A 57,671-nucleotide genomic window follows, 5' to 3' on the forward strand; every position below is an offset into this window, starting at 1 on the left:
TCCGTAGATTTGATCCCCACTAATTTGTTGCTTATATCGCCCTGGATAAGGCCCCCCCGTTCGCGGGATGTGCCCGTGTCAGCTATGGGCCCGCGGCGCGCCCTTGCGCGACGGCCGAGACTGTGAGGTCGTCGCCGCCATAGATGCAGTCGCCGCCGGCCCATACGTTTGGCAGCGAGGTGCGGCCTTCGGCGTCGACCTTGATGCGGCCGGCTTCCAGCGCCAGCAAGGCGCCGCTGCCGTTGAGCGCAGCCGGGACAAAGCTCTGGCCGATCGCCTTGAACACCTGGTCGGCGGTGAGCGTCAGCCGCTCGCCGGTGCCGACGAGCCTGTCGCCTTCCATCGCCGTATATTCGAGTTCGATGCCCGACACCTTGCCGCCTTCGGCAATGACCCGCTTCGGCTGCAACCAGTGACGGATGATGACGCCGTTGGCGGCGGCCAGGTCCTGCTCGAATTCGGAAGCGTTCATGTGCTCCTGACCGCGCCGGTAGCAGATCGTCACCTCTTCGGCGCCGAGCAGTTTTGATTGCACCGCCGCGTCGATCGCCGTCATGCCGCCGCCGATGACGACGACGCGCCGGCCGACCGGCAGGCTGGCAAGATCGCTGGCCTGGCGAAGCTCGGCAATGAACTCCACCGCATTGGTGACGCCTTGCGCGTCCTCGCCGTCGGCGCGCAGCGCGTTGACGCCGCCAAGCCCCATGCCGAGGAACACTGCATCGTAATTCCTGGTCAGGTCCGACAGCTGGTAGTCGCGGCCAAGCGCCTTGCCGTTCTGGATATCGATGCCGCCGATCGAAATGACATAGTCGACCTCGGCCTGGGCAAAATTGTCGATGCTCTTGTAAGCGGCGATGCCGTATTCATTGAGACCGCCGGCTTTCGGGCGGGCCTCGAGGATGGTCACGTCGTGACCGTGGCGGGCGAGCCGATGGGCGGCGGCAAGCCCGGCCGGTCCGGCGCCGACCACGGCGACCGTCTTGCCGATCGGAGCGGCGCGCGCATAGAACTGCTTGTTCTCAGCCATCGCGACATCGGTGGCATAACGCTGCAGGCGGCCGATCTGCACCGGCTTGCCTTCCGCCACTTCGCGCACGCAGACCTCTTCGCACAGCGTCTCGGTCGGGCAGACGCGGGCGCACATGCCGCCCAAAATGTTCTGGTCGAAAATCGTCCTGGCCGAGCCGATCGGATTGCCGGTCGAGATCTGGCGGATGAACAGCGGGATGTCGATCGAGGTCGGGCATGCGTTCATGCATGGCGCATCGTAGCAGAAATAGCAGCGATCGGACTCGACCAGCGCCTCGTGATGATCGAGCGGCGGATGCAGGTCGGAAAAATTATCGGCATATTGCTCGGGCGAAAGCCGCCCGCCGGCAATGCCCTGCTTGAAATGACCAGTCGCCATTCCGCTTCCCCATTCCTTGTTGTTTTGCGGAAGGCTAGCACGTTTTGTTTTTTTATCAATTGGTCAATTTTCGACGCAAGCCGCTGAAAAGCCACGACAAAATATGATATCCATACTCATGTTTTCTATATTGGCCTTGGCTGTCGGAATTCCGTCGCGAAGATCGTCCTAGATGGATCACGCATGATCGATGACTGGAAACCCAAGGAGCACGACAATGCCAAACTCCCCGATGTCCTTCTTCTGGTACGAGCTGATGACCACCGATCTCGACGCTGCCGAAGCGTTCTACACCGATGTGGTGGGCTGGAAGGCGCAGCCCTTCGACGGCGCGCCCGGCATGCCGCGCTATATCGTGATGAATGTCGGCCAGCGCGGCGTTGCCGGGCTGATGACGCAGCCGGACGAAGTGCGCAAGACGGGCATGCCGCCAGCCTGGGTCGGTTACATCCATACCGGGGATGTCGATGCCTCCACGAAATCGCTGAAGGGGGCCGGCGGTGCGGTTCACCGCGAACCCGATGACATTCCGGGCGTCGGCCGCTTTGCCGTCGTCGCCGATCCGCAAGGCGCGGTGTTCAACTTCCTGCAGCCGATTGGCCCTGACCAGCCGCCGTTGCCGGCTACTACTCCCGGCAATATCGGCTGGCATGAACTCTACACGACCGACTGGCACGCCGCGTTCGATTTCTATGCCGGGCAATTCGGCTGGACCAAGGGCGACGCCATGGATATGGGGCCGATGGGCACCTACCAGCTGTTTGCCGCCGGCGGCGAACCTGTCGGCGGCATGATGAACAAGCCCGAGCAGGTTCCGGTGCCGGTCTGGCAGTTCTATTTCAATGTCCCCGCAATCGACGCGGCGGCCAAGCGTGTCACCGATAATGGCGGCACGATCCTGATGGGACCGATGGAGGTTCCCGGCGGCGGCTGGATCGTGATGTGCACGGACCCCCAGCGTGCTCATTTCGCGCTGACGGCGCCGGTGCGGTAGCTGGGCCGGACATCACGCCGTTTGGCGTTTGGCTTGTCGAAGTGGGCGATCCTTCGCCCCCTCTGTCCTGCCGGACATCTCCCCCACTTGGGGGGAGATTGGCAGCTCCGGCGACGGCACTCTTCTTGCGACCTTTGTGATTGGCGAATTCAGTGATGACGGCCGATCTCCCCCCTTGTGGGGGAGATGTCCGGCAGGACAGAGGGGGGCGCTGTCCCGCCGACCCCGCGCGTTTTGGGTAGCCTCCACCTAGCGGCGCCATCACCCTCGCATCCGCTCGAGATTCGCGTCGAACAGCGGCGTCGGCTGCACCCGTGCGGTGTAGCGTTTGCCCAAGAGCTCGATCTCGAAACCATCGGCCTCGTCGGCGATCTCCTTCGGCACATAGCCCAGGGCCACGGACGTCTTTGAATGATGTGCGTAGCCGCCTGACGTGACCCAGCCGCGCACCGCGCCGTCGAACCAGATCGGCTCGTCGCCGATGACGTCGGCGTCTGCCGCATCGACGACAAAGGCGCGCAGTCGCAGCTTGCCGCCTTGCTGGCGCTCGGCGAGTGCCGCCTGCTTGCCGATGAAATCGGTTTCTTTCCCGTAGGCGACGAAACGGTCGAGCCCGGCCTCCAGCGGTCCGTAGATCGGCCGGTATTCGCGCGCCCACGAGCCGTAATTCTTCTCCAGCCGCAGCGCGTTGAGAGCGCGCGCGCCGAACAGGCCGATGCCGAAGTCTTCGCCGGCCGCCATCAGGGTCTGGTACGCGGCACGCTGATATTCCGGCGCCACCCAGATCTCGTAGCCGAGATCGCCGGTGTAGCTGACGCGGCCGACCAGGCACGGCGCCATGCCGATATCCATCCTGGCCGTCGCCATGAACGGAAACGCCGCATTCGACACATCCGCCCGCGTGGCTTTTGCCAGCACGTCCCGCGCCCTCGGACCGGCAATCGACAGGCCCGTCAGTCTCGCCCCCAGCGCCTCGATATGGACCGAGCCATCTTGCGGCAGATGCGCCTCGAACCAGCGCATGTGATACTGCTCGGCAATGCCGGAACCGGCGAGGAACCAGCCCTCCCCGCTGGAATTGCCGCTGCCGAGATTGGCCAGCGAAAAGTCGCCGATCAGCCTGCCGTCTTGCTTCAGCATCGGCGCCAGCGTCATGCGGCCGGGCTTTGGCAGCTTGCAGGCAAGCAGGCGGTCGAGCCAGGCCGCCGCGCCCGCGCCCGTCACCCTGTATTTGGCGAAGGACGAGATTTCCGACAGGCCGACACTTGTCCGCACCGTCCTCACCTCTTTTGCGACATGCTCGAAATCGCTCGAGCGCCGCCACGAGAACTCGTCCCTGACGCCTTCGGGCGCATACCACAACGACACTTCCAGCCCATAGGCCACGCCCCACTGCGCGCCCTTCGCCGACAAGAGGTCGTAGATCGGCGTGGTCTTGAGCGGCCGCCCGGCAGGCAGTTCCTCATTGGGGAAGCGGATGGAAAAACGCCGCGAATAATTCTCGCGCACCTTGGCGTTGGTGTAGGCCATCGTTGCCCAGTCGCCGTAGCGCGAGACGTCCATCGCCCAGATGTCGGCGCCGGGATCGCCCTCGATCATCCAGTTCGACAGCGCCAGGCCAACACCGCCGCCCTGCGAAAAGCCGGCCATGACGCCGCAGGCGACCCAGAAGCCAGGCAGGCCGCGCACCGGCCCGACCAACGGGTTGCCGTCGGGCGCGAAGGTGAAGGGGCCGTTGATGATCTGCTTGATTCCGGTGTTCTGGAAGGCCGGGAAATGCCGAAACCCGACTTCCAATGACGGCGCGATGCGGTCGATGTCGGGCTCCAGCAGCTCGTGGCCGAAATTCCACGGTGTCTGGAGCTCGGACCATGGCTTGTTGGCCTTCTCATAGGTGCCCATCAGCATGCCGCCGCGCTCCTGGCGCAGATAGAGCTCGCCGTCGAAATCGACCGCGTGGATGATCTCCGTGCCGGTCTTCTGGTTCCAGGCGGCGACCTCCGGCATGTTCTCGGTGATCAGGTACATGTGCTCCATGGCCAGCACCGGCAGTTCGAGGCCCACCATGCGGCCGACCTCGCGCGCCCACAGGCCGCCGGCGTTGACGACATGCTCGGCCACCACCTCGCCCTTGTTGGTGATGATCCGCCACAACCCGTCGGCGCGGCGCACGATATCCTCGACCTTGGTGAAGCGCTCGACCTCGGCGCCAAGTTTTCTGGCCGCCTTGGCATAGGCGTGGGTGACGCCGGACGGGTCGAGATGACCGTCCTCCTTGTTGCGCACCGCGCCGACGAACTGTTTCGGGTCGAGCAGCGGCATCAACTCGGCCGCCTCATCAGGCGAGATCTCCTCGAGGTCGATGCCGAGATAGCGGCCCTTGGCGACAACGCCGCGCAGCCAGTCGAGCCGCGCCTCGGTCGCCGCCAAAAGCACGCCACCGGTCAGATGCACGCCGGTCGCCTGGCCGGACAGCTCCTCGATCTCCTTGTAGAGCGAGATCGTGTATTTCTGCAGCTTGGCGACGTTGGGATCGCCATTGATCGTGTGCATGCCGCCGGCCGCGTGCCAGGTCGAGCCGGAAGTCAGCTCGTCGCGCTCCAGAAGCACAATGTCGGTCCAGCCGTGACGGGCGAGATGGAACAGCACCGAACAGCCGACGACGCCTCCGCCAATGACCACGACCTTCGCATGCGATTTCATCGGTTTTTCTCGTTATTTCAGGGAGTTGGAGGGGTGGGATGAATCGGTGCGGGAGGAGCCAAGCCACCCCCCTCTGGCCTACCGGCCATCTCCCCCTCAAGGGGGGAGATTGGCAGTTTCAACGCCGCCGCGCTCTTTTCAACGGTGGTGATTGGCGAAGGAGAACGTGACAGCCAATCTCCCCCCTTGAGGGGGAGATGTCCGGCAGGACAGAGGGGGGTACACGAGCGCAAGCCTTCGACCATCACGGCTCGCCCTGCCCGATCGCTTCCTTGCGCCTGGCCACATACGCCTCCAGCGCCTCGCGCACGGCAATATCAATAGTCGGTTCGACATGATCCTCCAGCGCCTTCTTCCACAGCCGCGTCGCCCGCGCCGTGGCGTCTAGCCCGCCGGCCTCCTGCCAGGCCTCGTAGTTCTGCCAATTGGAGAGCATCGGCTGGTAGAAGGCGGTTGCATAGCGCTCCAGCGTGTGCGGCTCGCCGAAGAAATGGCCGCCGGTCGGCACGGCACCCAGCGCCTCGACGGCGAGTTCCGCCTCGTTGACTTCGATCGGGCGCAAAAACTCCATCATGTGCTGGATCATCTCGACGTCGATGATGAACTTTTCGAACGACGCGGTCAGCCCGCCCTCCTGCCAGCCGGCTGCGTGGTAGACGAGATTGCCGTGGCCGAGCACCGCGCCCCACAGCGCCATCAGCGTCTCATAGGCGCCTTGCGCGTCGGCGGCGTTGGAGGCCGAGCCCGGCGTCGTCCGGTAGGGCAGTCCATAGCGCCGCGCCAATTGCCCGGAGGCGATGTTGGCCTTGGTGTTCTCCGGCGTGCCAAAGGCCGGCGCACCGGACTTCATGTCGACATTGGAGGTGAAGGCGCCATACATGACCGGGGCGCCGGGGCGGACAAGCTGCGTCAAGACCACGCCGAACAGCGCCTCGGCGTTCTGTTGCGCCAGCGCGCCGGCAAGCGTCACCGGGCTCATCGCCCCCATCAGCGTGAACGGCGTCACCGCAACCGACTGACCGAACTCGGCCATGGTCATCAGGCCTTCGGCCATCATTTCGTCGAAGCGGCGCGGCGAGTTGACCGAGATGATGGTGGTGACGCCGGGATCGTCGCGCATTTGGTCGAGGCTCAAGCCCCGCGAAATCGCCATCATTTCGACGCCGTCCAGCGCCCTGCCGCGGCCGATCGCCGAGACGTGAAAACTCTTGTCGGTCAGCGTCAGATTGGCGAAATAGGTGTCGAGGTGGCGTGAATTGGCCGGCAGTTCCACCGGTGCGCAGACCTGATTGCCGAGCATGTGGATGCAGTTGAAATGCTGCGCCAGCCGGGTGAGGTCGCAATAGTCGCGCAAATTGCCGGCGCGCCGGCCGCGTTCCATGTCATGCACGTTCGCCGGTCCGGCGACGAGCGTAAAATTGATCGTGTTGCCGCCGAGATGGACTGTGTGGGCCGGGTTGCGCGGCGTCAGCGTATAGCTGGACCGCGTCGTCTTCAGTGCCTCGTCGACCATGCCGCGGTCGATGCGGACAGTCATCGACGCATGATTGACCTTGGCGCCGGCCTTCTCGAACAGCGAAAGCGCCCGCGGGCTCATCACCTCGATGCCGAAATTCTCCAGAATGTGCATCGACGCCTGGTGGATCGCCTCGATCTGATCGGCCGAGAGCATCGCCATCGGCGGATAGGGATTTGTCACGCGGCGCAACGGCAGTTGCGGGATGGCGGCCGGTCCCCTGTTGCTGGTTCGCTCGGCGCCGCGCTTGCGTCTCGGTTCGGTCATGCGGCGCATCAAAGCGCCGGCACGACGATCGGGCTGTCAGAAATCCGCCACCTGCGGGCGCGATTTTAGCCAAGGCGGCATTTTGGGATTTTCGTGCCGACAAAAGCGACGGAAAACGTCGGAATATCTATCCTCGCTGTGTCCCGGCCAAAGCGGCCGATCAGCCGTTAAGGAACGCTGCAAGATTCCCTTTATGATTCCAGCCTAATCCTCTTCCAATGGGTAGGTCGAGTTTTAGCAAAATTGTAGCCGTTACCGTGCTGCTGGCGCTGTCGGCCTGCGCGACGCCGCCGAGCCATATCAACAATGTCTGCGCCGTCTTCGACCAGAATGACGGCTGGTTCGACAACTGGCAGGCGGCGGCCGAACGCGCCGAACGGAAGCACGGCGTGCCGGTTCCCGTGCTGATGGCGACGGTGCGCAAGGAATCCGGCTTCAAGAGTAACGCCAGGCCGCCGCGCAAGAAGCTGCTCGGCTTCATTCCCTGGAAACGTGCCTCCAGCGCCACCGGCTTCTCGCAGGCGCTTGACGGCACCTGGGCGCAATATCAGAGCGAGACCGGCAGTTGGGCGGCGCGCCGCACCAGCTTCGCCGATGCCGTCGATTTCGTCGGCTGGTATCATTCCAAGACATCAGACACGCTCGGCGTCGCCCGCAACGACACCTACAATCTCTATCTGGCCTATTATCTCGGCTGGACGGCCTATGGCCGCGGCAACCGCGGCGATGCCGGCGTGCAGCGCTATGCGCGGGCCACCGAGCAGATGGCTCGGGACTACGCCGCGCAGCTACGCCAATGCGCGCGTTGATGGCGCCACGGATCTAATCGTCCGTCAGCTTCGGCCTCTTGCCGTGCGGACGCTGCGGCGGAGCGCCGGCAAAGCCCGGACCGATGCCTTGCGGCGCGTCGTCGGGCACGCCTTCATTGGCGGCATGCTCCTTGTCGAACTTGATCACCGGCTCCATTTTCGCCAGCACGTCGTCGGCAAGCCAGCACAGGCTCATATGACCGTCGCCGAGATGCTTGACCGGCGGCACCTGCGTCTCGCAAAGATTGTCCGGCACCAGCTTCTTGTAGCCGCAGCGGGTCTGGAACGGGCAGCCGGTTGGCGGGTTCATCGCCGACGGGATGTCGCCCTCCAGCACGATGTGCTTCTTGATCACGCTGGTATCGGCGATCGGGATCGCCGACAGCAGCGCCTCGGTATAGGGATGATAGGGCGGCGAAAAGATCTGGTCGGTCGTGCCCTGCTCGACGATATAGCCGAGATACATGACGACGACGCGGTCGGCGATGTAGCGCACCACCGACAGGTCGTGGCTGATGAACAGCATCGTCGTCTTGTTCTTGCGCTGGATGTCCATCAACAGTTCGGTCACCGCCGCCTGCACCGACACGTCGAGCGCCGAGACTGGCTCGTCGGCCACCACCACCTTGGCATCGCCGGCAAAAGCCCGAGCCACGCCGATGCGCTGCTTCTGGCCGCCTGAAAGCTGGCGCGGCTTGCGGGTCTCGAACGCCCGCGGCAGCTTCACCAGGTCGAGCAGTTCCAGCATGCGCTTGCGGCGGTCGGCAACGGTGTTGCCGACATTGAACTTTTCCAGCGTGCGGATGATCTGCGAGCCGACCGTGTGGCTGGGGTTGAGCGTGTCGAACGGATTCTGGAACACCATCTGGATCGACGACACCGTCTCGACGCTGCGGTTCTCGACCCCGATCGACTGGATCTGCTGGTTGCCGAGCGTCACGCTGCCGGAGCTTGCCGTCTCCAGCCCGAGCAGCACCTTGGCCAGCGTCGACTTTCCGCAGCCGGACTCGCCGACAATGGCGACGGTCTCGGATTCGCGCGCCATGAAGGAGATCGTCTCATTGGCCTTGACGACGCGGCCCTCGCTCGAGCCGAACACCTCGCTGCCGCCGACCTTGTAGTACTTTTTGAGATCCTCGATCTTGAGCACCGGCGCGCCGGGCTCGACGCGCTCGTTGACCTTCTTGGCGCCGGGCGGCAGCGCTTCCCAGTCGATCTCGTTGAAGCGCACGCAGCGCGAAAAATGGCCTTCATGGCCGTCGACCGCGATCATCGGGATTTCTGCGGCGTTGCAGACGCCCTCGACGAAATGGTGGCAGCGGGGGCCGAAATTGCAGCCCTTCGGCCGCTCGTGCGGCAGCGGCAATTGCCCCGGGATTGAGATCAGAGGCCGCGAATTCTTGTCGGCGCCAGGCAGCGGGATCGAGCGGAACAGGCCTTGCGTGTAGGGATGGCGCATCCGGTCGAAGACATCCTTGATCTTGCCGGTCTCCACCGCTTCGCCCGAATACATCACCGTGATGCGGTCGCAGGTTTCCAGGATCAGGCCGAGATTGTGCGACACGAAGATCATCGAGGTGCCGAACTTCTCGCCAAGTCCCTTGACCAGGTCGACGATGCCGGCTTCGACCGTCACGTCGAGCGCCGTCGTCGGCTCGTCGAGCAGCAGCAGCACCGGCTTCGACAGCAGCGCCATGGCGATGACGATGCGCTGTTGCTGGCCACCGGAAAGCTGGTGCGGAAACGAGCGCATCATCCGCTCCGGATCGGGCAGCCTGACCGAGCGCACCATTTCCAGCGCGCGTTGATAAGCCTCTTCCTTCGACACCTTGTCGTGGATCAGCGGCACTTCCATCAGTTGCTGGCCGACCTTCATCGCCGGGTTCAGGCTGGCCATCGGCTCCTGGTAGATCATCGCGATCTTGTTGCCGCGGATGGCGCGCAGTTCCTCGTCGGACAGCTCGCCCATGTCCTTGCCCTGGAACTTTATCCGGCCGCCGACGATCTTTCCGATGTTGGAGAGGTCGCGCATGATGCCGAGCGACACGGTCGACTTGCCGCAGCCGGATTCGCCGACGATGCCCATCGCTTCGCCAGGCATGACCGTGCAGGAGAAGTCCATGACGGCCGGTATCTCGCCCTTGCGGGTGAAGAAGGAGATCGACAGGTTCTCGATCTCGATGATCGGCCCATTGGTCGGCTTGGGGGGATTTCGAACTGCCTCATTCATGGGTCGCTCCAATCCTGTTCTTTCAGCATATCGGGTCGAGAACCCGTCCATCAATCTTTCATCGATTGCTCACGCAGCGAGTCGGCCAGCAGATTAAGGCCCAGCACGAACGACATCAGCGCGATCGTCGGCGGCAGCGCCGGATGGATGAAGGAGCGCAGCAGCCGGCTGGCATCCTTGATCGCGGTGCCCCAGTCCGGGCTCTCGGGCGCCAGCCCCAGGCCGAAATAGCCGAGCGTGCCGAGCAGGATCGTGGTGTAGCCGATACGCAGGCAAGCATCGACGATCAGCGGCCCGCGCGCATTGGGAAGTATCTCCCACAGCATGATGTACCAGGGCGATTCACCGCGCGTCTGCGCCGCCGCCACATAGTCGCGCGTTTTGATGTCCATGACCAGGCCGCGCACGATGCGGAACACGCCGGGGCTGGAGGCGAACACCACCGCCACGAAGATGTTGAGCTGGTTGGGATCGATATGGATGATCCTGAACGGATCGGCATCGAAGACCAGGCCGGCATAGACCCAGCCGCCAATGATCAGCGTCAGCCCCAGCAGGATGTAAAGGCGGTCGGGCCGTTTCTTGTAGCGCGTCCAGAACAGCACGCTGAAGAAGATGATCGGGAACATGAAGAACAGGCCGGCCATCGCATAGGGGATCGGTGTCTCCATGATGCCCGGCGTCACCAGGAGGTAGAACAGCAGGATCACCGGGAAGGCGAGCACCAGATTGGCGAGGAATGACAGCACCGTATCGATCCTGCCGCCATAATAGCCGGCCGGCAGACCGAGCGTGATGCCGACCATCAGCGCAAACCCGGTCGCCGCCGGCGCGATGATCAGCACGATCTGACTGCCGTAGACCATGCGGCTGAACACGTCGCGGGCAAGCTTGTCGCCGCCGAACAGGTAGACAAGTCCCGATTGCGGCTCGACCGCGCCCGGCAGCGCGTCCTTCATGATCGGGATCTGGACAAGCGGATTGAACGGCGAGACGGTCGACGCGAAGATCGCCGTGAACAGCCAGAACAGGCAGATGCCGACGCCGACGATGCCGACGCTGCTGTCGAAGAGCTGACCGTAGAGGCCAAGCCTCTTCTTGTAGGCGAAGCTCGCCCCCATCACCACGACGAGAGCGATCCAGACCGGCCAGAAACGCGCAAGCACGCCAAGCACCACATTGAAGGCGCCGATATATTCAAGCTGCATCCGCTCGATCCCCTATTGAACTCTGATACGCGGATTGAGAAACGCGTAGCCGACATCGGAAATGAGCTGCGTGATCAGGACGATGAACACCGAGACCAGGGAGCAGCCGAGCAAAAGATCGATATCGTTGTTGCCCGCCGCCTCGACCAGCGTGTAGCCAAACCCCTGGTAGCGGAACATCACCTCGACAATGACGACGCCGGTGAGCAGCCAGGGAAATTGCAGCATGATGACGGTGAATGGCGCGATCAGCGCGTTGCGCAGCGCGTGCTTGACCACGACGCTGCCGAAGGAGAGGCCCTTCAACCGGGCGGTGCGGATATATTGCTGCGTCATCACCTCGACCATCGAGGCGCGGGTCATGCGGGCGATATAGCCGATGCCATAGATCGCCAGCGTCATCACAGGCAAGGTGAAGTTGTAGAAGGTGATGCCCCGGCTGGCGGAAGCCGCCGAACCGTTCAGCAGGCCGAGCCATGAGGCGAAGATAACGGTGAAAATGACGCCGGACACATATTCGGGCGTCGCCGTCGAGGCGATCGAGGCGACCGACAATGTCCGGTCGGTTCGCGAGCCTTCGCGCATGCCGGCGAGTATGCCGATCAGCAGCGAGATCGGCACCATCACCACAAGCACCCAGAACATCAGGATTCCGGTGGCGCTGAGCGCCGGGAAAAGTTTTGACGCCACCGTCGTCTTGAACTTGGTCGAGCAGCCGAAGTCACCCTGCAGCACGCCGGAGAAGGTCGGCTCGACAGGATCGTTGCAGAAGGCAAAACGTCGCGTGGGTTTGCCCGTCGCCGGATCTGTGACCGGCTGTTTGGGCACGATACCCAGCCATTGGCCATAGCGGGAGAAGAAATTCTGGCGATAGCCATGGTTGACCAGCCAGTTTTCGAGCTGCTCGGCCGAGGTGTGCATTTCGGTCTGGCTGATCGCCAGCTTTTTCAGATTGGGATCGAGATTGATCAGGAAGAACACGACCATCGTCAGGCACAGCATCGTCAATGCCATGGTGCCGAGGCGTCGAAGGATGAAAGAAAGCATGGCGGTCCCCTGCCGGCTGGTTGGGGTTGAGGCCGGCTCGGAGCCAGCTCGGCCGCAATCGGCAGAGCTGGCTGTCAAACGGACCCTCAGAATGCGATCAACCCTGTCTTATTGCACGCCCCTTTCCGAAGAGTCTGCGCTTTTTTCTGCGCCGACCTGCGGTTGTGGGATCATGCATGGCGTGGGTGGAAGGGGCGAACCGCCCCTTCCACGATCGATCCGATCAGGCCTCCTCGTCGAGCCAGACCTTGCCGTAGTCGCGCTCGAAGGTCGGGTGCATGGCGTAGTTCTTAACGGAAGCGACCGAATGGCTGTAGAGCTTGCGCCAGTAAGGCTGGATGATGATGCCGGCATCCTGCAGGATCTGCTCGATGTCCTTCATCATTTCCTTGCGCTTGGCGGGGTCGGCAACGGCGAGCGCAGCGTTGAGCTTGGCATCCCACTCCGCATTCGCCCAGCCTGTCTCGTTCCAGGCTTCACCGGTGCGATAGCCGATCGCCAGAACCTGGACGCCGAGCGGCCGCATGTTCCAGTTGGTCATCGACAGCGGGTATTTGGTCCAGTCGTTCCAGAAGGTCGAGCCCGGCAGCACCGTACGCTTGACCTTGATGCCGGCGTCGCGCATCTGCGCGGCGATCGCATCGCCGGTGTTCTTGTGCCAGTCTTCGTCGACCGTGATCAGCTCGTGCTCGAAGTCGGCCTGGCCGGCTTCAGCCATCAGCGCCTTAGCCTTGGCCGGATCGCGGGCAATCTTCGCCAGCTCGAAGTATTCCGGATGGATCGGCGAGACATGGTGGTTTTCGGCAACTGTGCCGGCATTGCCGTAGCCGAGCTGCAGGACGACAGCGTTGTCGACCGCAAGCTGCAGCGCGTTGCGAACCTTCTGATCGTCATACGGCTTGTTGGTCACATTGGTGCGGCAGACGATCGTCGAAGCGGTGACCACCTCGGACTTGACCAGGTCGACACCGTCGAGGATCGACACATAGTCGGCCGACGTCTCGAAATTGGTATGGACTTCGCCGGCTTCGAAAGCGCTGACCATCGCCGCCGGATCGGTGCCATAGTCGATGAACTCGACGCCGTCGAGAAACACCTCACCGTCCCACCACTTGTTGTCTTCGCGGCGTTTGTAGACGACCTTCTGGCCGACATCGTAGGAGACCAGTTCAAATGGGCCGGTGCCGATCGGGCAGGCTTTGAAATCGCCGCCCTTTTCGTCGAAGGTCTTGTGGACGACGAGACCGGGATAGTCGCACACGTTGGGGATGAGCGCGATATCCGGCGAGCTGAGCGTCAGCTTGACCGTGTGTTCGTCGACCTTGGTGACGGCGCTCTCATCCAGCTTGTCGTCCTTGACCAGCGAGCCGAGACGACCGGGCATGGAATTGCCTTCGGCCTTCTTGTCGGCCCAACGCTTGAAGTTGAAGATGACATCGTCGGCGGTGAACGGATCGCCGTTGTTCCAGGTGACGCCCTTGCGCACATGCAGCGTGTATTCGGTGGCGTCGTCGTTGACGTCCCAGCTCTCGAGCAGGTAGGGGCGGAACGTGTATTCGTTCGTGTACTTGACCAGCGGCTCGAGCGCCTGGCGCTCGGCATTGGCGATTTCCGACCAGTCGGCCTTGCGCGGATCCTTCGGATCCTTGATCCACATAGCGACCTTCAGTATGCCGCCTTTCTTGCCCTGCGCGTCCTGCGCTCTCGCCGGCGTCGGGTCGGCGAGGCCGAGCATGCCATAGGCCATCGCCGTGGACGCGCCGAAGACGCTGGCCAAAGCGAGAAACTCGCGGCGATCGACACGTCCGGCCCTGGCTTCCTGGGCCATCGCATGGATGTGATCCGGAACGCGGTCGCCATTACTCTTGTAGATTGTCATCGAGAACTCCCATTGTTGGCTTTCTGCCTTTTACCATTCCGCATCCGGGCCGTGATGTCAAAAACGGCACCGGATTGGGAACATGCCAAGGAATGTGCAACTTTGGAAGGGAAGCAGTTCGCGTGATAACGACAGTCTTGGCGCAAAATTGCTATTGCCCGGCAGATTTCGTTCGAATCTCCGGCATCGATCAAACTGAGACATTCACTACCGCGCCGCACGTCCCGTCGGGCGCGCAACGGACGCTGTAGCGGTTTGATTTTGCGCCGAAATCGATTTCGATTCTCGCGGTCATGCGCGAAGCTTTGCACCGCGCCGGCCGATCGCGGATGAGTGCCAGAACGGCGACGAGGGCTGTCGGACTGCCGGCCCCTATCACGCAGGCCGGCTTCAGTACTCGCGTTCGTAGAAAATGCCACCCTTGGCTTCGCCGGCATCGGTGGCTTCGCCGCGCAATTTGACGCCGCGGCCGACGTCGAGATCGATCGCCGCCTTGCCCGAACCCGGCTTGTCGCCCTTCTGGATCGTCACATAGGTGCGGTCGTTGAGATATTTGCCGGCCGAGACCGCGGTGCCGCCCTCCTCGTCGGTGACGACGTCGAGATCGTCGACGCCGATGGCGCTGCGCAGGTTCTGGAGCAGCGAGGTCGAGCCGCCGATGCCGGCCAGTTGCGCGGCGGCTTCGGCAAGCTGGGCGATCTGCAGCGGCGACAGGTTCGACATCGAGCGGCCGAAAATCAGTTGCGCCAGGACCTCGTCCTCTGGCAATGCCGGCACCGACGAGAAGTTGAATTTCGGATTGGTCGCCTCGCCCGACACCACGATGGTGACGGTGGTGCTGCTCGTCGTCGATGTCGCCGTGAGATTGAGATAGGGCACCAGCGACCCCGAAAAGCCGACCGTGCCTTCGGTGAAGGTCAGCCGCTTGGCCAGGATCGACAGCCGACCGCGCTGCAAGTCAAAGGTGCCGACCGCTTGCGGCGACGATGCCGGGCCGGTCAGCCGCAGCGAACCGCCAAGCTCGGCATCGACGCCCCTGCCCTGGATGAAGATCTGGCTGGGCGCGTTGACCGTGACATCGAGGTTGAGGCCGCCACCACCGCTGCTGCTGCTCGCCGTCGCCGGACGCAACGCCTTGTCTTGCGCGCGCACGGCGGCCGGTGCGTTCTTGTGCCTGATGTTGAGCGCCGCCAGCGAGCCCGGCAACTTTTCGGGAACGGTGATGACGGTCTTGGCCAGGTTGATCGTACCCGAGATCAACGGCGCCGATGCGAGTGGCCCCTTGATGGTCAGGTCGCCGCCGAGATTGGCGGTGACCACCCTGCCGTCGGTGTAGCGACCGTCGACGAGCTTGACCGACAGGTCGGCCGGAAAGCCTTGCGCCGGATTGATGCCGACCGTGCCGCTGGCCGACAGGCTGCCGCGCGTCGACAAATTGCCGGTCAGGCGGTTGATCCTGGCGACGCCATCGCCGATCGCCACATCGGCGGTGATGTCGTTGATTGCAAGTCCCGAGCGTGCATCGATCAGGCGGGCACCTGACGTGCGGACCGTGCCTGTGATCACCGGCGCCGTCGCCGGGCCGCGCACCTTCAGATTGACGTCGGCAGTGCCGCTCAACGACAGGCCTTGTGCGGCCAGTGTCCGGGTCAGGAAGGCGAACGGCACCTTGCCGGAAAAGTCGAGATCAAGCGTCGGCGTGCCTGATGTCGTCATCGTGCCGCCGCCCTTGAGGCCGAGACCGGCGGCATCGCTCATGTTGGCCTCGAAGGTCAGTCGGTTGCCGGAAAACGTGCCGGAGGACGAAACGCCCATGCCGCCGAAACCGGCGCCGCGGGTCTGCGACGTCTGGACGCCTGCGGCGTCGACCTTGAAGGCGACGGCCGGATTGGCCGGCGCGCCCGTCACCTTCACCGTGCCCGAGATCGTGCCGGCGGCATCGAGGCCGGGCGAGAAACTGTTGGCGAGCGACATCGGCACCCGCGCCAGCGTCGCGTTGAGATTGAGCGCCTCCCCGACCTTGCCCGAAACCGTCGCCGTGCCGCCGCCGAGGTTGAGTGCGAGCCTGTCCAGGCTGGTGGTGCCGTTGGCGATGGTGATGGTCGAGGTCTGGGCGATCGCCGCCTTGATGCCGCGCATCGTCGCCTGGCCGGAGGCGAGCTCAACCGTCGTCGTGCCATTGGCGACCCTGACGCGGCCGGCCGCCTTGGCCGGAATGTCCTTGACGGTGGCGCCGCCGGAAAAGCCGGTCCAGTCGCCGTCACGGGTGAGATCGACATCGATGCCGCGAATGACGGTGTCGCCGGAGGTGACGCTGTCGGCCCGGATTTTTCCGGAGATCACCGGTGCCGCGAGATAGTTGCCGATCGATGCATCGATGGTCACCGTCTTCGCCGAAACATCACCGCGTGTAATCGACGCCGTCGAAGCCTTGACGGTGACGCCAGGCGCATTGCCGGTCTTCGAGAACACGATCGTGCCGCGCACGTCGCCTTCCGCCTTTTCCAGCGCAAGCGCTGCCAGCGGTCCGATGTCAGGTAGGTCGAGCGCCACGGTGCCTTCAGGCACGAACGCCTCGTCAAGCGCCAGGTCGCCTGATATCCGGTTCTTGCCGAGCGACAGCAAAAGCCCGTCGATGGCGCGCTTGCCGTTTGACGTCGCCAGCACGGCGCTGCCTTGCAGGGGCTGGCCCGCGACGTTTCCGGTCAGTTGGACATTGGCCGCCGGGTTGGCGGCATCGGCCTTGCCGGTGGCGGTGAGGCTCAACCCGGTGATCTCGCGTTCGGCAACCGAAAGCCGCTCGCTGTTGACCGTCAGCGACAGGTCGGGCGCGGTGCTGGCGCCTTGCGCGTTCAGCGCAAAGGTGATGGCGCCGTTGGCGTCCCCTGACAGAAGCGAGATGTCGGCCAGCGCGCCTTTGATGTCGACGGTGAGCTTGTTGTCGGCAAGGCTGGCCTGCCCGTCGGCGGTCAGCGCGCCGGATACCAGCCTGATCGCATCGGCGGTGACATTGCCATTGGCGTCGCGCTTCAGCGCGGCACTGAGTTCCGTCCGCTGCGCGAGCACGCCGCGCGCTGCCGCCGGCAGCGCCGCGGAAACGGCGTCGGTCTTGAGGTTGAGGTCGATGGCGCCGTCGGCCAGCGAGATCCTTCCATTGAAGCCGCTGTCCAGTACCTCGCTCGTTACCGAGCCGCTGTCGATGACGATGGTATCGGTAGCGAGATCGCCGGCGACCTTGGCAGTAATCTTTCCGGCGAGCAGCGGCGCGATGGTCGGATTGTCCAGGCCGATTTTGTCCGCCGTCACCGTGCCGGAGATCGGCCCTGTTCGGCCCTTCAGATCGAAGGCGTCGGAATGGAGCGCAAGCGCGATGCCTTCGGCCTTGGCGAGGTTGGTGGCGACCGACGGCAGTGTCGCGGAGATATTCAGCGTCGATTGCGTGCCCTGCCCCGCGACCTCCACCGACAGCGCCTGCAACTCGAGCTTGATCGGGCTCTCGGTGCTGCCAAGCGCCAGCGGCAGGCTCGGGCCGGTCGAGGCCAGGTCGAGCGAAAAATCGCTGGCGCCGTTCGGATTGATGGTGCCGGCAGCCTTGCCGGAAATCTTGTCCCCGGCAAGCGTCGCGTTGTCGATGGCGACGCCGCCGGCGGAGGAGAAGCTGCCTGCGGCATCGAGGTTGAGCTGCCCAAGCCCCGCCTGGCGGGTCTGGCTGGTCTCGGCGCCGTTGAGCTGCGCATTGAAACGAATGTCAGGGGCTGCCGACGGTCCCGTCACATGCGCCGTTCCACCGAGTGTGCCCGCGGCGTCGAGGCCGGGTGAAAAATCATTGGCCAGGGCGGCCGGCAGCCCGGAAAACTCTGCCGCGAGATCGAGCGTCTGGCCGGCGGTGCCGGACACTGTCACCGATCCGCCGCCGACATCGAGCATCAGCTTCTCGATGCTGGCCGCGCCATTGGCGATGCTCAGGGTCGACGGCTGCGCGATCGCCGCCTTGATGCCGCGAATGGTCGCTTCGCCGGAAGCGATTTCGACGCTTGTCGTGCCGTCCGCGATCCTCACCCTGCCTTCGGCCCTGGCCGGAATTCCGGCAACGGTGGCGCCGCCGGAAAACCCGGTCCAGTCGCCGTCGCGCTTCAAATCGACATCGATGCCGCTGATCACGGTGCCGCCGGAGGTGACGCTGTCGGCACGGATTTTACCGGAGATCGCCGGTGCGGCGACATAGTTGGCAATCAGCGCATCGATGGTGACCGTCTTTGCCGAAAGATCGCCGCGCGAAATTGAATCTGTGGTCGCCTTGATGGCGACATGAGGCGCATTGCCGGTCTTCGAGAAGACGATCGTGCCACGCACGTCGCCGTCAGCTTTTTCCAGCGCCAGGGCTGCGAGCGGACTGATATCGGGTAGATCCAGCGCAACCGTGCCGAGCGGCAGGAATCGATCGTCGAGAGCAAGGTCGCCGGAAACTTTGTTGTCGCCCAGTGACAGGCTTAGTCCGTTTATGGACCGCTTTCCCTGGCGCGTTACCAGCGACGCCTTGAAATCGAGTGGCTCGTCATTGACGGATCCGGTGAGCGAGATATCGGCCGCCGGGCTGGCGATGTTGCCCTTCCCCGTCGCGGTGAGCTTTAGCCCGGTGATTTCTCGCGCCGCCACCGAAAGCCGGTCGCTGTTGACCGTCAGCGACAGGTCGGGCGCGGTGTTGGCGCCTTGCGCGTTCAGCGCGAAGGTGATGGCGCCCTTGGCATCCCCGGACAGAAGCGAGATGTCGGCGAGCGCGCCCTTGACGTCGGCGCTGACCTTGTTGTCGGCGAGGCTGGCCTGCCCGTCGGCGCTGAATGCACCTGATACCAGCCTGATGGCGTTGGCGATAACATTGCCGTTGGCGTCGCGCTTCAGTGCCGCGCTGAGCTGCGTCCGCTCGGCGAGCACGCCGCGCACTGCCGCCGGCAGTGCCGCGGAAGCCGCAACCGCCCTGAGGTTGAGATCGATGGCGCCATCGGCCAGGGAGACCCTTCCATTAAAGCCGCTGTCCAGTACCTCGCTCGTTACCGAGCCGCTGTCGATGACGATGGTATCGGTAGCGAGATCGCCGGCGACCTTGGCAGTAATCTTTCCGGCGAGCAGCGGCGCGATGGTCGGATTGTCCAGGCCGATTTTGTCCGCCGTCACCGTGCCGGAGATCGGCCCTGTTCGGCCCTTCAGATCGAAGGCGTCGGAATGGAGCGCAAGCGCGATGCCTTCGGCCTTGGCGAGGTTGGTGGCGACCGACGGCAGTGTCGCGGAGATATTCAGCGTCGATTGCGTGCCCTGCCCCGCGACCTCCACCGACAGCGCCTGCAACTCGAGCTTGATCGGGCTCTCGGTGCTGCCAAGCGCCAGCGGCAGGCTCGGGCCGGTCGAGGCCAGGTCGAGCGAAAAATCGCTGGCGCCGTTCGGATTGATGGTGCCGGCTGCCTTGCCGGAAATCTTGTCTCCGGCAAGCGTCGCGTTGTCGATGGCGACGCCGCCGGCGGAGGAGAAGCTGCCTGCCGCATCGAGGTTGAGCTGCCCAAGCCCCGCCTGGCGGGTCTGGCTGGTCTCGGCGTCGTTGAGCTGCGCATCGAAACGAATGTCAGGGGCTGCCGACGGTCCCGTCACATGCGCCGTTCCACCGAGCGTGCCTACGGCGTCGAGGCCGGGTGAAAAATCATTGGCCAGGGCGGCCGGCAGCCGGGAAAACTCTGCCGCAAGGTCGAGCGTCTGGCCGGCGGTGCCGGATACGGTCACCGATCCGCCGCCGACATCGAGCATCAGCTTCTCGATGCTGGCGTTGCCATTGGCGATGCTCAGGGTCGACGGCTGCGCGATCGCCGCCTTGATGCCGCGAATGGTCGCTTCGCCGGAAGCGATTTCGACGCTTGTCGTGCCGTCGGCGATCTTCACCCTGCCTTCGGCCCTGGCCGGAATGCCGGCGACGGTGGCGCCGCCGGAAAACCCGGTCCAGTCGCCGTCGCGCTTCAAATCGACACCGATGCCGCTGATCACGGTGGCGCCTGATGTGACCGTGTCGGCCTTGATCGTGCCGGAGATCGCCGGCGCATTGAGAAAGTTGGCGACCAGCGCCTTGACGGCGATGGTCTTCGCCGCCAGATCGCCGCGGGAAATAGACCCGCTCGTCATATCGATGACTACCGTCGGCGCGCCACCATCATTCGAGAGGCGGATGCTGCCCTGCACGTCGCCGGCCGCCGTCTGCCCGGCAAGCGCGGCCAGCGGGCCGATATCGGGCGCTTCGAGGGTCAGCGTGCCGAGCGGCAGCAAGCTGTCGTCGAGCACGAGATCGCCCGAGACCTTGTTGTCGGCCAGCGACAGGCTAAGCCCGTTGAGGGAACGCGTTCCGTCACGCGTCACCAAAGATGCCCTGAGATCGAGCGGCTGGTCGTCGACGAACCCTGTCAGTGCGACATCGGCAGCGGGATTGACGATGTCGGCCTTGCCCGTCGCTGTCAGCTTGATCGTCTTGACCGTCCGGCCCGACGCGGTCAGGCTGTCGCTGTCGGCCGAGACCGAGAAATCCGGCGCCGAGCGCGCGCCGCTCGCCGTCAGCGCGAAATTGACGGCCCCGCCGACCGGTACGCCAACCATCGGCGACAGCACCGAGACATCGCCGAGCGTGCCCCTGATGTCGGCCTGGATGTCGGTGCCCGTCGCGCTGGCGGTGCCGCTGGCGCTGAGCGAGCCCGAATTGAGTCGCAGCGCATTGGCGGCAAACAAGCCTTGCGGGTCGCGGGTCGCGGTCGCCGAGAATGTCACACGCTCGCCGAGAACCGGGCGGATCTGCGGCGGCAGCGCAGTCGAGACGGCATCGGCATTCATCTTGAGCGTCATCGCCAGATCGGCCAGCGTCACCTTGGATGTCACCGAGGCATTGAGCGCATCGCTGCGCAGCGTGCCTTGATCGACGACGATCTCGTCCTTGCTGACCGACCCGGCGAGGTCGGCGGTGACCCTGCCGGTCACCAGCGGCGCCAGCGTCGCCACGTCGGTGTTCAGGCCGCCGGCGATAAGCTTGATGGTGACCGGTCCGCTGCGGTCCTGGATGTCAAAGCCGTCGGAATGGATTTCGGCCACCAGATCGTCCACCCGCGTGCCGCCCGCCACCACCGAGACCAGGGACGCGCCGATGTCGATTATCGGCGCCTTGCCGCCGCCGAACGCGCGAGCCGTGGCGCCGGTGATCGCGACCGTCACCGGCTGCGCCGCGGCGCCGAGGCTGAGCACGATTGGTGGACCCTTGGCGGCGAGTTCCACCGAAAGGTCGCTGGCGCCGTTGGGGTCGATGATGCCCGCGGCGGTGCCATGCACGGCATCGCTGTCGATGCTGGCGCGCTCGACCTCGACGCCGCCCGTCACGATCGCGGTTCCGGCGAGGTCGAAGCTGGTCTTGCCGGCAAACAAGGATTTCAGATTGTCGGGCAAGAAGCGCTGGAAGTCGCCGTCGCCCTTGGCCTCGACATAGTTGCCCTTGTCGGTGAGCTGGTGGCGACCTGTGAGCTGGGTGACGATCTGGCCGTCGACGACGAAGGTACCGATGCCGCTCCAATTGGCGACCGGCCCGGTGCCGGTGACGACGATGTTGACCGGCGGCGCATCCGGCAATTTGAGCAGATTGGCGATGATGCCGCCGGCCGGCTCCGACGCCTTCAGATCGAGGTCCAGCTTGTTGTCGGCGGGCGCGAAATGGATGTTGGCGTCGAGCTTGCCTTGCTTGCCGTCGCGGCGGGTGATGTTGAGGCTGGTTGCGAGCGCCAATGGCGCCGCATCGGCCTTGAACGATCCCTTGGCGGCGAGCTCGGCGATACCGCTGCCGACCAGCGCCTGCCCGAGCGCGATTTCCGGCAGGTCGATCTGCTTGATGTCGAGCGACACCGGCAGCGTGGTGGCGCCACCTTGGCTCGGCTGCGTGCCGGCCGCCGGCAGCCGCGCCAGTTCGATGCGATCGGCGCCGATGCGGCCGGCGCTGAAGTTTTTCGACAGAAGCGCCAGCGGCGACCAGTCGACGGCCACCTTGCGCGCCACCAGCCAGGCGCCCTGGCGATCCTCCAGGACCACATGGTCGACCGTCAGCGCGCCGGACCAGATGCCGTCGATGCCGCTGACCGTGACCTTCTGGTCATCGGTCGACGCCACGGTCGAGATGATGCCGGCGAGATTGGCGCGGCCGCGCTCGGTCTTGGTCAGCACGACGAGCGCACCGACCACCGCCGCCACCAGGACGAGCAGCGTGTAAAGGGCAATGCGAAGGATGCGCTTGAACATTGTCATCAAAACGCCTGGCCGATACCGGCATAGATGCCGAAATCCGGGTCGTCGGGATCCGGGTTGAGCGGCACCGCCGCATCGATGCGCAACGGTCCGAACGGCGTAATATAGCGCAAGCCGACGCCGGCGCCGACCTTCATGCCGGAAAAATCCGGGAATTGATCGGTCGAGACGGTGCCGGCATCGACGAACGGCACGACGCCGATCGTGTCGTTGATGGCGATGCGCATCTCGAACGAGGTCTCGAAGAAGGACAGCCCGCCGATCGGCTCTCCGTCGGCGTCCTTCGGACCGATGCCCTGATAGGCATAACCGCGGACCGAGCCGCCGCCGCCGGAATAGAAGCGCCGGTCGGCCGGAACATCCTGAAGGCCGGCGCCGATGATCGAGCCGATGACGACGCGTTCGGCCAGGACGAACTTCGAGGCCGCGTCGAGCGACTGATAGGCCGATCCTTCGCCCCTAAGCTTGACGAAGGCGGCACCGTTCAAAATGTCGTAGCTCGGCTCGGCATAGGCCAGCGCCCTGAATCCGGTCGTCGGGTTGAGCCGGTTGTCGCGGTTGTCGTAGACATAGCGCAGCGGAATGCTGGCGATCAGAAAAGTGTGCTTGCCGAAGGAATCGGTGATCTTCGAATAGTCGAGCGCGACTTCCGCCGAAACCGTCTGCTGCCGGTCGAGGTCATACGACAGGCCGGTGTTGCCCTTGACCGAGAAACGGTCGTAGGCGTCGGGATGCTCCAGCACGGTGTTGGCGCCGGCGAAGAATTTAGACGCCGGCCCGACCACGCCCGGCTTTTCGAACATGATGCCGGCATTGTAGTTGAGCTCGGTCAGTTCGTTGCTGCCGATGCCGCTGATTTCACCCTCGATGCGCAGTTTTTCGGCACGGCCGAACAGATTGCGGTGACCCCAATAGCCTTCGAGGCCGAGCCCCTCGGTGTTGGAGAAGGTGCCGCCAAGGCCGAAATAGCGCGGCTTGCGCTCGCTCACTTCGACGCCGATCGGGATGTTGCCATCGGCGTCGAGACCGTCGGCCTCCTTCAGCGTCACGCTGTTGAAGACTTCCAGCCCGAGCAGCCGGTCGCGCGCCTCGTCGACCTCTTCCGGCGAATATTGGCGGCCGCGCTTCAGGCCGGTCATGTATTCGGTGAAATCGCGGTCGACCTTTTCGGTGCCTTCGACCGTGGTGTCGCCATAGCCGGCAACCGGCCCGGCGGCCACGGTCAGCGCCACGTCGAGCGTCGAGGTGGCGTGATCGGCAACGATCTCGCGGGCGGTCACCTTGGCCAGCGGCCTGCCGTCCTCCTTGAGCGCCCGCACGATCGACGCCTCGGCCTTGAGCACGGCACCGGAACCGGCATCGCCGCCGGCGATCAGGCCGAAATCGGCGCCCGACAGCCCCGCCGCATCGCCCTCCAGCCTGATGTCGCCAAGCGTGAACTTCGGCCCGGCCGCAATGTTGATCACCACCGGAATCGGCTGCGGACCCGAGAATTCGGCGTCCGGCGGCAAATCGTCGAGCGGCTTGCCTTCGATGGTAATGGTGACGACGCCCTCGTAGCGGGCGTCCGCATAAAGGGCGGCGACAAGCTGATCGCGGTCGGCACGCGCCTTGGCCAGCAGGCCGAGCGAACCGGAGACCGGACGTTCTTCGTCGTCCTTCAGCGCCGAGGCGTTTTCGAGCTTTTCGGCGAGATCCTCGTCGGCGTCGGGCGCCTCGATGGTCACCGCATAGCGCAGCGGATCGACGATGTCGGCATCTTCATCCTCCGACGATCCCCACAGCTTGATGCCGAAGATCTCGAAAGCGGCCGCATTTCCGCTCGCGCCAATCAGTGCAGTCGAGCATAGCAAGGCGGAAAGCAAGGCGAGCGAAAACACGCGCCGTGGCGCGGTTCCTCCCGACATCTGCCTTTCATACGCCGACATTACAACTCTACACTAGCGGCCAAAGCTAAAATTGGAATGAAGTTCTGAATTGCTCGTAAACGGGCCACAATCCAAATGCCACAATCCAACTGTCTGAAATGGACAGGGCTTGGAATTCACACCTTCTGCGTCGCCGCAAGAAAGCGTGATCCCTGTCCTGTGGAGGTACTACCGGTCATCGGCCGGAAAGGAAACCGTTGGCAGGCGGGAACCTGCCGCGTCCTTGTGTTGACAAGCTGGACCGAAGCTTGAACATGTCTGGGCGTAACGTGGACGTAACGTAAGCAGTGTCCGGAGGGGTGTCATGGCAATGCGCGCGGCTCGTGGTCTGTCGATTCTTTTTCTTCTCTTTTTCGCTTGGGGCAGTGTCGCGCAAGCGGCCGAAGCGCGCCGGGTGGTGACATCGGACAATTCCGATTATTTCGGCTTCGATCTCAGATCCGACCAGAACGTCAGCCTCGATCAGTGCACGACGACATGTCTCGGCGATCCCGCCTGCCGCGCCTTCACCTACAACCCCAAGGCCAAATGGTGTTTTCTCAAATCCGATTATAACACGCTGAAGCCCTTCAAGGGCGCCGTCGCCGGCAAGGTCGTCAACGTCGAAGGCGACCCCGACATCGGCGCGCCGCCGGCGCTCGCCTTCTTCCCCGCCTGGATGGCCGACCAGGCCCAGCAATACCGCAACAGGCTCACCGGCCCGGCCTACACCAAGCCCACCGAAGGACTGACGGCGCTGCGGGAGGCGGCAAGGCAAGCGTCGCAGACCGGCGACCACCGCTTGGCCGTTCAAAAATACGAGGCTTTGGTTTCGGTATTGCCCGACGATGGCCAACTCTGGCTTGAACTGGCGCGGGAAACACTTGCCGTGCAGCCGACCGCCAACAGCGCCGAGGCGTCGACCCTGCCGGCGAACGCCACCTCCGCCGGCTTCAACGCCTACAAATTGCTGCGCACCACAACAACCCGTGCCGAAGCGCTGGCACTGCTTGGCGACGGGCTCGATCGCCGCGACCTCGCTCGGCCGGCCCTGCAGGCCTACGAAGCGAGCCTCGCGCTGGTCAGTTCGCCCTGGGTCACGGCCGCCTACCACGACCTCAAGGCGCGCAAGGGCTTCCGCGTCGTCGATCACACGGTCGACGCCGACACCAGCGCGCCACGCATCTGCGCGCAATTTTCCGAAGACCTGGTCAAGACCGGCGTCGACTACGCGCAATTCGTCACTGTCGACAACGCCGCCCCCAAGGGCGTCGAGGCCAAGGACAAGCAGATCTGCGTCGAGGGGCTCGAGCACGGCCAGCATTACGACGTGACCTTCCGTCCCGGCCTGCCGGCCGCCATCGGCGAGGTGATCTCCACCCCTGTGGTGCTGTCGATCTATGTGCAGGACCGCGCCCCGTCCGCCCGTTTCACCGGCGACAGCTTCGTGCTGCCGGCCGGCGCCCGCCGAGGCATCCCGGTCGTCACCGTCAACATGAGCGCCGCCGAAATGAAGCTTTTTCGCATCGGCGATCGCTCGCTGACCCAGCTTCTGTCCGGCTACCAGTTCCTGCGCCAGCTTGACGGCTACGACATCTCCAACATTTCCGATCAGATGGGCGAGCCGGTTTGGCAGGGCCAGCTCGACATCGCCAACGACCTGAACAAGGAAGTCACCACCTCCTTCCCGGTCGACGAGGCGCTGCCGCAGCGCAAGCCCGGCGTCTATGTGCTGACCGCGCAACCGGTCGACGAGAACGACGACGACTATGATTCGCGCGCCACGCAATGGTTCGTCGTCTCCGATATCGGCCTGTCGACCTATACCGGGCAGGACGGGCTGAACGTCTTTGCCCGTTCGCTCGCAACCGCCAAGCCGATATCAGGTGCTGAACTGACGCTGCTGGCCAGGAACAACGAGATCCTCGGCACCGCGACCACGGACGGTGAAGGCCGCGCCGTCTTCAACCCCGGACTGACGCGCGGCGACGGCGGCATGGTGCCGGCCGTGCTGACAGCCAGGCAGGGTGACAGCGACTTCGTCTTCCTCGACATGGGCCGCGCCGGCTTCGATCTTTCCGATCGCGGCGTCACCGGGCGTCCGGCGCCGGGCGCGCTCGACGTCTATGCCTGGACCGAACGCGGCATCTACCGCGCCGGCGAGGACGTCCATGTCGCAGCACTTGCCCGCGACAGCGCCGCCAAGGCGGTCGAGAACCTGCCGCTGACCTTCATCTTCACCCGTCCCGACGGCGTCGAGAACCGCCGCATCATCAGCGACGGCGCATCGGCCGGCGGCCATGCCGTCGACCTGCCGCTCGAAGCCAACGCCATGCGCGGCACCTGGACGGTGGCGATCCACACCGACCCCAAGCAGGCGGCGGTCGCCAGCCAGATGTTTTTGGTCGAGGATTTCGTGCCGGATCGCATCGAGTTCGACCTGTCCTCCGACAAGCAGGAGATCGCGCAGGGCGAAACCGCTAACGTTACCGTCGACGGCCGCTTCCTTTATGGCGCGCCGGCCGCCGGGCTGGCGCTCGAAGGCGAACTGACGCTGTCGACCACCCGCGCCTGGGACCGCTTCAAGGGCTATTCCTTCGGCCTCGCCGACGAGCAGTCGGCGGAACCGTCAGTCACCCCGTTCACCGGCCTGCCGGTGGTCGGCGACGACGGCAAGGCGACCTTCCCGGTTTCCGTCGACCAGTTGCCCTCGACCACCAGGCTGGTCGACGCCAAGGTTACGGTCAGGATGCGCGAGACCGGCGGCCGCGCCGTCGAACGCTCGCTCAACTTCGCCATCCGGCCGCAGGGCCAGATGATCGGCATCCGCCCGGATTTCGACGGCGACGAGGTGCCGCAAGGCGGCACGGCGAAGTTCGGCCTGATTGCCGTCGACCCCGACGGCAAGCGCGAGGCGCTCCAAGGCGCGCAATGGTCGCTGGTCAAGGTCGAACGCAATTACCAATGGTACCGCTCCAGCAGTTCCTGGAATTATGAGCCGGTGACCTTCACCAAGTCGGTGGCCAGCGGCCAGGTCGACATGACCGCCGACGGCGAGGCCACCGTCTCGCTGCCGGTCGACTGGGGCCGCTACCGGCTCGAGATCGAGACGTCTGACCCGGAGGGCCCGGCGACCAGCTACGAGTTCGACGCCGGCTGGTATGTCAGCTCCACCACCACCGAAACGCCCGACGGCCTCGAAATCGCCCTCGACAAGGACAGCTATGCGGCCGGCGAAGTGGCCAAGCTCAAAGTGTCGCCGCATTTTGCCGGCGAGCTGCTCGTCACCATCGGCGCCGACAAGCTCTTGAAGACCGTCACCGCCAGCGTGCCGGCCGGCGGCAGCACCATCGACATCCCGGTCGGCGACGACTGGGGCGCCGGCGCCTATGTCACGGCAACGCTGTTCAGGCCGGGTGATGCGCAGGAAACCCGCATGCCGGCGCGCGCCATCGGCGTCAAATGGCTGAAGGTCGATCCGGGCTCCAAGAAGCTCGCCGTCAGCCTGACGCCGCCGGACAAGACCATGCCGCGCCAGCAGCTGTCGATCCCGGTTTCGGTGGCCGGCGTGCGGCGGGGCGCCAACGCCTATGTCATGGTCGCGGCCGTCGATGTCGGCATTCTCAACCTGACCAACTACAAGGTGCCGGATCCGGAGACCTGGTTCTTCGGCCAGCGCATGCTCGGCCTTGAAGTACGCGACCTCTACGGCCGCCTGATCGACGGCTCGCTGGGCACGACTGGCAAGCTGCGCAGTGGCGGCGACGGCGCCAACATCCAGTCGCAAGGCAGCCCGCCGACCGAAAAGCTGGTCGCCTTCTTCTCCGGTCCGGTCCAGCTCGACGCCGACGGCAAGGCGCGGGTCGACTTCGACATCCCACAGTTCAACGGCACCGTGCGCGTCATGGCCGTCGCCTGGACCGAGGACGGGGTCGGTCACGCCCAGTCCGACGTGATCGTGCGCGATCCGGTGGTGATCACAGCCGGCCTGCCGCGCTTCCTGGCGCCCGGCGATTCGGCGTTCATGCGGCTCGACGTCACCGACGCCGACGGTCCGGAGGGCGACTATGCGCTGTCGATCGACACGTCAGGCGATCTTTCGACCGGCAGTGCCGCCCTGCCCGAAAAGCTGACACTGGCCAAGGGCAAGCGGCAGACGCTGACCGTGCCGTTGATCGCTGAGGCGCCGGGGAACGCTTCGATCACCATCAAGCTCGCCCATGCCGACGGCACCGCTGTCGAGCAGACGCTCTATGTCCCGGTGCGCCCGGCGCAATTGCCGGTGACCACCCGCATGGTGGTCGACCTCAAGGGCAATGGCGGCTCGCTGCGCGTCGACAAGGAGCTCTTGGCGGCAAGCCTGCTCGACGGTGCTTCGGTCAGCGTCGGCGTTTCACAGGCGGCGGCCTTCGACGTGCCCTCGCTGCTGATGACGCTCGACCGCTACCCCTATGGCTGCGCCGAGCAGACCACCAGCCGCGCCATGCCGCTGCTCTATGTCAACGAGATGGCGTCGGGCATCGGCCTGGCCAGCGACACCGACCTGCACGGCCGCATCCAGGACGCCATCTACAAGGTGCTGAGCTATCAGGCCTCGGCCGGCAGCTTCGGCCTGTGGGGCCCGGGCTCCGGCGATTTGTGGCTCGACGCCTATGTCACCGACTTCCTGACCCGGGCGCGCGAGCAGAAATACGACGTGCCGGCGCTGGCGATGAACCAGGCGCTGAGCAATCTGCAAAACGCGATCGGCTATGACCAGGACGTCAAGGATCGCGGCAGCGAGATCGCGTATGCGCTCTATGTGCTGGCCCGCAACAAGAAGGCCTCGATCGGCGATCTGCGCTACTACGCCGACACCCAGCTCGAAGCCTTTACCAGCCCGATGGCCGTCGCCCAATTGGCGGCGGGCCTGGCGCTCTATGGCGACACGCAGCGCTCGGAAGCCACCTTCCAGGCCGCCCTGCAACTGGCCAATTCGACCTCGGCATACGACTACTACAGGTCCGATTATGGCTCGCCGCTGCGTGACGGCGCAGCGATGCTGGCGCTTGCCGCCGAATCCAAGCCGGTGCCGACGATCGTGCCGGCGCTGATCAAGCGGGTGACGCAGGAACGCGCCGCCGTCAGATGGACCAGCACGCAGGACGAGTCCTGGATGCTGCTGGCGGCGCGTGCCCTGAAGGCCGGCAATGATGCGATCGCGCTGACCATCAATGGCGCGCCGCATGCCGGCGCCTATTCGGACCAGATCGCCGGCAGCGACATTGCCGACAGTCCGCTGACCGTCGCCAACACCGGCAGCAACCCGTTGCAGGCGGTCGTCACCACGGTGGCCTCGCCGATCCAGCCGCTGCCGGCCAGCGGCGACGGCTTCACCATCGGCCGCACCTACTACAAGCTCGACGGCACCGAAGCCAATGTCACGCAGGCGACCCAGAACGAACGCTATGTCGTCGTGCTCAGTATCTACGAGCAGAACAAATGGCCGTCGCGGCTGGTGATCACCGATCTGCTGCCGGCCGGCTTCGAGATCGATAATCCGGGCCTGGTTTCCAGCGCCCAATTGTCGAATTTTTCCTGGCTGGCCCAGACCGACGCCGCCCATCTCGAATTCCGCGACGACCGTTTCGTCGCCGCTTTCAATCCGAACGACGGCGACGGCGACCGCAACATCACGCTCGCCTATGTCGTGCGTGCGGTGACGCCGGGCACCTATGCCCATCCGGCGGCTACCGTCGAAGACATGTACCGGCCGCAATATTCGGCCCGCACCGCGACCGGCATGATGGAGGTCAGGGCGCCGTAAGGCAAAGATGGCGAACCATGGCGATGGCGCTGCCCCTCATTGCCCTGCCGGGCATTTCTCCCCGTATAGTGGCGGGGAGAAAGAGGCCTGCGCCGAAATTTTCGCCAAACTCGAACGCTGCTGAAAAGCCGCTGTGGGCCGTGACAGCCCCCTTCTCCCCGTCACTATACGGGGAGAAGGTGCCGGCAGGCGGATGAGGGGCAGCGCCGTGCTCTCCAAAAAATTCCTGCGCCGTTCAGCCATCGCCGCCGCCTCCCTCTCCGGCTTCGCAGCAATCGCCGCCGCCACCCTTTGGCAGCTCGACCGCGCCTTACCGCCGCCGCTGCCGGCGGCGCTGACGGTATCGACCGAAGTCCAGGACCGCGACGGCCAACTGTTGCGGGCCTTCGCCACGCCGGACGGCTATTGGCGGCTCGCCACCCGCCTCGACCAGGTCGACAGACATTTCGTCGACATGCTGGTGACTTACGAGGACAAGCGCTTCTGGGATCATGAAGGCGTCGACGTGCTGGCGCTGGCCCGCGCCGCCGGCCAGTTCGCGACCAATGGCCGTATCGTCTCCGGCGGCTCGACGCTGTCGATGCAGCTCGCCCGGCTGACCGAACCGCGCGACAGCCGCAGCCTCGGCTCCAAGCTCAAGCAGCTGCTGCGCGCCCTGCAGATCGAGCGGCGGCTCACCAAGCGCGAGATCCTCGAACGCTATCTGACGCTGGCGCCCTATGGCGGCAATCTCGAAGGCGTGCGCGCCGCCTCGCTGGCCTATTTCGGCAAGGAGCCGAAGCGGCTGACCGTTTCGGAGGCGGCGCTGCTCGTCGCGCTGCCGCAACTGCCGGAAAAGCGCCGGCCCGACCGCAACCTCGCAATCGCCCACGCCGCCCGCGACCGGGTGCTGACGCGAATGGTCGCATCAGGCCTGCTCGGCGAGCGCGAGGCCGCACGTGCCGCGCTCGACGATGTTCCCGCCAGCCGCCGCCCGCTGCCGGCGCTTGCCGCCCATGCCGCTTATACAGTGCTGCCCCGGGCCGTCGCAGGCCAGAAGCTGCGGCTGACGATCCGCAAGAGTGTCCAGGAAGGACTGGAACAGGTGGCCAGGGATGCCGCCGCCAGACTCGGCCCTCGCCTGTCCGTCGCCATGGTGCTGGCCGACGCCCGCACCGGCGACATCCTCGGCGAAGTCGGCTCCGCCGACTATTTCGACGCCAGCCGCTCTGGTTGGATCGATATGACCAGGATCGTCCGCTCGCCCGGTTCAACGCTGAAACCGTTCATCTACGGGCTCGCCTTCGAGCAGGGATTGGTGGCGCAGGAAACGCTGATCGATGACAGGCCGACGGATTTCTCCGGCTATCGGCCGAAGAATTTCGACATGGGCTATCAGGGCGACGTCAGCATCAGGCAGGCGCTGCAGCTGTCGCTCAACGTGCCGGCGATCAGTGTGCTCGACGCGGTCGGGCCGGCGCGGCTGCTCGCGCGCTTCCGGCAGGCCGGCGTCACGCCGATCCTGCCCGTCAACAAGGCGCCGGGTCTCGCCATCGGCCTTGGCGGCGTCGGCTTGACGCTGCGCGACCTCGTCCAGCTCTATGCCGGGCTCGCCAATGGCGGCAAGGCACACACGCTGCATGACGGCACCGAGCCGGCGAATGCCGAGCGCTCGACCGCTACCATCCTCGACGATCAGGCGAACTGGCAGATCACCGACATATTGTCGGGCGTCAAGCCGCCTGAGGGCGCCGCCCAGCGCGGCATCGCCTACAAGACCGGCACCTCCTACGGCTACCGCGATGCCTGGTCGGTCGGCTTCGACGGGCGCTATGTGCTGGGCGTCTGGGTTGGCCGCCCCGACGCCGGCGCGGTGCCCGGCCTGTCCGGCTATGTCTCGGCCGCACCGATCCTGTTCGAGGGCTTTGTCCGCTCCGGCCTGGCTGCCGTGCCGCTGCCAGGCCAGCTGGCCGGCGTCACCAGACCCAGGCGCGACGATCTGCCGGTGACATTGGCGCGCTTCGGTTCTGGCGCCGACGGCCTGGTCCAGGCGACGCCGACCGAGCCCGCGCCGACGATCATCTTTCCGCCCGACGGCGCCCACGTCGATCTCGCCGCTACCACCGCCGACGCCACGCCACTGGTGCTGAAGCTGCAAGGCGGCCGCGCCCCGTTCCGCTGGCTGGCCAATGGCAAGCCGCTGGTCGGCATCGACCGGCGGCGCACCGCGACCTGGCAGCCGGACGGCGCCGGCTATTCGACCCTGACCGTGATCGACGCGGCCGGGCGCGCGGCCAGCGTGAAAGTGTTCGTTGAATAGAATGCGCCAAGCGATTCAGGGAATTGGCTTTCCATTAGGTCGGCGAGTAAGCAGGACACGCTCGACTCCTCAGGCCACTGCCGAGGCGCGACCTGTCTCTAGATAGATTGCTTCATGTGCCCGGATTCGGCACTGCAGCGTTGCGAGGAATGAATTTCTTCGTGATGCCGAAAGCCGGCGAAAAATTGCTTCATAAGGCCAAAAAAAACAACATTGATTGCATCTAATTTCTACCAATTCAGTAGATTGAGGTGATCTCAACGGAGGCGGAAATGACCAATCCTCATTTCACGAAACTGCTAGGCGCACTGGTCGCCACATCTGTCCAGTTCGGCACGCTCGGTTTCGCGTTCGCCGATACCACCATCCTCAATGTGTCGTATGACCCGACGCGTGAGCTTTACAAGCGATTCGACGAAGCGTTCGCCGCCCACTGGCAGGCCGAGACCGGCGAGACGGTAACCGTCCAGCAATCGCATGGCGGGTCGGGCGCACAGGCCCGTGCCGTGATCGACGGCCTCGACGCCGACGTGGTGACGCTGGCGCTAGAAGGCGACATCAACGCCATCGTCGAGAAATCGAAGAAGATCAATCCCAACTGGCGGACCAAATTCGAGAACAATTCGGCGCCCTACACCTCGACCATCATCTTCCTCGTCCGCGAGGGCAATCCGAAAGGCATCCAGGACTGGGGCGATCTGGTCAAGGACGACGTCCAGGTGATCACGCCCAACCCCAAGACTTCGGGCGGCGCACGCTGGAACTATCTCGCCGCCTGGGCCTATGCCAACGCCAAGGATGGCGGCGACGAGGCCAAGACAAAGGAATTCGTCGGCAATCTGTACTCTCATGTTCCGGTGCTCGACACCGGTGCGCGCGGCGCAACCGTGACCTTCGCGCAAAAAGGCCTCGGCGACGTGCTGCTGGCCTGGGAAAACGAGGCCTATCTGGCGCTCGACGAATTCGGCGCCGACAATTTCGATATCGTCTACCCGCCGACCTCGATCCTGGCCGAGCCGCCGGTCGCCGTGGTCGACGCCAATGTCGATGCCAAGGGCACGCGAAAAGTCGCCGAAGCCTATCTGAGCTACCTCTACTCCAACGAAGGCCAGACGCTGATCGCCAAGAACCACTATCGCCCGTCGAAGCCGGATTTGGTACCGCCCGAGGACCTCGCCAGACTGCCTGAGATCAAGCTGATCACCATCGACGATCCGCTTTTTGGTGGTTGGAAGAAAGCACAGCCTTACCATTTCGGCGACGGTGGTATATTCGACCAGATCTACAAGCCGGCCCAGTAGACCCAGTTAGCTAGACTCTAGATCAGGACGACATGACCACAGCACCCGCCAAGGCGGGGTGGCGGTTCAGACAGCCGAGCGTCATTCCGGGTTTCGGATTGACGCTCGGCTTCTCGCTTGCCTACCTCACGCTCATCATCCTCATTCCCCTGTCAGGGCTGATCTGGCGATCGGCCGCGCTTGGCTGGGCCGATTTCTGGGCGATCGCCACCGACCGCCGCACCATCAACGCGCTTGAAATCAGCTTTGGCACCGCCTTCATTGCCGCCATGGTCAATGTCGTCTTCGGCACCATCGTTGCCTGGGTGCTGGTGCGCTACAGCTTCCCTGGCCGCCGCATCGTCGATGCCATGGTCGACCTGCCCTTCGCCTTGCCGACAGCGGTCGCCGGCATCGCGCTGACCACGCTCTACGCGCCGAACGGCTGGCTTGGCAGCCTGCTGGCGCCGCTCGGCATCAAGGTCGCCTATACGCCGCTCGGCATCGTCATCGCGCTGATCTTCATCGGGCTGCCCTTTGTCGTGCGCACCGTCCAGCCGATCATGGAGGAGATCGACAAGGAGGTCGAGGAAGTGGCCGCCACGCTCGGCGCCAATCGCTTCCAGACCATCGCCCGGGTTCTGCTTCCGGGCCTGGCGCCGGCCATCGTCACCGGTTTCGCGCTTGCTTTCGCGCGCGGCGTCGGCGAGTACGGCTCCGTCATCTTCATCGCCGGCAACCTGCCCTACAAATCCGAGATCGCGCCGCTTCTGATCGTCATCCGGCTGGAGGAATACAATTATGCGGCGGCGACCGCGATCGCGGCGATCATGCTCGCTTTGTCGTTCGTGATGCTGCTGGTCATCAATCTGGTGCAGACGTGGAGCCGCAAGCGCTATGGCTGATCCGGAGATCAAATCCTACGCACCGCACCACGAAAGCCAGTCGGCGGCAGTGACCGAAAGCCGCCCGGCCAAGGCCGTGCTGATGATCGTGACCTTTGCCTTCCTCGGCATTTTCCTGCTGTTGCCGCTGATCGTCGTCTTCAACGAGGCTTTCGCAAAGGGTCTCGGTGCTTATACCGAGGCGCTGACCAACCCCGACACGCGCTCGGCGATCCACCTGACGCTGCTGGTGGCGGCGATCTCGGTGCCGCTCAACATCGTCTTCGGCGTCTCCGCCGCCTGGGCGATCGCCAAGTTCGAGTTCAAGGGCAAGGCCTTCCTGACCACGCTCATCGACCTGCCGTTTTCGGTTTCGCCGGTCATTTCCGGCCTGGTCTATGTGCTGTTGTTCGGCGCGCAAGGCCTGTTCGGTGCCTGGCTGAAGGCGCATGGCATCGTCATCCTGTTTGCCGTGCCGGGCATCGTGCTGGCCACCATCTTCGTCACCTTCCCGTTCGTCGCCCGCGAACTGATCCCCTTGATGCAGGAGCAGGGCAATGGCGACGAGGAGGCGGCGCTGTCGCTCGGCGCCAATGGCTGGCAGGCGTTCTGGTACGTGACGCTGCCCAACGTCAAATGGGGGCTGCTCTACGGCGTCTTGTTGTGCAATGCGCGCGCCATGGGCGAGTTCGGCGCGGTCTCCGTCGTGTCGGGCCACATACGCGGACTGACCAACACCATGCCGCTGCATGTCGAAATCCTCTATAACGAATACAATGCCGCAGCCGCCTTCGCCGTTGCTTCACTGCTTGCGGGCCTGGCGCTGGTCACGCTGGTCTTGAAAACACTTCTCGAGATGCGCTACGGCGCCGAGCTCGCCGCGACGCGCGGACACTGAAAAAAGGGACGGTTGATGGAAGTTCGCGTTGCCAACGTGCGCAAGGAGTTTGAGCGGTTTCCGGCGCTCCACGACGTTTCGCTCGACATCAAGTCCGGCGAACTGATCGCGCTGCTCGGGCCATCCGGCTCCGGCAAGACGACGCTGCTCAGGCTGATCGCCGGGCTGGAGCGGCCGACGAAAGGCAAGATCCTCTTTGGCGAGGAGGATGCGTCGCAAAAGTCGATCCAGCAGCGCAATGTCGGCTTCGTTTTCCAGCATTATGCGCTGTTTCGCCATATGACGGTCGCCGACAATATCGGCTTCGGCCTAAAAGTTCGGCACGGGCCGTCACGGCCGTCGGCGCAGGAAATCCGCCGCCGTGCCTCAGAGCTTCTCGACCTCGTCCAGCTTTCCGGCTTGGAAAAGCGATATCCGGCGCAGCTTTCGGGCGGCCAGCGCCAGCGCGTGGCGCTGGCCCGCGCGATGGCGATCGAACCGGCCGTGCTTTTGCTGGACGAGCCGTTCGGCGCGCTCGACGCCCAGGTCCGCCGCGAATTGCGCCGCTGGCTGCGCGACATCCACGACGCCACCGGCCACACCACGGTCTTTGTCACCCATGACCAGGAAGAAGCGCTCGAGCTTGCCGACCGCGTCGTGGTGATGAGCCAGGGCAGCATCGAGCAGGTCGGCACCGCCGACGAAATCTACGACACGCCGAATTCGCCCTTTGTCTACGGCTTCATCGGTGAATCGAGCGCGCTTCCGGTCAAGGTCGAGGACGGCCAGGTCTGGATCGCCGATCGCCCGATCGGGCTGTCGGCGCCGCAGGCGCCGCGGGGCGAAGCAACGCTGTTCTTCCGCCCGCACGATGTCGACCTGGTGGACGAATGCAATGGCTGCATCGCCGGCACGGTCGCCGCCAGCCGCCGCGTCGCCGGCACCAGACGGGTGGAGCTCGAAATCGGCGGCGAGCGCCAGCGGGTCGAGATCGAGCTGCCGGTCGACCATCCGGCGGCGCAGAAGAGCCGAGTAGCGTTCAGGCCGCGGCGCTGGAAGCTTTTTCCGGCTGCTTGATCCCCTTCCGGCGCTACTCAGCCAGTTCTCGACCTTCAGGCCCTTGATCCGGTTGAACTCTCCCATGTTGGCGGTTACCAGGGTGGTGTCCAGCGCGTAGGCGTGGGCAGCAATAAAAAGGTCGTTTTGGCCAATAGTGGCTCTGCCCGCCGGGTTTCGGATCATGTCGCTGACAAGTTGGTGTCCAGCATGGACAGGCATATCGTCGGTTCCGGGGAAGTCGTCCTCGGGACCGAGTGGTGGCTCTTGCGCCCATTGCGCGAGCCGCGCCGAGAGGCCAGGTTTGCGGACCGGCTCGATGACCAGGCGGTCGCCTTCACGGCTGATCAAGACCTTTTCGCCGGGGAGCTCGAACTCGACAGGAATGCGCACCGCCTGGCTGCGATTGTTGCGAAACAGCTTCGCCTCTTTCGGCGGAGTCTTGGAATGGCGGTCGCTGGGGCATAGCGATGGCTCCTTTGTTTATACTATTTGTAAAATGCCAGGCAGTGTCGCGATGCAATCGTTTTGCCAACGCATGGGGACCGCTGCCCAGGTGCCTCGCAAGACTCCGGGTGAAAGAAAATCCTAGCAACGGCTTGGAATGGGAACATTTTTCTCGCGATGGCGTGGTGAAGCCGCTCTGCGTGTCTCGTCGCCCACCATGCCTTGCCGCTATGGTTCGGCAATAAGCGCACTGCATCGGAGTCCTGTTTTCATGAAGCGATTTTTGCTTGGCGTCGCCACATTGGCCGGCCTGTTCCTCGCATCCTCCCAAGCCTGGTCGGCCGACAAATTGCTGAACGCGTCCTATGATGTCGGCCGCGAACTGTTTGCGCAGATCAACAAGGCCTTCGTCGCAGAGCACCCCGGTGTGACCGTCGACCAGTCGCATGCCGGGACGTCGGCGCAGGCGCGTGCCATCGCCGAAGGCCTCGGCGCCGATGTCGTCACCTTCAACCAGGTCCTCGACATCGACTTCCTGGTCTCGAAGGGGCTTATCTCCGCCGACTGGCAGAAGGACTTCCCCGACAACGCCTCGCCTTTCTATTCGCTGCCGTCCTTTTTGGTGCGCGCCGGCAACCCGAAGAACATCAAGGATTGGAACGATCTCGTGCGCGACGACGTCCAGGTGATCTTCCCCAACCCGAAAACGTCGGGCAATGCGCGCTACACCTATCTCGCGGCCACCGCCTACGCCAAGGAGGCCTTCAAGGGCGACGACGCCAAGGTCAAGGAATTCGTCACCAAGCTGTTCAACAACGTGCCGATCTTCGACTCTGGCGGGCGCGCCGCCACCACCACCTTCGTGCAGCGAGAGATCGGCGACGTGCTGATCACCTTCGAGTCGGAAACGCGCGGCGTCCGCAGGGAGTATGGCGATGACAAGTTCGAGCAGGTGACGCCCTCGGTCAGCCTGCTGGCGGAGTTTCCGGTGGCGATCGTCGACACGGTCGCCGACGAGCATGGCACGCGTGACCTCGCCAAGACCTATCTCGACTTCCTCTACACGCCGCAGGGCCAGGACATCGCCGCCCGCAACGGCCTGCGGGCTCGCGACGCGGCGGTCGCCGCCAAATACAAGGCCGAGTTTCCCGATGTCCGGCTGCTGACGGTCGAAGATGTCTTCGGCGGCTGGGCCAAGGTCCAGGCCGAGCACTTTGCTGCCGGCGGACTGCTCGACCAGACCTATGGCAGCCGCTGAGCCAAGCGATCTTCGAAATTGATTGAAAGCCGGCTTTGCCGGCTTTCTTCGTTTTTCGCGCTCCGGACAGGTGATTTCCCGCAGGTTCCCAGCGCGCCGTCCAAAACGTCACGAACAATCAACGTGTTTGTGCCTACTGTGCCCTCGGACGGCTTGTTTCGCGAAACTGCATCGCGCGACAAAACGTCATGATTTGCACACAAACAACCGCCAGATGCGGGCGGTTGGGGTTTTCATGAACTGAATCGGCATGCTTACCAAAAAAGGCAAATACGGCCTCAAGGCCCTCGTGCATCTGTCAGGCTTGCCGGTCGGCCAGTTGGCGTTCGTCAACGACATTGCCGTCGCCAACAATATCCCGAAGAAATTCCTGGATGCCATTCTGGGCGAATTGCGCAATGCCGGCTTCGTCCAGAGCCGCAAGGGCAAGGAAGGCGGCTATCGCCTCGCCCGCCCGGCCTCCGAGATCAAGATCGGCCATGTCGTGCGCGTCCTCGACGGGCCGCTGGCGCCGATCCCTTGCGCCAGCCGTACCCAATATCAGCGCTGCGATGATTGCGACGAGGCGACATGCCAGGTCCGGAACATGATGCTGGAGGTGCGCCATGCGATCGCCGAGGTGCTGGACAATCGCAGCCTCGCCGCCATGCGCGACGCCGACAATGACGATTTTCCAGTCGAACTGACGTCACAGATCTGATCTGGCGTCTTGAAGCAATATCCGCGCCGGCGACCCCCTCATGAATCCGGCTCGAACAGGCTTGTGACGTCAGCGACAATGTCGGCGATCGGGCGCGTTGCATCGAGCGTCAATGCATTCTCGTCGGCTGCCGGCGCTTCGAGCGTGGCGAACTGGCTGTCGACCAGGCTTGCCGGCATGAAATGGCCCTGGCGGGAGCCGACACGCTGCTTTGCCGTCGCCGGATCGATTTCCAGGTAGAGGAACAAAATGTCCTGGCAAAAGCCGCGCAGACGCTCGCGATAACTGCGCTTGAGCGCCGAGCAGGCGGCGACGACGCCCTGCCCATCGCCGACCGGTCCTGCAATGCGCAGGCCGATCGCGTCGAGCCAGCCTTCGCGCAATGCGTCGGTCAGCGGCTCGCCGCTTGCCATGCGCGCGACGTTTTCCGGTGGATGCAGCCGGTCGCCCTCGACGAAGACAGCGCCCAGCGCCGCCGCCAGCGCTTCGCCGACCGCCGACTTGCCACAGCCGGCGACGCCCATCACCACGACGGCCGGTGCGGGCCGAATGCAATCGCTCTGCATTTGTGCTGTCTTTTCGTCCACGATGCGGGTCAGCGGCTGGCCGGCGCACGGCCGTAAAGCAGGAGCATGGCGACGATGACGACGCCATAGATGATCTGCCGCCCCGCCTCCGGCATCTGCATGACGGAAAGAATGGATTGCAAAAGCGTGATCAGGATGACGCCCGCGACCGTGCCGAGATAGGAGCCGCGGCCGCCGAGGATCGAGGTGCCACCAAGCACCACCGCAGCGATCGACGGCAGCAGATAGGCGTCGCCCATCGACTGCGCCGCCTTGGAGGCATAACCGGCCAGAAGCACGCCGCCGAAGGCGGAGAGCCCGCCGGATACGGCGAAGGCGATCAGCACCACGCGCCGCGTGTCGATGCCGGAGAGGTAGGCGGCGCGCTCGCGGTTGCCGATGCCGTAGACCGTGCGGCCGAAGCCGGTGCGGGTCAGCACGAAAACCATCGCAGCGCCGATCAGCGCCCAGATGACGACGGCATTGGGCACACCCGGAATGGCAAAGCCGGTCGCCAGATAGCGCATCGCCCGGGTCGCCGAATCCTGCGGCGAGAAGCCGCCGGTATAGACCACCATCAGCCCTTGCGCGACGGCATTGGTGGCGAGCGTGATGATCATCGAGGGAATGCGCAGATAAGCGACGCCAATGCCGTTGACGATGCCGATCGCGACGCCGCAGAAAATGCCGAACGGGATCGCCAGCGCCACGCCGAGCGGGCCGTAGGCGGCGGCCGCACAGGCCATCATCGCGCCCGTCGCCACCGACCACGGCACCGACAGGTCGATCTGGCCAAGCAGGATGACCAGCATCATGCCGGTGGCGATGACGCCGAGAAACGACGCCACCTTGAGCTGCTGCAGCAGATATTCCGGCGACAGGAAGCTGCGCGAGTAAAGGCTGCCGACAAACAGCAGCAGCACGATGCACGCAAAGGCGGTCAGCACCGCAGGGTCGGCGCGGCGGATGAATTTCGGCATGCGGCCGGCGATGCCGGCGATGGTCGTTTCGCTCACAGGAACCACTCCAGCCGGTTGCGGACCCTGAACAGGGCGAAGGCGCCGAGGCTGACGGCGATCAGCAGGATGACGCCCTGGAACAGCGGCTGCCAGAGCGGATCGAAATCGAAGACGAAGAGCAGGTCGCCGATGGTGCGGAAGGCGAGCGCGCCAAAAATCGCGCCGATGGCGCTGCCCTTGCCGCCGAACAATGAGACGCCGCCGAGCACCACGGCGGCGATCGAGAACAGCGTATAGGCATTGCCGCTGGCATAGGCCGCCTCGCCCGTATAGGTGAAGAAGGTCAGGAACAGCCCGCCGATCGCGGCCAGCAGGCCGGCCAGCGCATAGGCGGCGAATTTTCCCCGGCGGATCGGCACGCCGGACATGTAGGCTGCCATCTCCGAAGATCCTGCGGCATAGGCCGCGCGCCCAAGCACGGAGCGGCTGAACGGCACCCAGACGACAAGCACGACGGCCAGCAGCACCACCAGGCTCGCCGGCACCACGCCGAACAGCCGCCCGGTCAGCGCGTCGGCAAGATCCTCGTTGACCGAACCGCCCGGGAACGGTCGCAGCAGCAGCGCGATGCCGAAATAGACCGCGCCGGTGGCGATGGTGGTGACGATCGGCTGCAGCCGTCCGTAGATGACGATGGCGCCGTTGATCGCCCCGCACAGCAGTCCGGTGCCGAGCACCGCGACGACACCGAACGCGGTCTCGATGCCGGTGCCGATGACCAGCCACGAGGCCAGGCAGTTGGTCAGCAGAAAGATCATGCCGACGGAAAGGTCGATGCCGGCGGTGATCACCACCAGCGTCTGCGCCATGGCGACGAAGGCAAGCAGCACGCCTTTGTTGGAAGCCGTCTGCACGACATTGGCGGTAAAGCCGGCCGGATGGTTCGAGGTGTAGATCGTGAACATCACGATGAAGATACCGAACGCCAGCAGCGTTCCGCGTTGTTCCGCAAGCCAGTAGCGCCAATCTTTCACGCGTCCGCTCCTCGGGCTGGCGTCTTCGCCATGCCTCTAACGGGCATCTCTTCGCCATGGATGTTGAGCGCGCTGGCGATCAGCGCCCGCTCGGTGATCTCGGCGCCGACCAGCTCGCGCTTGACCGCTCCGTCATAGAGCACCAGCACCCGGTCGCAGCAGCCGATCAGCTCGTCATAGTCGGTCGAGTAAAACAGGATCGCCGCGCCCTGGTCGGCAAGCTTGCGCATCAGCTGATACAGTTCCTGCTTGGTGCCGACGTCGATGCCGCGCGTCGGGTCGTTGAGCAGGATGATGCGCGGCTGCCGCATCAGCCATTTGGCGATGACGACCTTCTGCTGGTTGCCGCCGGACAGCGCGCCGACCGGGATGTCGAGGCCGGCCGTCTTGATCGCCAGCAGGGCGACCATGTCGTCGATCAGCCGCTGCTCGGCGGCACGGTCGATGATGCCGGCCCTGGATAACCGGTCGAGTGCGGCAAAGGAGAGGTTTTCGCGCACCGTCATCGGCAGCATCAGGCCTTCGGTCTTGCGGTCCTCCGGGATCAGCGCCATGCCGATCCGGTCACCGCGGGCCTTGGCCGGGCTGGCGATCGCCACCGGTTTGCCGTCGATCAGTATCTGGCCGCTGAGGCCGCGCAGCACGCCGAAGAAGGCGAGCAGCAATTCGCGCTGGCCCTGGCCGTCGAGGCCGCCGAGGCCGACGACTTCGCCCGCCCCGACCGTGAGCGAGATATTGTCCAGCCGGTCGGTCCACGACAGTTTTCGCGCCTCCAATACCGGAGCGGTTATAGCCGGGGCGCGCACCGGCTTCGGTGGGAAAATATGGCTGTATTCGCGGCCGATCATCAGCTCGACGACTTCATTGTCGCTCTTCGAGCCCGCAACATAGCTGGCGACGTTGCGGCCGTTGCGGAACACCGTGCACTGGTCGGCCAGTTCGGCGATCTCGTTCATCCGATGCGAGATGTAGAGCAGCGCCAACCCTTCCGAGCGCAGCCGCTTCAAGACGCCAAAAATCTTGGCGACGTCGGCCGCGGTCAGCGCCGAGGTCGCCTCGTCGAGGATCAGGATGCGCGGCTTCCTGGCAAGTGCTTTGGCGATCTCGACCATCTGCCGTCTTGAAAGCGGAAGGTCCTTGACCAGCGCCAGCGGGTGGATGTCGGCGGCGCCTGCACGCGCCAGGGCTTCTTCCGCGATGCGCCGCTGCGCCTTGCGGTCGATCATGCCGAACCGTGTGGGCGGATCGGAAATGACGATGTTGTCGGCGACGCTGAGTTCGGGGACGAGCGACAATTCCTGGAAGATGCAGACGATGCCGGCCTGGTTGGCCGCGGCCGGCGACGCGAAGCTCACCTCGCTTCCGTCCAGCATCATGCGGCCTTCGTCAGGCGCGACGACGCCGGCCATGACCTTGATCAGCGTCGATTTGCCGGCGCCGTTTTCGCCGAGGATGGCGTGGATGCTGCCTGGCGTGACCGAAAGCTCGGCCTTTTCCAGCGCCCGCACACCGCCATAGCGCTTGGATATGCCCTCCATGCGGAAGAGCGGAACCGCACCGTCCATCGGCCCCTCCCAAGGCGCTTGTTCACCGGGACCGGCGCCGCGGAATAACCCGGGGCGCCGAGCGATCAGCCTACTGATTTTCCTTGCTCTGGCCCATGATTTCCTGCGCGGTGAAATTGATGCCGCAGGTGGGGAAGGAATTGCCGACGAAGAAATTGTCGGACTGGTCGGGGAAATAGTCCTCGCCCTCCTTGAAGTTCGGATCCTCGACGATCGCCAGCGGCAGCTTCACCGCCTGCGGGACGACCTGGCCTTCGAGCGCGGCGATCGCCGTCTTGATGGCGACCGCCACCTGGGCGGGTCCGGTTCCGGCCGACGAGCATTTCAGCCCTTCTGAGGCGAATTTGGCGCAGAATTTGCGAAAGCCATTCTCCGTTTCGCCGCCGAACGGCACGAACGGATGCTTGGCGTCGATCATCGCCTGAACGATGCCGGTGTCGCCACCCTGCCCGGTGACGCCGTCGAAGGGACCGTTGGTGGCGATCGCGTCGGCCGTAGCCTTTTGCGCGACGCCGTCGTCCCATTTGCCGACGACTTCGGTGACCTCCCACTTCTTGCCTGAAGCGTCGAGGGCCTCATGGATGCCGTTGTGGCGGTCGGTGTCGACCGACGTGCCGGCAACGCCGCGCACCTCGAGGAGCTTGCCGCCATTGGGGATATGCTTGATCAGCCAGTTGGCCCACAATTCGCCAAGGCCTTTCTGGTCGACGTTGACGTTGATGGCGTCCTTGGTGTCGAGGATGTTGTCGAAGGCGACCAGCACCACGCCGGCTTGCTTGGCGCGCTTGATGACCGGACCGAACGCCGTCGGATTCTGCGCGTTGACAACGATCGCGTCATAGCCGGAATCGATGAAATTATTGATCGCCGAAATCTGCGCCGGCACGTCTTCGCCGGTCGAGACGACCTTGAATTCCTTGAGCTTGGCCGCGACTTCCGGCTGCGCCGCATAGGCTTTTGCCGTCTGCACCATCTGGATGCGCCAGGTGTTGGCGATGTAGCCATTGGCGAGCGCGATGCGGTACGGGCCTTCCTTCTTGGGGAACTTGAAGAACTGCGTGTCGGCGGCCCATGGCGCGAAGCATTCCGGCTCGGCGGATGGGCCTGCGACGATTTCCGGTTCGGCGAGCGCCGACGAACTCAGCATGACGAATGCAGTGGCGGCGACGACGCCACCTACGAGTGACTTGATCATCGATATTCCTCCCAGTTGCAGTTTCTGATTGTTCTTACGCGTCTCGCGTGCCTGGCTCGGCACCTCCTGCCTTGCCGTCGCGCTTTCAGGGTGGCCGAATGCCAACCCGATCTCCTCCCTCGTGGCTCAGTAAACCGGAATAAAAACTATCATATTATACATAATAAACAAGCATCAGCTGTCGCTTATATATAATAAACAGACTTTCGCTGTTTCGCGAGCTTTCGCCTGGATATAACTGGTAGCGCTACCATGACGTAGAGTAAAGCGGCATTTGGCGATGCCTGCAAGCGCTTTCAGCGGGCAGTGCTCTCACGGCGCTTGAGTTCGAAGCCAAGGTCTACGACCGGTTGTTGCGGCCGCTTGCCTGCAATCGCCGCGAGCGCCATGGCGACCGACAGCCGGCCGATCTCGTAGCGAGGCGTCCGGACGCTGGTGACCGAGGGGAAAGCCACTTCCATCATGTCGAGATCGTTGAAGCCTGTGATGCCGATCGTCTTCGGCACGGCAATCGAGGCGCGGTGGCACTCGAACAGCGCGCCGAGCGCGATGTCGTCGTTGTTGCAGAAAATCCCGTCCAGCGTCGGCATCTTGGCCAGCGCGTCGCGAAACAATTCGCGCCCGAGCGTCACGCTGGACGGCACCGGCGTGGTGGTGACAAGCCGCGAGTTGAACAGGCCGGCCGCCTCCATCGCCGCGCGATAGCCGGCCAGACGCCGCTGCGAGCGCGGGTCCATGCGCGCGCCGATGAAGCCGATGCAGCGATAGCCCATTTCGATCATGTGCTCAGTCGCCGCCCTGCCGCCATCGAAATGCGAGAAGCCGACCATCATGTCGACCGGATCGGGGCCGGTCTCCATGACCTGCACCACCGGGCAGCCGGCCGTCTCGAGCAGTCTTCGCGAAACTGGCGTCTGGTCGATGCCCGCCACGATCAGCGCCGCCGGGCGCTGCGGGCCGAACACCTGCAGCAGCCGTTCCTCCTCGAGGCCGGAATAATGGGTGTTGCCGAACTGGATGCGGTAGGAGCTGTCGGACAGGCTGTCATAGATGCCGCGCAGCACTTCGGCAAAGACGCTGTTGGTGAGCGACGGCACCAGCACGCCAAAGACCTCGGCGCGCGCCGAAGCCAATGCTCGCGCATTCGGATCGGGCAGATAGCCGAGCTCATCGACAGCAGCCTGGATCTGGCGGCGCAGATCCTCCGAAACGCGCTCCGGCTCGCGCAAGGCACGGGAGACGGTAATGGCGCCGACGCCGGCCTTGCGCGCGACATCGGCGATCGTCGGACGGCCGCCGCCACGGCGCGAGCGCGGTTTGGTCATAGCCTGGTCCCGAACGCGGCGCCCTCGCCGAAGCGCGACCGCGAAATGCTGTTCAGCGTCTTTGCCACTGTCGCCATGCCAATCCGACTTTGCCGCACCCGACTTGCCACACCCGTCTGGCGTCGCGCAGCCTTTCCCCATTGTCAAGCAAACCGGGCAGGACGCTACCCGAACTCGGGTAGCGCCACTGTTTGAATTTCGGCTGTGGGTGGTGAGCGGGCGTCTTGTCGTCCACCGTGCTCAGTCTTCTACGCCGTGCGTCGTCCGCTGCGCCAGTTCGTGGCATAGGGCAACGCGAACAGATAGAGACCGCTGAGGATGAGCAAGCCGAGCGGGATCAGCGGCATGAGATATACCCAATAGGCCGGCTCGACACCTACGCCCAAGGTGATGAAGATGGCAGCGACGACCGCCGTAAAAATGATCGACAGCCAGCGGTGGAATTGCCGGATCCACGTGTTCCAGTTCATTTGGGACCTCCTCTGAAGACGAGCCGCACGACCCGCTTGGCGCCTTTTTTGCTACCTTGTTTCGTTGACGGACGTCTTGTTGGGCATTGCGTTTCGCCCGCAGATGCCTATGGCGCCGGCACGCCTATTCTATTCGCGCCAGGACCTGCTCCAGCTTCGCAAAGAACCGCTGCCATCCGTGTTGGGCGCCCTGATAGTACTGCTGCTGATCCGGCCGGAAGCCCAACTGCTCCATGCGCAGATGGGTCCCCGTGCTCGTAGGGGTGAGCGTCCACGTGACGACACTTCTGAGATCCTTGGTATCCCACGTGTAAGACAGCGTCTTGCTGGGCTCGACTGCCTGGACCTGACAGTCGACCGTCCCCCAGTCCGCGCTCAGATTGAAACGGTGCCCCTCGTCTGGCTTGAAATCGTTCTTCATCAGCCACTCCTCGATCAAATCTGATTGGGTGAGCGCGCGCCAGATCTTTTCCGGCGGAAAAGCAACCTCCCGTTCAACAATGACGGCGCGCGTTTCGGTCTCGGTATTGGTCATTGGTCCATCCTTTTGAGCAGATCTTCGAGGTTGTCGAACCGGCTTTGCCAGAACCCAGCCATTTGGTTTGTCCAGTCGATCAGCGGCGCCAGGGCGCCGAGTTCCGCGCTATAGTGCGTGTTGCGGCCTTCGTGGCGATCGCGCACCAACCCGGCCTGCTTCAGCACCCCAAGATGCTTTGACACGGCCGGTTGCGAGACCCCGGCCCGAGCGGTCAGGGCCGCGACGGTTTGGTCTCCGTCGCGACACAGCCGCTCGAAGATGGCCCGTCGCGTCCGATCGGCAAGCGTTTTGAAGAGGATCTCGTGGGGCTGTGACATGGCGATCGATAACTCTCTGGCTATTGGAAACCAATAACCGCCGAGATATGTGTCCGTCAAGCAGGAACCTGGACCGGGCTCGCGTCACGGGGGCCTACCCCCTGTCGCTGCCATCGCTCTGGCCAGCGGGGTCAGTGCTCAGGCCATCGCCGCGGCGCTGCGCCGTGCCTTCCACAGCACCAGCACCATGGCCGCTATGTTCAGCAGGTTCCAGGCGATGCCATTGAGGAACGCGGCGGCGTAGGAGCCGGTCAGATCGTAGATCCAGCCCGACATCCAGCCGCCGATTGCCATGCCGAAGATCGTTGCCATGATTACGATGCCGACGCGCTGGCCGGCCTCTTTGGCGGGCATGTATTCGCGCACGATGATGGCATAGCAAGGCACGATGCCGCCCTGCGACAGGCCGAAGACCAGCGAGACGACGTAAAGCGACGCGAGCCCGTCGAAGGGGATGTAGAACAACAGCGACAGGGCTTGCAGCACCGAGCCGATCAGCAGGGTTCTCACGCCGCCGATGCGATCGGCGAGGAAGCCGGACGCCAGCCGGCTGACGACGCCCGCCGCCATCATGATCGACAGCATGTCGGCGCCTCGCGCCACGCCGTAGCCGAGATCCATGCAATAGGCGACGATATGGACCTGCGGCATCGACATCGCCACGCAGCAGCCAAGGCCGGCGACGACGAGCAGCACCTGCAGCGCTGCCGGTGACAGCGAGATCGGCTGGACCGGCCGGCTGCCGGGTGAACCGGGAGCGGGATGTGGTGCGCCGCGCCTGAGCAGCAGGATCAGCGGCAGCATGGAGGCGAGGCAGACGACGCCGATCGCGGCATAGGTGAAGCGCCAGCCCTCGCTCTGCATGACGTAGGGCATTGCCAACGGCCAGATCACCCCGGCGAGATAGCTGCCGGCGGCGGCAGCCGTCACCGCGACGCCGCGGCGGCGGTTGAACCAGTGCGAGATGTCGGCGATCAGCGGCCCGAAAATCGCCGACGTGCCGACGCCGATCAAAAGCCCCTGGACAAGGGTGAACTGCAGGATCGAAGTGGTCAGCGACGCCAGCAGGAACCCTATACCGAGCGTCACCGAGGCAATGAGCGCCGGTATCCAGTAGCCGATGCGGTCGATGGCGCGGCCGACCAGCACATTGCCGACGGCGAAGCCAATCATGGTCGCGGTATAGGGCGTCGAAGCGGCGGCGCGATCGATGCCGAATTCGGCCTGCATGGCGGGCAGCACCACGACCACCGCCCACATGCCGACACCGCCGATCGTCGCCAGCAGCATCGAGATGCCGAGCCGCAGCCAGGCATAGGCGCTGTCTATGCCGGGGCTGCTTGCCTGGCTGGAGGCGGTTGTGGTCAAGGCGTTTCCTGTCCGCGGTGCGCAAGTCGACGGGTTCGACACCACTATCGGCACATTGGCGGCGCCGTGCAGCGCCACATCGCCCAATTGCGTGGCTCCAGGGATTTTGAGCTGCAGTGGAACGGTGGCCGCCGTCCCGGAGTTTTTCATCAAACTTGCCAATAGGCCAATAGAAGGGAGAAGGAGCTTGTCATGACCGCGAAAAGGAAATGGTCGGCCGAGGTCACCGAGCACAGTGATGCGCTGGACCTCGAGGAACATATCTTCGAATCCCACGACCCCAAGAAGATCGCAGCCTCGCTGAAGCGATCGGCCGAGCACAGCGACCGGCGCAAGGCCGAGCCGTTCCAGTCCGCCATGTCGATGCTGAATTTCTACATCAACCGCGCCGGCACGAACCTGCCGGCCAAGCAGAAGAAAGTGCTGGAGGACGCCAAGGACGAACTGCGCGCCGCGTTTCGCCGCCCGAGAGAACACTGAGCAAGGAGCGAAGCGACGCGGCGCAGACCCTGGGAGCCATTCCGTGACAGCCGCCGAAGAATGCAACGGCTCAGAATAAAAGCGCTCTGTAGCGATCCTTCGCGCCCCCCTCTGTCCTGCCCTCTTTGCCAAGACTCGACATCTCCCCCACTTGGGGGAGATCGGCAGCTTCGCGGACAGCGTCCGCAAGGTTGGTGATTGGCGGAATCAGTGATGAAGCCAATCTCCCTCCTTGTGGGGGAGATGTCCGGCAGGACAGAGGGGGGCGCTGTCCCTCCGCGATCAAAGGTCCTGCACCGCAGCAGTGCTCCAAGGTAACGGCATGGATCCTGGGGTCTGCGCGGCGTCGCTTCGCTCCTTGCTTCGCCCCAGGATGACGAAGGCATGGGACCCTGCGGCTAATCTCAAATCTTGGAGATTGGCGGCTGTGGCCCGGCGGCGATCGCGAACGGGGAGATTGCGAACGGCGAAATTGCGGGCGGTGGAGAAAGAAGATGAAGCGCTGCAGTGGTCCCGCGCTATATCAGCGCGACTTGATGACGCTATCTGTATTGGCCAACAGCTTGCGCACCGCGTTGCGTGCCGCATCCGGCCGCTGCAGGCGGATGTTCCTTTCGATCGCCTCGTGCAGCTTCTGCGCGTGCTGCAGATCGTCCAGTTCCCGCGTCGTATAGGCGAACAGATGATCGAACGCCGATTCGATCAGCACGCCGAGCGGCACCAGGAGGTCGTTACCGGAGGCGCGCAGGATCGCCAGGTGAAACCGCGTGTCGGCGCGGGTGCGCTCCTGCAGCGTCGCCGCCGCGCCCATCTCCCGGCAGGCCCGGCTGATCTCGGCCATCTGCTCGTCTGTGCGCCGCATCGCGGCAAAGGCGGTCGCTTCCGGCTCGATGATGTGGCGGAACTCCTGCACCGTTTTCAGGAACACCTCGCGGTCGGGCGAGGTCGCGTACCAGGCCAGCACGTCGCGATCGAGCAGGTTCCAGCGCTCTTTCGGCTCGACCCAGCTGCCGATCTTTGGACGCGACGCCAAAAGGCTCTTGGCCATCAGCATTTTTATCGCTTCGCGCACCGCCGAGCGGCTGACGTCGAAAGTCTCGGACCATTTGGCCTCGTTGGGCAGGATGGTTCCCGGCGGATAGTCGCCGCGGACGATCCTGAGACCGATTTCGTTGGCCAGCGACGCATGCACGCTCGCCCCAGGCATGCGCGCCGTATCGGCACGGCGAACGGCAGCCGGGCGCTCGGCCGACGCCGCCCTGGCCGGTGTTTTTCGCTTATTCGGCTTGCCGTCCCGCATGCGTTCACAAAGTCCGGATTGCGAAAGCTGTCAAGCACCGGACAAGCCTCGGGCGGCAAAGCCTGCTTCTGTGCACAGATCAGCCGGGATGCATCGGCCTCGTCATGCCGTCTTGACGTATTTCCGCCAGCTGTGTTCCGGGCGGAAGCCGAGCATATCCCGCGCCTTGCGGTTCGAAAGCAGCGTCTCGTATTCGCCGAGCTCGCCCTTGACCGGCACGCCGGGATAGAACCGCTTCAACAGTTCGGCCGTCGGCAGGTCGGACGAGGTGTCGTCATTGGCGGCGTTGAACACCTGATAGCCGAGCCCGTCCGTCTCGATGGCGCGCAGGGTGATCTGGCCGAGATCGCGCGCGTCGATATAGCTCCAGGCGATCCGCTTGCGGAAACCTGGATCGGCGAACCATTTCGGGAACAGCGAATATTCATTCGGCTCGATGACGTTGCCGATGCGCAAGGCGTAGATGTCGATGCCGCTGCGCAGCGCGAAGGCGCGCGCCGTCTTCTCGTTGACGATCTTCGACAGCGCATAACTGTCCATTGGATCGACGTCGTAGTCCTCGTCGAGCGGGAAATGTGTCGGGTCGCGCGGCTCGTTGGCAAAAACCAGCCCATAGGTCGTCTCGCTGGAGGCGATCACCACCTTGCGGATGCCGAGTTTCACCGCCGCCTCGATGACATTGTAGGTGCCGAGCGCGTTGATGCGGAACACCTCGTTGTCGGGCGTGATCATGATGCGCGGGATCGCCGCGAAGTGCACCACGGCATCGACCGGCTGCGCGCGCAGCGACGGGTCGAATTCATGCAGGCCGATATAGCTCGACAGCGCATTGAACACCTGCCCGCTGTCGGTGATGTCGGTGATCAAGGTGCGCACCTTGGGATTGTCGAGCGGCTTGGTGTCGATGTTGAGCACCTGGCAGCCCTGCTCGACCAGATACTGCACGACATGACGCCCCGCCTTGCCGCTGCCGCCGGTGAACATGATCCGCTTCGTCATTTTGCTCTCCACATTCCCTGGAATACATGTGTATTGTCAGACAATATGGCATTCCGCAATCGCCTGCCAACCGCCTGCGGCGAAAACCCGCTTCAACAATTCGCCTGTCGAAGTGCAGCGCCGTCATCGAGACCGCAACACAGGATTACACGCCATGAACACCACCGCCGCGAGCGAAAAGATCGGCTTCATCGGACTGGGCCTGATGGGACACGGGATCGCGAAGAACATCGTCGACAAGGGCTATTCCCTGACGTTTCTCGGCCGCAAGAACCGCGCGCCGGCGCAAGACATGCTCGGCCGGGGCGCGAAGGAAGCCGCGACCTCGCGCGAGGTGGCAGCGGCATCCGATATCGTCTTCATCTGCGTCACCGGCTCGCGCGAGGTCGAGGCCATCATCCGCGGGCCGGGCGGCCTCAAGGAGGGCCTGAAGCAGGGTTCGGTGGTCGTCGATTGCTCGACTTCGGATCCCACTTCGACGGTGGCGCTTGCCGCCGAACTCAAGGCGATCGGCGTCGACTATGTCGATGCCCCGCTCAGCCGCACGCCGAAGGAGGCCTGGGAAGGCACGCTGGACGCCATGGTCGGTGCATCCGACGCGGTCTTTGCCCGGCTGAAGCCAGTGCTCGACACCTGGGCCGGACGTATCGTCCATATCGGTGACACCGGCGACGGCCACCGTATGAAGCTGCTCAATAATTTCATCTCGCTGGGCTATGCGGCGATCTATTCCGAGGCGCTGGCGCTGGCCGAAAAGGTCGGCATCTCGCCGCCGCGCTTCGACAGCGTCATCCGCAACGGCCGCATGGATTGCGGCTTCTACCAGACTTTTATGCGCTGGACGCTTGAAGGCGACCGTGACGCGCACAAATTCACCATCGCCAACGCTTTCAAGGACCTCACCTATCTCGAATCGATGGCCGGTGCCGCCGGCATCGCCAACCCGCTCGGCAATGCCACCAAGAACGCCTTCGCCGGCGCATTCGCCGCTGGGCCCGCCGATCAGTATGTGCCGATGCTGGCGACGCATATCGGCAAGGTCAACGGCGTCGATTTGACGCCGACGAAGGATGGGGAGAAGCAGACGATTTGAGGCGATCGGCTCGCTCTATCTGATCAAAGTTGGCGCTGCCCCTCATCCGGCTGCCGCCACCTTCTCCCCGTGAAAACGGGGAGAAGGGACAAGCTCCAGCGCTGGCGTCCCCTCTCCCCGTTCTTCACGGGGAGAGGGTAAGGGTGAGGGGCAGCGCCGACTCTGCGGTATAAATCACCGCCGCGACCGCCCGATAACTCGTCAGTATTGGCGAGCAGCCTGTGCACGGCACTCCTTGCAGCCGCCGGACGCCGGAGACGGATGTTCTTCTCGATTGCCTCATGCAGCGCCTGCGCCCGAGGCTGGTCGCTGGTTTCGCGCGTAACGATGGCGGCAACCTGCACCCATATCAGTCGTCGACAATGACGATGCAGACTACCTCTTTTTGAGGAATTTCCCGAACGCCGTCTCACTGTCATCGTTCGAGGAGAAGGTGCGGGAATAAACAAGAATTTTGAGGCGACCCATGACGCGAGAGTGTGAACCTACGCTTGACGATCTCCTGAGCGAGCCGATCATCCTGACGATCATGGCAATCTACGGTCATACTGCAGATGACATCCGACATCTAATACACCAAGTGGGCGCTCGGAAAACGCCATCAATGCTTCAGAAGCCCTCTTCGATGGCTCACGCGCCCCAGCGGATTTCCAGTCCCGCCTTGACGGCCACTTGATGGCGGATCGGTTGGTGACAGTGGCTTTTCCACGGGACGTCGTTGAGAACCGCGATCCGTGTCAATCGACGTTTAGGCGTGACATCCGCCGACAGCAGATCGCCCAGGAAACGCAAACAGGTCAGGTTTCTCTATCCCAGACCCAGTCCGCCGGCAGGCAGCGAAAGCCATCGCCCTCCTTCACGACATGGCCGACGCCCGGGACCGGATAGTGGTAGCCGGTAACGAGAAGCCGATCGTGAGCCGCGCGGCCCAGCAGGGATTTGCGCGTCTTGATGCCGAGTTCGCGATCATGGCCCCAAATCATCTGCCAATCCGGGTGATCGAACGCGAAGTGGATATTGGCGAGGGCATCGCCTGTGATCAACATCGTAACGCCGCCCGACGCCACTAACACCGACATATGCCCGGGTGTGTGGCCCGCCATGAGTTGCCGTTCGTCCAGGGCGGCGCGAATGAATGGTCATGGCGCAACTGAGCCCATGACGAACAGCGGAACGACAACCGAAATTCGGTTGAAACTTTGCTGGGGACGGGTTGTGCGAGGTTCAGACTTCCCTAGTCTCAAAGAGCATTAGCTCCACTCCGCCATCTGCAAAATTGCCAAGATCAGCCGCCGTGGCCCGACCCTCGGGGGACGCTAAGGCCGCTTGAATATCCGCAACGGAATCGAAGTAGAGCGTAGCAACAAGATGATAGCCTGAGGCCCCACCCGGTGAATGGACGCCGCCATCACTGATTTCGTATTTCCTCAAGCCGGGAATGGCTTTGGCCAGAGGAATGTGGGTCGAAACATAGTAACGGTCGAAGGCGACCACGTCTTTCGGAGTCTTGTAGAGTGCGACAAGTCTGGCCATGCTCCCCCTCTCAACCGACACTCACCGCCAGCTTTGCGCAAAAGGATACTCCTCAGCAAGAGTGCTGGCAAATGGGTTCGTTCCTCGCTCTGAGGAGGTCAACGAAGCATATGGGGTTTCAGGCCCGACGTGAGTCTTCCAAGTCGCCGCTCCCTGGCCGTTCAGAGCGATTGCGTTTGACCTTACCGCCGCGACCGCCCGATAACCTCGTCGGTGTTGGCGAGCAGTCGGTGCACCGCGGTGCGGGCTGCCGCCGGCCGCCGGAGGCGGATGTTCTTCTCGATCGCCTCATGCAGCGCCTGCGCCCGAGGCTGGTCGCTGGTTTCGCGCGTGACGAAAACGAAGAGATGATCGAGCGCCGATTCGATCAGCACGCCGAGCGGCACCAGGAGGTCATTGCCCGAGGCGCGCAGGATAGCCAGGTGAAAACGCGTGTCGGCGCGGGTGCGCTCCGGCAATGTCGCCGCCTCGCCCATCTCCCGGCAGGCCTGGCTGATCTCGGCCATCTGCTCGTCGCTGCGCCGGATCGCCGCAAAAGCGCTGGCTTCCGGCTCGATGATGTGACGGAATTCCTGGACAGTGCGCAGGAACATTTCGCGATCGGGCGCTGTCGCATACCAGGCGAGCACGTCGCGATCGAGCAGGTTCCAGCGCTCTTTCGGCTCGACCCAGCTGCCGATCTTGGGGCGTGAGGCCAGCAGGCTCTTGGCCATCAGCATTTTTATCGCTTCGCGCACCGCCGAGCGGCTGACGTCGAAAGTCTCGGACCATTTGGCCTCGTTGGGAAGGATGGTTCCCGGCGGATAATCGCCGCGCACGATCCTGAGGCCGATCTCGTTGGCCAGCGACGCATGCACGCTCGATCCGGGGATCAGCGCCGCGTCGGTCCGGCGGGCGCCGGTTGGACGGACGGCCGGCGGCTTGACTTGGGCCCGTGCCTTGACCGTGACCCGTGCCTTGACCGTAGCCCGTCCCTTGACCGTGGTAAGTCGCTTTTTCGATCTGGCGTCCGACATCCATGTTCCCCGGCACAGGCTGAACTCAAGGCGCGGCAAAGCAGGAGCGGTTCGCCCCAGCCACGTCACCTCGTAGATTTTCGTGAACCGGCGTGACGGGGCGCCCGTCGAGCGGACGCCCCGAAAACTGCGAACCTACTTCTGGATGCAGGTATCGACCGTATCCTTGGTGCACTCGTCGAGACCGGTGAAGACCGGATCGGCGACAGGCTTGCCTTCGACCAGGTCGATCATCACCGAGGGCGCCTTGTAGCCCATCTCGAACGGCCGCTGGCCGACCAATGCGGTCACCAAGCCCTCCTTGGCAATGGCCACTTCCTCACCGATCGTATCGGCGGCGCCGATGACGAACTCGTTCTTGGCGATCTTGTCGGCCATCGGCTTGAACAGGTCGCGATAGGGCTGCGGCGCACCGAACAGCGGCCAGCCGCCCATGATGCCGAAGGCGTCGAGATCGGGATTGGCGGCGAGGATATCGGTCATCGCCTGCACGCCCTTGGCACCGTCGTCATTGGTGAACACCGGGCAGCCGGCGACCTCGGTCCAGCCGCCCTCGCCGGCGAGCGCCGGGAGATCCTTCTGGCCTGTAAGCGCGTCACGCATGCCCTGGGCGCGGCGCAGGATGTTGTCGGCCGCGGGATTGCCCTGGATGGTGCAGATCTTGCCGCCGTCGGGCTTGGCCTTCTTGATGTACTCGCCGATCTTGTAGCCCATCAGGTAGTTGTCGGTGCCGAGATAGGTCTTGCGCAGCGCCGCATCTTCCTTGCTGAGGTCGGCGTCGAGCGTCATGATCGGGATCGACGGATTGGCGCTTTTGATCGTCTGCGCGATCAGCGGTGCGTTGGACGGCGAAATCGCCATCGCCACCGTGTCCGGCTTGCTCAGCATGTCCTGGACGATCTGGGCTTCGCCGGCTTCGTCCGAGGTCGATGCCGGACCGGTGTAGAAGCACTCATACTCCGAGTCGGCGTTTTCCTTGTTCCATTTCTGGCAACCCTGGTTGATGGCCTCGAAGAACGGATTGTCGAGCCCCTTCACCACGATGACGAGCTGTTTCTTGGCCAAAGCCGGCCCGGCGCCCAGCGCCAGCATGGCGACGGCAGCGAGCAATAGTGACTTCCTCATTTCAGTCCTCCCTTGAAACAGACGGACACGGCGTGCCCGCCACACAGACCAGCCCGGATGCGCGATGACAGAGGTTCGTTTCGCGAGCGCTCGTGTCGTCAAGCCGGGCCGATAAGAATTTCCAGATGCGGTTGCAGACCAGCGCGATAGGGACGCTGCCAGATCCTCGACCGATAAACCTCCGCCTGCTCAGCCCCGGCGAGCCGGAGCAGGAGATCGGCATAATCTCCTCCGACGCCTAGCTAATATCGGCTTGCGACGGACGTCAATTGCTATTTGTCCTACAAAACGGATTTTTCGAAAGAAGCCGCTGTTGACGGCAGGGGGGCATATGCGTAAATGGGCGAAAGCGCGGTTCCCGGGAGGAGCTGGGAAGAGCGAGGCCGCGGCAGGACCGCAGGCCGAAAGCACGGAGGAAGCAGACTGGTGCCGGTTCTCGAACTCGCCAACATCTCAAAACATTTTGGCGCCATCCAGGCCGTCAACGACGTTTCGCTGTCGATCGAGGCCGGACAGGTGGTCGGGCTGATGGGCGACAACGGCGCCGGCAAGTCGACGCTGGTCAAGATGATCGCCGGCAACTTCCGCCCAAGCCATGGCACGATGCAGATGGACGGCAAGGAGCTGATCCTGCACAAGCCGGTGGAGGCGCGCCAGCACGGCATCGAGATCGTCCATCAGGATCTGGCGTTGTGCAACAATCTGACGGCCGCCGCCAATGTCTATCTCGGCCGCGAGCTGCGCCGCGGCGTCGGGCCGTTTCGCATCCTCGACTACGCCGCCATGTACAAGCGCGCCGGCCAGATCTTTGCCGTGCTGAAATCCGAAACCCGCCCGCGCGATCTGGTCAAGCAGATGTCGGGCGGCCAGCGCCAGGCGGTGGCGATCGCCCGCACCATGCTTTCGCAGGCCAAGATCGTGTTGATGGACGAGCCGACGGCGGCGATCTCGGTCCGGCAGGTCGCCGAGGTGCTGAACCTGATCCGCCATTTGCGCGACCAGGGCATTGCCGTCGTGCTGATCAGCCACCGCATGCCCGACGTCTTTGACGTTGCCGACCGCGTCATCGTCATGCGGCGCGGCCGCAAGGTCGCCGACAAGACGATCGCGTCGAGTTCGCCCGAGGAAGTCACCGGGCTCATCACCGGCGCCATCGAACAGGTTTGATGCCAGCCGGTTTCACCACGCAAGCAGATAAAGGTCGACGATGGCAGTAACTCTTGACCAGACGATCGCGCAGAAACAGCACACTTTGCTGACCAGGGTGTTTGCCAGCCAGACCTTCTGGGTGGTGATCGCGGTCATCCTCGCCTGCCTGTTCCTGTCCGTCGCCACCGATTCCTTCGCCACGACGAAGAACCTCTACAACATCACCCGCAACATCACCTTCGTCGCCATCGTCGCGCTCGGCATGACCTTCGTCATCATCACCGGCGGCATCGACCTGTCGGTCGGCTCGGTGCTTTGCCTGTGTTCGATGGTGCTCGCCGTGACCATGCATGCCGGCTACGGCATCGAGGTCGGCATTGCCGCTGCGATCGCGACGGCGCTGATCATCGGCGCCTTCAACGGCATCCTGATCGCCTATCTCGGGTTTCCGCCCTTCGTGGTGACGCTCGGCATGCTGTCGATCGCGCGCAGCCTGGCCATGGTCGCCTCCAACAACACCGTCGTCTTCCAGTTCGGGCCCGACCACGACAAGCTTCTGGCGCTGGGCGGCGGCGCCTTTGTGTTCGGCATCGCCAATCCGGTGCTCTACATGATCGTGCTGGCGCTGATCACCGGCTTCGTCCTGCGCTGGACGAAATTCGGCCGGCACATCTTCGCCATCGGCGGCAACGAGCATGCGGCGACGCTGACCGGCGTTCCGGTGCGCCAGATCAAGGTCGCTGTCTACATGATC

Annotated in this window: 39 protein-coding genes and 3 pseudogenes (1 of these 42 running past the window's edge); 14 read left to right on the forward strand and 28 right to left on the reverse strand. The window is 64.0% G+C overall.

All coding sequences use genetic code 11. The features are described 5' to 3' along the window. Positions 1 to 82: 82 nt before the first annotated feature. Positions 83 to 1,411, reverse strand: coding sequence for an NAD(P)-dependent oxidoreductase (locus AC0L3D_RS17395; protein ID WP_473645176.1), 1,329 nt, complete (start codon positions 1,409 to 1,411; stop codon positions 83 to 85). 217 nt (positions 1,412 to 1,628) lie between these two features. Between AC0L3D_RS17395 and AC0L3D_RS17400 the strand changes: the two genes are divergently transcribed. Beyond that, positions 1,629 to 2,405 (forward strand): VOC family protein, encoded by a 777-nt coding sequence (locus AC0L3D_RS17400; protein ID WP_473645178.1) that lies wholly within the window; start codon positions 1,629 to 1,631, stop codon positions 2,403 to 2,405. Positions 2,406 to 2,666: 261 nt separating this feature from the next. Here the strand turns inward: AC0L3D_RS17400 and AC0L3D_RS17405 are convergent, their stop codons facing one another. Together AC0L3D_RS17405 and AC0L3D_RS17410 are read right to left on the reverse strand one after the other, a co-directional pair. Further along, positions 2,667 to 5,108 carry a GcvT family protein gene (locus AC0L3D_RS17405; protein WP_473645180.1) on the reverse strand — a complete coding sequence of 814 codons (2,442 nt, stop codon included), beginning with the start codon at positions 5,106 to 5,108 and terminating at the stop codon, positions 2,667 to 2,669. Between the two features lie 244 nt (positions 5,109 to 5,352). After that, entirely contained in the window at positions 5,353 to 6,891 is a 1,539-nt protein-coding gene (locus AC0L3D_RS17410; RefSeq protein WP_473645182.1) for a trimethylamine methyltransferase family protein, read from the reverse strand. Positions 6,892 to 7,109: 218 nt separating this feature from the next. On the opposite strand from AC0L3D_RS17410, the gene AC0L3D_RS17415 reads away from it, so the two are divergent. Continuing rightward, entirely contained in the window at positions 7,110 to 7,700 is a 591-nt protein-coding gene (locus AC0L3D_RS17415) for a transglycosylase SLT domain-containing protein (protein ID WP_128174262.1), read from the forward strand. A gap of 13 nt (positions 7,701 to 7,713) precedes the next feature. Here the strand turns inward: AC0L3D_RS17415 and AC0L3D_RS17420 are convergent, their stop codons facing one another. From AC0L3D_RS17420 to AC0L3D_RS17445, 6 genes are all read right to left on the reverse strand, one after another. Then, positions 7,714 to 9,930 (reverse strand): dipeptide ABC transporter ATP-binding protein, encoded by a 2,217-nt coding sequence (locus tag AC0L3D_RS17420; RefSeq protein ID WP_473645184.1) that lies wholly within the window; start codon positions 9,928 to 9,930, stop codon positions 7,714 to 7,716. A gap of 50 nt (positions 9,931 to 9,980) precedes the next feature. Then, positions 9,981 to 11,138, reverse strand: coding sequence for an ABC transporter permease (locus AC0L3D_RS17425; RefSeq protein ID WP_128174266.1), 1,158 nt, complete (start codon positions 11,136 to 11,138; stop codon positions 9,981 to 9,983). A 12-nt stretch (positions 11,139 to 11,150) separates the two neighbouring features. Next, a complete protein-coding gene (locus tag AC0L3D_RS17430) occupies positions 11,151 to 12,185 on the reverse strand; it encodes an ABC transporter permease (protein ID WP_287292385.1) in 1,035 nt (344 codons plus the stop codon). A gap of 223 nt (positions 12,186 to 12,408) precedes the next feature. Then, entirely contained in the window at positions 12,409 to 14,064 is a 1,656-nt protein-coding gene (locus AC0L3D_RS17435) for an ABC transporter substrate-binding protein (protein ID WP_287173564.1), read from the reverse strand. A 390-nt stretch (positions 14,065 to 14,454) separates the two neighbouring features. Further along, positions 14,455 to 22,371, reverse strand: coding sequence for a translocation/assembly module TamB domain-containing protein (locus AC0L3D_RS17440; RefSeq protein ID WP_473630044.1), 7,917 nt, complete (start codon positions 22,369 to 22,371; stop codon positions 14,455 to 14,457). Next, positions 22,371 to 24,299 (reverse strand): autotransporter assembly complex protein TamA, encoded by a 1,929-nt coding sequence (locus tag AC0L3D_RS17445; RefSeq protein ID WP_287300786.1) that lies wholly within the window; start codon positions 24,297 to 24,299, stop codon positions 22,371 to 22,373. The genes AC0L3D_RS17440 and AC0L3D_RS17445 overlap by 1 nt, the downstream gene beginning before the upstream one ends. Before the next feature lie 304 nt (positions 24,300 to 24,603). Here AC0L3D_RS17445 and AC0L3D_RS17450 point away from each other — a divergent pair, with 304 nt between their 5' ends. The 6 genes from AC0L3D_RS17450 (at position 24,604) to AC0L3D_RS17475 (ending at position 36,501) form a co-directional block, all read left to right on the forward strand. Beyond that, on the forward strand, positions 24,604 to 30,084 hold the full coding sequence (locus tag AC0L3D_RS17450) for an alpha-2-macroglobulin family protein (RefSeq protein ID WP_473630043.1): 5,481 nt from the start codon (positions 24,604 to 24,606) through the stop codon (positions 30,082 to 30,084). A gap of 193 nt (positions 30,085 to 30,277) precedes the next feature. Beyond that, positions 30,278 to 32,383, forward strand: a complete 2,106-nt coding sequence (gene pbpC / locus AC0L3D_RS17455) for a penicillin-binding protein 1C (protein WP_473645186.1) — start codon at positions 30,278 to 30,280, stop codon at positions 32,381 to 32,383. 272 nt (positions 32,384 to 32,655) lie between these two features. Beyond that, the gene (locus AC0L3D_RS17460) at positions 32,656 to 33,684 is read left to right on the forward strand and encodes a sulfate ABC transporter substrate-binding protein (protein WP_473630041.1); all 1,029 of its coding nucleotides are present in this window, start codon (positions 32,656 to 32,658) and stop codon (positions 33,682 to 33,684) included. Positions 33,685 to 33,716: 32 nt separating this feature from the next. After that, positions 33,717 to 34,568: a sulfate ABC transporter permease subunit CysT gene (cysT, locus tag AC0L3D_RS17465; protein ID WP_095493088.1), complete on the forward strand. Its 852-nt coding sequence runs from the start codon at positions 33,717 to 33,719 to the stop codon at positions 34,566 to 34,568. Beyond that, positions 34,561 to 35,445 (forward strand): sulfate ABC transporter permease subunit CysW, encoded by an 885-nt coding sequence (cysW, locus tag AC0L3D_RS17470; RefSeq protein WP_287291429.1) that lies wholly within the window; start codon positions 34,561 to 34,563, stop codon positions 35,443 to 35,445. Before cysT ends, cysW begins: the two co-directional genes overlap by 8 nt. A 15-nt stretch (positions 35,446 to 35,460) precedes the next feature. Continuing rightward, positions 35,461 to 36,501 carry a sulfate/molybdate ABC transporter ATP-binding protein gene (locus tag AC0L3D_RS17475; protein ID WP_473630040.1) on the forward strand — a complete coding sequence of 347 codons (1,041 nt, stop codon included), beginning with the start codon at positions 35,461 to 35,463 and terminating at the stop codon, positions 36,499 to 36,501. 18 nt (positions 36,502 to 36,519) lie between these two features. Here the strand turns inward: AC0L3D_RS17475 and AC0L3D_RS17480 are convergent. Further along, positions 36,520 to 36,639, reverse strand: a pseudogene (locus AC0L3D_RS17480) (type II toxin-antitoxin system VapC family toxin); the annotation flags it as partial. A 57-nt stretch (positions 36,640 to 36,696) separates the two neighbouring features. Beyond that, positions 36,697 to 36,900: pseudogene (locus tag AC0L3D_RS17485) on the reverse strand (antitoxin); the annotation flags it as partial. A gap of 298 nt (positions 36,901 to 37,198) precedes the next feature. Between AC0L3D_RS17485 and AC0L3D_RS17490 the strand changes: the two are divergent. Continuing rightward, the gene (locus AC0L3D_RS17490; RefSeq protein WP_473536053.1) at positions 37,199 to 38,185 is read left to right on the forward strand and encodes a sulfate ABC transporter substrate-binding protein; all 987 of its coding nucleotides are present in this window, start codon (positions 37,199 to 37,201) and stop codon (positions 38,183 to 38,185) included. Between the two features lie 250 nt (positions 38,186 to 38,435). Beyond that, a complete protein-coding gene (locus AC0L3D_RS17495) occupies positions 38,436 to 38,885 on the forward strand; it encodes an RrF2 family transcriptional regulator (protein WP_027154320.1) in 450 nt (149 codons plus the stop codon). Positions 38,886 to 38,923: 38 nt separating this feature from the next. Here the strand turns inward: AC0L3D_RS17495 and AC0L3D_RS17500 are convergent, their stop codons facing one another. The 10 genes from AC0L3D_RS17500 to AC0L3D_RS17545 form a co-directional block, all read right to left on the reverse strand. Beyond that, a complete protein-coding gene (locus tag AC0L3D_RS17500) occupies positions 38,924 to 39,472 on the reverse strand; it encodes a gluconokinase (RefSeq protein ID WP_473645188.1) in 549 nt (182 codons plus the stop codon). Positions 39,473 to 39,480: 8 nt separating this feature from the next. Next, a complete protein-coding gene (locus tag AC0L3D_RS17505) occupies positions 39,481 to 40,467 on the reverse strand; it encodes an ABC transporter permease (protein ID WP_023798663.1) in 987 nt (328 codons plus the stop codon). Further along, entirely contained in the window at positions 40,464 to 41,444 is a 981-nt protein-coding gene (locus tag AC0L3D_RS17510; RefSeq protein WP_127293490.1) for an ABC transporter permease, read from the reverse strand. Before AC0L3D_RS17510 ends, AC0L3D_RS17505 begins: the two co-directional genes overlap by 4 nt. After that, the gene (locus AC0L3D_RS17515; RefSeq protein WP_287249950.1) at positions 41,441 to 43,009 is read right to left on the reverse strand and encodes a sugar ABC transporter ATP-binding protein; all 1,569 of its coding nucleotides are present in this window, start codon (positions 43,007 to 43,009) and stop codon (positions 41,441 to 41,443) included. The genes AC0L3D_RS17510 and AC0L3D_RS17515 overlap by 4 nt, the downstream gene beginning before the upstream one ends. A gap of 70 nt (positions 43,010 to 43,079) precedes the next feature. Further along, complete coding sequence (locus AC0L3D_RS17520) at positions 43,080 to 44,204, reverse strand: sugar ABC transporter substrate-binding protein (protein WP_027154324.1); 1,125 nt, start codon at positions 44,202 to 44,204, stop codon at positions 43,080 to 43,082. Positions 44,205 to 44,500: 296 nt separating this feature from the next. After that, positions 44,501 to 45,529 (reverse strand): HTH-type transcriptional regulator GntR, encoded by a 1,029-nt coding sequence (gene gntR / locus AC0L3D_RS17525; RefSeq protein WP_023798659.1) that lies wholly within the window; start codon positions 45,527 to 45,529, stop codon positions 44,501 to 44,503. A 248-nt stretch (positions 45,530 to 45,777) separates the two neighbouring features. Next, positions 45,778 to 45,999 carry a hypothetical protein gene (locus AC0L3D_RS17530; RefSeq protein WP_287229374.1) on the reverse strand — a complete coding sequence of 74 codons (222 nt, stop codon included), beginning with the start codon at positions 45,997 to 45,999 and terminating at the stop codon, positions 45,778 to 45,780. Positions 46,000 to 46,123: 124 nt separating this feature from the next. Beyond that, complete coding sequence (locus tag AC0L3D_RS17535) at positions 46,124 to 46,534, reverse strand: SRPBCC family protein (RefSeq protein ID WP_287174559.1); 411 nt, start codon at positions 46,532 to 46,534, stop codon at positions 46,124 to 46,126. After that, a complete protein-coding gene (locus AC0L3D_RS17540) occupies positions 46,531 to 46,854 on the reverse strand; it encodes an ArsR/SmtB family transcription factor (protein ID WP_128247742.1) in 324 nt (107 codons plus the stop codon). Before AC0L3D_RS17540 ends, AC0L3D_RS17535 begins: the two co-directional genes overlap by 4 nt. A 138-nt stretch (positions 46,855 to 46,992) precedes the next feature. Further along, positions 46,993 to 48,222, reverse strand: a complete 1,230-nt coding sequence (locus AC0L3D_RS17545; protein ID WP_473645205.1) for an MFS transporter — start codon at positions 48,220 to 48,222, stop codon at positions 46,993 to 46,995. Positions 48,223 to 48,414: 192 nt separating this feature from the next. Here AC0L3D_RS17545 and AC0L3D_RS17550 point away from each other — a divergent pair, with 192 nt between their 5' ends. Beyond that, a complete protein-coding gene (locus AC0L3D_RS17550; protein WP_473630039.1) occupies positions 48,415 to 48,702 on the forward strand; it encodes a DUF3175 domain-containing protein in 288 nt (95 codons plus the stop codon). Positions 48,703 to 49,225: 523 nt separating this feature from the next. Here AC0L3D_RS17550 and AC0L3D_RS17555 read toward each other — a convergent pair. Together AC0L3D_RS17555 and AC0L3D_RS17560 are read right to left on the reverse strand one after the other, a co-directional pair. Continuing rightward, positions 49,226 to 50,002: a FadR/GntR family transcriptional regulator gene (locus AC0L3D_RS17555; RefSeq protein ID WP_287052673.1), complete on the reverse strand. Its 777-nt coding sequence runs from the start codon at positions 50,000 to 50,002 to the stop codon at positions 49,226 to 49,228. 102 nt (positions 50,003 to 50,104) lie between these two features. Beyond that, entirely contained in the window at positions 50,105 to 51,001 is an 897-nt protein-coding gene (locus AC0L3D_RS17560) for an NAD-dependent epimerase/dehydratase family protein (RefSeq protein WP_473628139.1), read from the reverse strand. A gap of 154 nt (positions 51,002 to 51,155) precedes the next feature. Between AC0L3D_RS17560 and AC0L3D_RS17565 the strand changes: the two genes are divergently transcribed. Continuing rightward, the gene (locus tag AC0L3D_RS17565) at positions 51,156 to 52,094 is read left to right on the forward strand and encodes an NAD(P)-dependent oxidoreductase (RefSeq protein WP_473645189.1); all 939 of its coding nucleotides are present in this window, start codon (positions 51,156 to 51,158) and stop codon (positions 52,092 to 52,094) included. Positions 52,095 to 52,268: 174 nt separating this feature from the next. On the opposite strand, the pseudogene AC0L3D_RS17570 reads toward AC0L3D_RS17565, so the two are convergent. From AC0L3D_RS17570 to AC0L3D_RS17590, 5 genes and pseudogenes are all read right to left on the reverse strand, one after another. After that, positions 52,269 to 52,420, reverse strand: a pseudogene (locus tag AC0L3D_RS17570) (FadR/GntR family transcriptional regulator); the annotation flags it as partial. 471 nt (positions 52,421 to 52,891) lie between these two features. Beyond that, positions 52,892 to 53,197 (reverse strand): hypothetical protein, encoded by a 306-nt coding sequence (locus tag AC0L3D_RS17575; RefSeq protein ID WP_473628135.1) that lies wholly within the window; start codon positions 53,195 to 53,197, stop codon positions 52,892 to 52,894. Positions 53,198 to 53,318: 121 nt separating this feature from the next. Continuing rightward, positions 53,319 to 53,627 carry an EthD family reductase gene (locus AC0L3D_RS17580; RefSeq protein ID WP_091599210.1) on the reverse strand — a complete coding sequence of 103 codons (309 nt, stop codon included), beginning with the start codon at positions 53,625 to 53,627 and terminating at the stop codon, positions 53,319 to 53,321. A 182-nt stretch (positions 53,628 to 53,809) separates the two neighbouring features. Then, complete coding sequence (locus tag AC0L3D_RS17585; protein ID WP_023798647.1) at positions 53,810 to 54,643, reverse strand: FadR/GntR family transcriptional regulator; 834 nt, start codon at positions 54,641 to 54,643, stop codon at positions 53,810 to 53,812. Between the two features lie 135 nt (positions 54,644 to 54,778). Then, positions 54,779 to 55,768, reverse strand: coding sequence for a sugar-binding protein (locus AC0L3D_RS17590; RefSeq protein ID WP_473493725.1), 990 nt, complete (start codon positions 55,766 to 55,768; stop codon positions 54,779 to 54,781). A 426-nt stretch (positions 55,769 to 56,194) separates the two neighbouring features. On the opposite strand from AC0L3D_RS17590, the gene AC0L3D_RS17595 reads away from it, so the two are divergent. Both AC0L3D_RS17595 and AC0L3D_RS17600 read left to right on the forward strand, forming a co-directional pair. Then, positions 56,195 to 56,935 carry an ATP-binding cassette domain-containing protein gene (locus tag AC0L3D_RS17595; protein ID WP_027154335.1) on the forward strand — a complete coding sequence of 247 codons (741 nt, stop codon included), beginning with the start codon at positions 56,195 to 56,197 and terminating at the stop codon, positions 56,933 to 56,935. A gap of 40 nt (positions 56,936 to 56,975) precedes the next feature. After that, positions 56,976 to 57,671: the 5' portion of an ABC transporter permease gene (locus AC0L3D_RS17600; protein ID WP_128175099.1), read on the forward strand. It continues 303 nt past the right edge of the window; the window shows 696 of its 999 coding nt (coding positions 1–696); the start codon lies at positions 56,976 to 56,978; the stop codon falls past the right edge of the window.

The organism is Mesorhizobium sp. WSM4837, assembly GCF_055811435.1.

Bases quoted from the DNA above. Each gene is read 5' to 3' on its own strand.
- gntR (WP_023798659.1), bottom strand. From the start codon at position 45,529: ATGACCAAACCGCGCTCGCGCCGTGGCGGCGGCCGTCCGACGATCGCC.
- AC0L3D_RS17395 (WP_473645176.1), bottom strand. From the start codon at position 1,411: ATGGCGACTGGTCATTTCAAGCAGGGCATTGCCGGCGGGCGGCTTTCG.
- AC0L3D_RS17550 (WP_473630039.1), top strand. From the start codon at position 48,415: ATGACCGCGAAAAGGAAATGGTCGGCCGAGGTCACCGAGCACAGTGAT.
- AC0L3D_RS17435 (WP_287173564.1), bottom strand. From the start codon at position 14,064: ATGACAATCTACAAGAGTAATGGCGACCGCGTTCCGGATCACATCCAT.
- AC0L3D_RS17520 (WP_027154324.1), bottom strand. From the start codon at position 44,204: ATGATCAAGTCACTCGTAGGTGGCGTCGTCGCCGCCACTGCATTCGTC.
- AC0L3D_RS17490 (WP_473536053.1), top strand. From the start codon at position 37,199: ATGAAGCGATTTTTGCTTGGCGTCGCCACATTGGCCGGCCTGTTCCTC.
- AC0L3D_RS17430 (WP_287292385.1), bottom strand. From the start codon at position 12,185: ATGCTTTCTTTCATCCTTCGACGCCTCGGCACCATGGCATTGACGATG.
- AC0L3D_RS17565 (WP_473645189.1), top strand. From the start codon at position 51,156: ATGAACACCACCGCCGCGAGCGAAAAGATCGGCTTCATCGGACTGGGC.
- AC0L3D_RS17540 (WP_128247742.1), bottom strand. From the start codon at position 46,854: ATGTCACAGCCCCACGAGATCCTCTTCAAAACGCTTGCCGATCGGACG.
- pbpC (WP_473645186.1), top strand. From the start codon at position 30,278: ATGAGGGGCAGCGCCGTGCTCTCCAAAAAATTCCTGCGCCGTTCAGCC.
- AC0L3D_RS17400 (WP_473645178.1), top strand. From the start codon at position 1,629: ATGCCAAACTCCCCGATGTCCTTCTTCTGGTACGAGCTGATGACCACC.
- AC0L3D_RS17420 (WP_473645184.1), bottom strand. From the start codon at position 9,930: ATGAATGAGGCAGTTCGAAATCCCCCCAAGCCGACCAATGGGCCGATC.
- AC0L3D_RS17535 (WP_287174559.1), bottom strand. From the start codon at position 46,534: ATGACCAATACCGAGACCGAAACGCGCGCCGTCATTGTTGAACGGGAG.
- AC0L3D_RS17585 (WP_023798647.1), bottom strand. From the start codon at position 54,643: ATGTCGGACGCCAGATCGAAAAAGCGACTTACCACGGTCAAGGGACGG.
- cysT (WP_095493088.1), top strand. From the start codon at position 33,717: ATGACCACAGCACCCGCCAAGGCGGGGTGGCGGTTCAGACAGCCGAGC.
- AC0L3D_RS17445 (WP_287300786.1), bottom strand. From the start codon at position 24,299: ATGTCGGCGTATGAAAGGCAGATGTCGGGAGGAACCGCGCCACGGCGC.
- AC0L3D_RS17440 (WP_473630044.1), bottom strand. From the start codon at position 22,371: ATGACAATGTTCAAGCGCATCCTTCGCATTGCCCTTTACACGCTGCTC.
- AC0L3D_RS17495 (WP_027154320.1), top strand. From the start codon at position 38,436: ATGCTTACCAAAAAAGGCAAATACGGCCTCAAGGCCCTCGTGCATCTG.
- AC0L3D_RS17460 (WP_473630041.1), top strand. From the start codon at position 32,656: ATGACCAATCCTCATTTCACGAAACTGCTAGGCGCACTGGTCGCCACA.
- AC0L3D_RS17575 (WP_473628135.1), bottom strand. From the start codon at position 53,197: ATGGCGGGCCACACACCCGGGCATATGTCGGTGTTAGTGGCGTCGGGC.
- AC0L3D_RS17425 (WP_128174266.1), bottom strand. From the start codon at position 11,138: ATGCAGCTTGAATATATCGGCGCCTTCAATGTGGTGCTTGGCGTGCTT.
- AC0L3D_RS17410 (WP_473645182.1), bottom strand. From the start codon at position 6,891: ATGACCGAACCGAGACGCAAGCGCGGCGCCGAGCGAACCAGCAACAGG.
- AC0L3D_RS17560 (WP_473628139.1), bottom strand. From the start codon at position 51,001: ATGACGAAGCGGATCATGTTCACCGGCGGCAGCGGCAAGGCGGGGCGT.
- AC0L3D_RS17515 (WP_287249950.1), bottom strand. From the start codon at position 43,009: ATGGACGGTGCGGTTCCGCTCTTCCGCATGGAGGGCATATCCAAGCGC.
- AC0L3D_RS17580 (WP_091599210.1), bottom strand. From the start codon at position 53,627: ATGGCCAGACTTGTCGCACTCTACAAGACTCCGAAAGACGTGGTCGCC.
- AC0L3D_RS17590 (WP_473493725.1), bottom strand. From the start codon at position 55,768: ATGAGGAAGTCACTATTGCTCGCTGCCGTCGCCATGCTGGCGCTGGGC.
- AC0L3D_RS17555 (WP_287052673.1), bottom strand. From the start codon at position 50,002: ATGCGGGACGGCAAGCCGAATAAGCGAAAAACACCGGCCAGGGCGGCG.
- cysW (WP_287291429.1), top strand. From the start codon at position 34,561: ATGGCTGATCCGGAGATCAAATCCTACGCACCGCACCACGAAAGCCAG.
- AC0L3D_RS17475 (WP_473630040.1), top strand. From the start codon at position 35,461: ATGGAAGTTCGCGTTGCCAACGTGCGCAAGGAGTTTGAGCGGTTTCCG.
- AC0L3D_RS17450 (WP_473630043.1), top strand. From the start codon at position 24,604: ATGGCAATGCGCGCGGCTCGTGGTCTGTCGATTCTTTTTCTTCTCTTT.
- AC0L3D_RS17415 (WP_128174262.1), top strand. From the start codon at position 7,110: ATGGGTAGGTCGAGTTTTAGCAAAATTGTAGCCGTTACCGTGCTGCTG.
- AC0L3D_RS17405 (WP_473645180.1), bottom strand. From the start codon at position 5,108: ATGAAATCGCATGCGAAGGTCGTGGTCATTGGCGGAGGCGTCGTCGGC.
- AC0L3D_RS17530 (WP_287229374.1), bottom strand. From the start codon at position 45,999: ATGAACTGGAACACGTGGATCCGGCAATTCCACCGCTGGCTGTCGATC.